This is a genomic window from Limosilactobacillus vaginalis DSM 5837 = ATCC 49540, assembly GCF_000159435.1.
In the GTDB taxonomy this organism is placed as follows: Bacteria; Bacillota; Bacilli; order Lactobacillales; family Lactobacillaceae; genus Limosilactobacillus; species Limosilactobacillus vaginalis.
The window spans coordinates 103233-160903 of the sequence record NZ_GG693413.1; the positions used below are offsets into that span (position 1 = coordinate 103233).

The following is a 57671-nucleotide window of genomic DNA, read 5'->3' on the forward strand; positions in this document are numbered from 1 at the left end:
ACATTGATTATTATAAATAAGCAAAAAATAATTGATTATTCCGTGAAATATTATCCTTCACAATAAACGAAAAGATTAATTTTCAAAAATTGTTCAGTATATTTACCGTAAGCCACCTATATCTCTAATACAAAAATAGGTTACCCAATTGTATAATTAAAATCAGAAATATACCTCATCTTAAAAAATTAATTTTATTGAATCGAAAGTGCAGGTCATGGGTTAATGAAGACGTTTAATGAACTAAATAGGCGAGAGCAGGAAGCATATTTAATGCTACCAATTCTTAGGGGATTGAAAAATTAGGTGGCCAGGCTAGTACAAAGGAATTAAAAAGCATTGTAGTAGCTAATGACAGTGAAGTGCCCTACAATTGTTAGATAAGAAATCTAATGATTGTAGGGCACTTCACAGAGCCTCACTGACTTTTTTATGCTTTTAGGAAAAATGCTACATTGTAATATTTAAAATTCGTAGACGCATCCGTAAAACTTAATTAAATAAATTGAACCCCACCGTCGATTTGGACTGCTTGACCGGTCATGTAGTCGGACTTGGTTGAAGCAAGGTAAGATACAAAGTTGGCAACATCTGATGGGTGCTCAACACGACCAAGAGCGATTCCGTCAATGGCGGCCTTTAGGTATTGACCCTTTTCACCGCCGTTTTCTTCCACCATCTTTTCGTCGATGAAGTCCCACATATCAGTACCAACGATACCAGGGCAATATGCATTAACGGTGATGTTAAACTTAGCTAATTCTTTAGCAGCAACTTGAGTTAAGCCACGGATAGCAAACTTAGTTGAAGAGTAGGCACCGAGTTGTTCATAACCGATATGTCCAGCAATACTTGAAGCGTTGATAATCTTACGAATTTTATCGCCATCATCTTGCTTCTTAAATTGTTCGGCAGCTGCTTGAATGCCAAAGAGAACACTGTCAACATTTGTTGCATAGATCTTATGGAAGTCTTCTGCAGATTCGTCAAGTAAGTTGCCAATTTGAGCAATCCCTGCATTATTAATGTAAGTATCAAGACGACCAAAGTTATCAACGGCTGTCTTAACAAGCATTTCGTGAGTACTCTTCTTGGAAACATCACCTGGCGCAGAAACAACCTTAAATCCCTTATCAGCTAATTCCTTAGTAGTTTTATCGGTTTCGTCTTTATGGTAGCCATTAATAACCATTGCATAGCCATCCTTACCGAGCTGTTCAGCAATTCCTTTACCAATGCCACGACTACTACCAGTAATAACAGCGACTTTTTGTTCTTCAACCATACTAAGATCTCCTTTTATGATTAGCAAAGTTATCTATCAACATGTTTATTATTGCACGAAGTAGTGGAAAATGGGTAGAAAACGCTTTAATTTTAATTCTTCCCTTGTGTTAGTTGAAAGCTTTTCACGACTCCCTTTTAGATGGTAATGCCGAGTGAGGGTGTCCGTCGCCTAAATCATCTTTACATGAATCAACCTTAAAACAAAACCCAAGCACCATTTTTCTTAACGCTTGGGTTCATTCTTAAATTAATTTTCGTTCCGTAAACTAGGAATCTCTTGATCATTATCCTTGTTTGGACTCCACCAGCCTTGTTTATTAATATAGTTGCTTGGTAAGCACATGAAGACTAACACAACGATTTCTAAAGCAGCCATCAGTCCTTCGCAAAATGCGTTATCAACGTTTCCTAAAACAACTGAAAAGAGCCAAACGGCAAATAGGAACCAACCGGAAAGGCCGACATCCCGAAGCCGACGAACAGTGATTGAAATTGCGGGAAAGATATTAGCAAACCCGAAAACTCCCATGATAACTACGATGATTAGTACCATCCCCAGTCCTTGGGTTGTCCCGTTTACCAGGGAGCCAATTGATGAAACACCGGAAGCGGCTAGTAGAAGCCATAAAATAGCATAAATAATGACGTTCATTAACACTGCCCACCAGTAATCCGCCCGGTTTGAGGTGGCCTGGTATTTAAATGCGTTTTCCCAATAATATTTGTAAGCCTTTAACATAATTACATTCCTCCTAATCCGTATCTCTACTATATCATATTAGTGGGGAATCTAATTATTATAAGAGCTTTCTCAAATCCTCATTTCACAGCATTTCACCTTCTTATAGGAAAGCACTGGAGCAGAAAAAGCTGTCACCTAGGTCAATCGATCTAAGTGACAGCTTATTTGGTATTAATGGCTAAAAACTGAGGAGCTATTTTTATTGAGCAGTATATCCGCCGTCAGTAACAAATTCAGAACCAGTACTGAATGAAGAACGGTCAGAGGCGAGGAATACACACATATTGGCGATTTCATCTGCGTCACCGAGCCGACCCATTGGGTGTAATGCTTCAAGGCTGGTCCGCATTTCTGGGTAAGCGTCAACCATTGGTGTATGAGCATAACCAGGGTGAACAGAGTTGATCCGAATTGGATAATTCTTGTCACAGCAATATAGGGCAGCGGACTTAGTAATTAGTCGAACGGCACCCTTAGCGGCGTTGTAGGAGAAGAGGTTTGGAATCCCGATTAATCCAGCGATTGAGCAGAGGTTAATGATTGATCCACCATTTTTCTTCATGTGCTTGATGGCATATTTTTGACCAAGCATAACCCCATCAAGGTCAACGGAAAGAATCTTGTGGAAGTCTTCCATCTTAACGTCTTCAGCATTATCGAACAGCAGGATTCCAGCGTTATTCAGCAAAACATTCACTGGGCCAAAAGTTTCTTCAGCTTTCTTAAATACTTCTGGCCATGAAGACTCATCGGAAACATCTTGCTTGATGAAAATGGCCTTATCACCAAATTGTTCAGCCTGCTTTTGCCCTTCAGCATCATCAACGTCAGTCATGACAACCTTGGCTCCTTCATCAATGAAGGCCTTGGTACTTGCAAGACCGAACCCCTTAGCCGCACCAGTTACAATTGCAATTTTGCCTTCTAGTTCACCCATAAAGAAACACCCTTTCTATATAAAAACCAACATTAATTTATTTGTAATCGCTTACATGTTAATGTTATCACTAAATAATAGATAAAACAAACTTAATTGATGATAAAAGGTGATTAACCTTGTGACTTTATGGTTGGAACTCCTCTGTTGGCTAAGTCTTAATGTTAAGCAACTTATTTAATTGCATATTTATTTTGATATATTTAATATAATGTATTATTATTCATTAATAACGAATGATTTTAGTGTTATATGAATATCAGTTGTATGATATGATTTTATTGTAAACGATTATATTGATGGATATTTTTTAGGAGGGGTCATCATGGAAAAGCAGAAGCAAATTGATATTCTAGCGAAGTTAATCAGTATTAAGTCAGTAAACGATAACGAGAGTGAAGTGGCTGACTATATCGAATCACTTTTTGCGCCATATCAAGATCAGGGAGTTCAGATTGATCGGGTTCAATACGCTCCGGGACGAGATAATTTGGTAGTGACAATTGGTTCTGGTGACCAGATTTTGGGCTTCTCTGGTCATGAAGATGTGGTTTCTGCTGGGGATGAATCCGATTGGCAGACGGATCCATTCCAAGCAACGATAAAAGATGGCAATTTATATGGTCGTGGAGCTTCTGATATGAAGAGTGGGTTAGCTGCTTTAATTATCAGTATGCTGGAGATGCTCGAAGATAATTCAGTTCCCGGGAAAATTAGGTTACTTTGTACGGTTGGTGAAGAAACAGGTGAGTATGGTGCGGCCCAGCTCACTAAAGAAGGTTATGCGGATGGGTTAGCTGGTCTAATCATTGCTGAACCAGGGAATGATATGACTGAGATCGGTTACACGTCAAAGGGAGTCATTGATTATATTGTTACCTCAGTAGGAAAACAGGCTCATAGTTCTCAACCGGAAAAGGGAATCAATGCAATTGATCACCTGATTGATTTTGCAACCCAGGTAAAGCCGTTAATGGCCCAGTTTGATCAGGAAAACCCAATTCTGGGTAAGCTGACCCATGTTCAATCCGTTTTCCAGGGTGGTTCACAGATTAATTCCGTTCCTGATAAGGCAATTATTAAAGGAAATATTCGAACAATCCCTGAATACCCGAATAAGGTCGTCTTTACTGCCTTAAATGATCTGGTAGAGAAGTTGAATCAAAAGGATGGCTATGATTTAAGTATTCGTTATAGTTTTCCGGAAGAAGCGATGCCGGGAGACAAGAATGCTCCATTGATTAAGCTGATGGAAAAGGTTCATGGTGAAATATTTAAGGATCGTCCTGTAAAGGCAATTGGCCAATCTGGAGCAAGTGATGGATCAGAATTTCTCCATGGAAAAGGTGACTTTGCAATTGCAGAAATTGGACCAGGAAACAATACGCAACACCAAACTGATGAATTCGTGAACGTTGAAACTTTTTATAAGTCAATCGAATTCTATAAACAAGTAGCTAAAAAATTCTTTGCAAAGTAGGTGAGCTTATGGAGAAAGAAGTACAGAAGAAGCACCGGTTTCATATGCCCTCGGCCTTTACAATTCTCTTCTTACTGATTGCTTTAATTGCTGTCTTGACCTGGATTATACCGGCTGGGGAATACAAAGTTAATAGTGCGGGAAATATGATCTCCGGGACCTATCACACGGTTGCTAGTCACCCGCAAGGAATTTGGGACATCTTTATGGCACCAGTTATTGGAATGATTGGTGATAAAGCAACTACTGGTGCGATTGATATTGCCCTTTTTATTCTGGTTATTGGTGGCTTTCTGGGTGTCGTTAATAAGACTGGAGCTTTGGACGACGGTATTCGTTCCATTGTGGAAAATTCTAAGGGACACGAAAAACGGCTGATTATTGTCTTGACAATTATCTTTGCGATCGGTGGTTCAACTTATGGAATGGGTGAAGAAACCCTCGCATTTTTCCCGCTGATCGTTCCAATCATGATGGGAGTCGGCTACGATTCACTCGTTGCTGCTGGGATTATTTTACTCGGAACTCGGGTTGGTGATTTAGCATCAACAGTTAACCCGTTCTCCACCGGAGTCGCTTCTGGTATCATTAAAATTTCTCCTGGATCAGGACTTGGTTCCCGGATCATCCTATTAATCATTGTTACCGGCTTAACGATTGCTTTCGTGTTACGTTATGCTGACAAGATCAAGAAGGATCCAACGAAGTCATTAGTTTATTCACAACGAAAAGAAGATATGAAGTTCTTTGAAGTTGATCAGCGGACGACAAAACCACAACCGTTAACTAAGGTTCAAAAACACGTCCTCTGGGTTTTTGCTTTAACGTTTATCATTATGATTGTGGGGTTGGTTCCTTGGACAAGTATTAATAAGTCCTGGACCTTCTTTGAAAGCTTTACTAAATGGCTAACCCAAATTCCGTTCTTCGGTGACTTTTTAGGTGCTGATATGACGGCATTGGGTAGTTGGTACTTTAACGAAATTACGATGCTGTTCTTATTTATGTCGGTCGTCATTATGTTTGTTGGTCACATTAAAGAAAATGAATTTATCAATTCCTTTATGAGCGGAATGAGTGATTTACTGAATGTTGCCATTATTGTTGCGGTTGCTCGGGGGATCCAGGTTGTTATGAATAACGGTAAGATTACCGGAACAATCCTTCATTGGGGTGAACTTTCTTTAGCGGGAATGCCTAAAGCTGCTTTTATTATCTTGGCCTTTGTCTTCTTTATTATTCTTTCGTTCCTTATCCCATCAAGTTCAGGCCTAGCCGCAGCAACGATGGGGATTATGGGCTCGTTGGCTCAATTTGCCCACGTTGACGGGAGTGTATTGGTTACTTCTTACCAGGCTGCTACGGGATTAATTACTGCAATTACACCGACTGCTGGAATGCTAGTTGGCGCCCTCGCTCTTTCACGGATCCCAATTACGATCTATTGGAAATGGGTCTATAAATTCATTCTGCTCCTATTCTTAGTAACTTGTGTTTACCTCGCAATCTTAACAGCACTTTAAAAGTAAAGCAGGCAAGTGATCGTCAGCCAATTCAATCCCTTGTCTGCTTTTAATTATTCAAATTGCTAAAATTCGCCTGGCTTAGCAATGTAATCATCAAGGCCATTTGGATTTCCAGACCACTTATATTTGTCATACCAGATTGAGTGCCTTTCTTCATCGAGCATTGCAATTGCTTCCATTTCATCCGCGTCTAATTCAAAATCATAGACATCGCGATTTTCTCGCATCCGTTCTTCATGAATCGATTTAGGGATAACGATGAAGCCTTGCTGAAGCTCCCAGCGAAGGATCACTTGTGCTGGTGACTTCCCATGCTCCTTAGCAATCTTATTAATCACTGGACTATTTAGTAGTTGACCATTGCCTAGCGGTGACCAAGCCTCTAATTGAATGTGATTATCCTGACAGAAAGCAACGGTATCCGGTTGGTGAATTCGTGGGTTGAACTCAATTTGGTTGACCATTGGCATGATATTAGCATGATCCATTAAATTTTGGAGGTGGTCAACGTCAAAGTTGCAAACACCAATTGCCCGCGCCTGACCATCGTTATAAATAGCCTCTAGTGCTCGCCAGCTTTCAATATATTTATTAAACACGGGCCAGTGAAGAAGGAGGAGATCAACATGGTCGGTTCCAAGCTTCTTTAATTGCTCATTAAAGGCATTCCGAAGCTTATCGAAGTCTCCTTGGTCCCCGTTGAAAATCTTGGTAGTAAGGAAAAGCTGCTTTTGCTCAATCCCTGAGTCTTTAATTCCTTGACCAACCTGTTCTTCATTTCCGTATTGTTTAGCAGTATCAATTAACCGATAGTGATTTTTGATCGCGTCAGTAACGACTTTGGCGGTTTGATTAAACGGAATTTTCCAAACTCCAAAACCAATTTGCGGCATTTCAATCCCGTTATTTAGCTTGATTAATTTTTGTTGATTTTCATTCAACACTTTCACCTTCTTAGGTTAATTTTAGCAGTAATTGTTCTGAGTGATGCAAGTGAATTATATTTAACCGGTTTATTTCCATTGATAATTCTTTTGAGTAGCCCTTTTAAGGCCAATTACTTTCTTATTGCATTTAACTTTGATCGTTTCTGGATGACTACAATCATTTGACTGAACTGATCTGGTAAGAGCGAAGGCTTGATTACTGATGCTTGTCTTGTCGCTTTTGGTCATTTTTTGAAAACCCGGCTTGACTTGAATGATAATTGTTTTGCGATCAAGATAATAAATCCTCTGAATATATTTTGCATAATCATAATTTCCTGGATCGCTGTCGGCATAACTTTGATGGTCCCCAAGGTCTTCAGCAAGCTGGTGGTTGATATTTCTTAAGGGTTGTTGCTTAGCATTTGCATTGCCAATGTTTAGGATTAGACTAAAAGATAAGATTAATAAAATAATGAACGGGTTTTTATGCATAATATACTCCTTAGTTGCTTAAAATTGATAAAGGTGCGAGGTGCTTTTAATGAAAGATGAATTAACGATTTCCAAAATAACAACTGAAGTGGTCGAGGTACCTCTGGAGCAGCCATTTATCACTCACCTTCATACGGTTAATGCAATCCACGCAATCCGGGTGAAGGTAACCTTGAAAAACGGTATGATCGGTATCGGTGCCGCAACTCCGAATGAAGTGGTTACGGGTGATAATATTGACACCCTTAAGATAATTATTGAAGAGGTGATTGCACCGCGACTAATTGGCTCTTCCTTGGCTAATATTGAACCCCTGATGAAACGACTACATACTGCTGTGGTAGCAAATGGACCAGCAAAAGCTGCGGTTGATATTGCAATTTATGATCTGTTAACTCAAATCTACCATGTCTCACTTAATCATTTGCTTGGCGGAAGTAAGCAATCAATGGCGACCGACTATACTATCAGCATCGGTAAGCCAGCTGAAATGGTGGAACAGGCAAAGAAGACGGTTCAACGTGGGTTTACTGCACTAAAGATTAAACTTGGCGATCATTCCATTGACGAGGATGTGGAGAGTGTTAAGCAAATCGCTCAAGCTGTCGGATCGGACGTTGCATTACGTCTTGATGTTAATCAAGGGTGGAGTTATAAGCAAGCCTTGCGAGCTTTCAAAATGCTGGCTGACGCAAATTTAAACCTTGATTTTATTGAGCAGCCGCTTCCAGCAAATCAGTTACGTGATTTAGCCTTGCTCCGTCAGCAATCAACCATCCCGTTAATGCTGGATGAAAGTGTATTTACACCAGCGGATGCCTTACGGGTAATTAAAGATGGAGCAGCAGATTATGTTAACATTAAGTTAATGAAGTGTGGGGGAATCTACGAAGCAACTAAGATTAACCAGTTGTGTGAAAGTGCAGGGATTCTGTGCATGGTTGGTAGTATGATTGAGGCTCCTGAAAGTATTGCCGCTGCGGCAGCCTTTGCTAACGCTCACGCTAATGTTCGCTTTATTGATCTTGACTCAGTTTATATGATTAAGAATGATCTCGATTTGGGCGACCTTAAGCGGGTTGGGATCCATTTATGGCATGCTTGATTTGAAATTTCCTAGCATTATTTTATGATGCTGGGATTTTTCATTTTCCACATTACGACTAAATTCGTTATAATTAATGTATTACTTTTTTGAGGTTAAATATGAGTAAAATATACGCAGTTAGAAAAGGACGGCACCCAGGAATTTATCTTAGCTGGCCGGAATGTCAGCAAGAAATTAATGGTTATCCGGGTGCAGTGTATAAAAGCTTTTCCAACGAGTCATTGGCTAAAGAGTGGCTTGCTGGAGATAATAAAAGACAAACAAAAGATCATGCTGGCGGGCTGAACGATCCAGACATTATTTACCTGTATACAGATGGTGGTTCACGCAATCATGGCAATAAGCCGGGACAACACGTTAAGCAGACCGATAAGGCAGCTTGGGCGCTGCTGATTAGTAAGGGCGGTCAGCAATTTACCAAGACTGGTGGCGAGTTTGGTGCGACAAACAATCGGATGGAATTGATGGCGCTCCGGAATGCTCTCCAGATTTTAGTAAAGAACCGAAAACAAGAGGACCCAATTATTGCAGTTCTTGACTCACACTATGTCCTAGACCCGATCATGAAAGGCTGGCTTAATGGCTGGGCCCGTCGTGGTTGGCAGACTAGTAGTGGTTCACCAGTGGCTAATCAAGAGTTGTGGCAAGAGGTTATTCAATTACTACCACAGTTTAAGCAGCTACATTTTCAATGGACTAAGGGACATGCAAACAACCAAGGCAATGTTATTGTTGATCACTTATTAAACCAAACAATGGATCAAATGGGGGAAGAATAATGAAAATTGGAATTGATAAGATGGCATTTGCAACTACTGACGAGTATATTGATTTACGCGAGTTAGCTCGTGAACGGGAGGATGAGCCTGATAAGTACACGATTGGAATTGGTCAAGATCGGCAGGCAGTTGTTCCACCAACTCAAGATATTGTCACTTTGGGAGCAGCAGCAGCCAAGAAGCTTTTATCCGAAGATGACAAAAAACATCTTTCCACTGTGATTGTTGCTACTGAATCAGGGATTGATAATTCTAAAGCAAGTGCCATTTATATCAAACATCTTTTGGGACTGGATGATTTTACTCGTGCAGTTGAATTAAAGGAAGCCTGTTATTCAGCAACGGCAGGGATTCAGTTTGCTAAGGGATTAGTTGCAATGAATCCTCAGTCGACAGTCTTAGTAATTGCAGCTGATATTGCTCGTTATGGGTTGAAAACACCTGGTGAGGTTACCCAAGGAGCTGGGGCAGTCGCAATGTTGATTTCTGCTGACCCTCACATCTTGGCTCTTGAGGATACTACGGTTTCATATACAAAGGATGTTATGGATTTTTGGCGGCCGCTTTACGCAACCGAAGCACATGTGGATGGCAAATACTCGACTAATGTTTACGTTGACTTTTTCCTCCAATGCTGGCAACGCTATCAACAAATGACCGGACGCCAATTAGATGATTTTGCTGCCTTAACTTTCCACTTGCCATTTACCAAGATGGGGAAGAAGGCGTTGGAAGCGCTTCTCAAGGACAATCAATCACCGGTTGCTAATAAATTGCGTGAGCAGCTGACCGCAAGTCAAAAGTACTGTCGTGAGGTAGGAAACCTCTATACTGGTTCACTTTACCTTGGAGTAATGTCACTCTTACAAAATGGTCTGGTTAATCCTGGGGACCGGATTGGTCTCTTTAGTTACGGTTCCGGAGCAGAAGGTGAATTCTACAGTGGGATTCTTCAGCCTCACTTTGAAAAATACTTGAGTGACGTTAAGGATGATCTAGCAAATCGTCATCAGGTTTCAATTGCTGAATATGAGAAGCAGTTCAATTCACAACTGGGGATGAACCCGGATGATGTTGAATTAGATTGGCAATCAGATCCAGCACCGTTTATATTAAAGGGTCAAAAGGAACACAAACGGATTTATCAGGAAAAGAAATAAAGTGTTACAATATAATTAACACAAACGGGGAGCTTGTATAACAGGCTGAGAGGAAGATGTGATCTTCGACCCATGGGACCTGATTTGGATAATGCCAACGGAGGGAATTCAGTTAAGAATTTTAAAATCGATCAGGTAGGTGCCTGGTCGATTTTTCTTTATCAAGATCAAGTTTCGCTAATCAATAAAAGGATGGTGAAACTGATGCAACATAAGACATCACTGGTAGAAAATGGAATGATTTGGTGCGGCGCGGGAATATCAATTGCAGAGATTTTGACAGGAACTTACTTAGCGCCATTGGGAATGGTTAAAGGAATAACAGCCATTATCTTAGGTCATTTAATTGGCTGTGGGTTGCTGTTCCTTGCTGGAATAATCGGTGGCCAGTTGCGGATTAGTGCGATGGAATCGGTAAAAATCAGTTTTGGCCAATTTGGTGGAATCTTTTTTGCTAGTCTAAATGTTTTACAACTGATTGGCTGGACGGGAATCATGATTTATGATGGATCGCTGGCGGCTAATGGCCTTTGGAAATTAGGCCGACCATTATGGTGCGGATTGATTGGATTCCTAATTATAGTGTGGTTAATTATCGGAATTCGTCGCTTAAAATGGCTGAACACCATCGCCTTAACTGCTTTATTACTTTTGACGATTTGGTTGTGTTATTTAATCTTTGCGGAACCACATGTAAATAATCATTTAGGGACATTATCATTTGGACAAGGATTAGAATTGGCCGTTTCGATGCCCCTATCCTGGCTTCCCTTAATTTCTGATTATACTTCGGTTGCCCAAAAACCGATCCAAGCGAGTGGAGTTAGTGCAATCACTTATGGTGTCATTAGCTGTTGGATGGCAATTGTCGGCCTTGGCGCAACACTATTAACCGGGCAGACAGATATTGCTAAAATAATGGTTAGTGCTGGCGTTGGGATTAGTGGCCTGATTATTGTTCTCCTGTCAACAGTCACTACAACGTTTATGGATGCCTATTCTGCAGGAGTCTCTGCACAAACATTAAAAGTTAAGTGGTCCTCACGTTTAACAGCGATTATTGTAACCGTTATTGGAAGTGCTGGTGCAATTATTTTGCCGATGGATAATTTTAGTAACTTCCTTTATATCATTAGCTCAGTCTTTACCCCGATGATTGCCATTCAGATTATGGATCGCTTTGTTCTTCGGCTTGACAATAAGGATCGCTGGATTAGTCGGAATCATTTTATCCTATGGCTAATTGGTTTTATCGTATACCGCTGCTTAATGTTAGTAGATCTTCCCGTAGGAAATACGTTGCCCGATATTTTAATTGTGATCTTTTTGGTGTGGATTGTCGATCACAAAAAAGGCAGGAATGAACAAAATTATTAGTTCATTCCTACCCTCAATAAAGAAACATTGCTAATTAAAGGGAAGTTTAGAAAATGTGGTCACGGTATAGACCAATAACCTTGCCAAGAATAGTAACGTTATCCAGGTAAATAGGCGGCATTGTATCATTTTCAGGTTGAAGACGGTAACGCTTGTTTTCGGGTTCCTTATAGAATCGCTTGCAAGTAGCTTCGTTGTCGCTTGTCATTGCAATTACAATTTCACCGTCTTTAGCAGTTGATTGCTTACGAACAATAACATCATCACCATCAAGAATTCCAGCTTTAATCATACTGGTGCCGTGAATCTTTAACATAAATAGTCCGGACGCATCCTTAATTGTAGGCGGTAGCGGAAAGTAATCTGTGGTATCTTCTACTGCTAAAATTGGCTGCCCCGCAGTAACAACACCGACCATTGGGATTTCTTTTTGTTCTGGTTCAATTCCCAGAAGATCGAGTCCCTGCTTAGTAATTTCAAGTGCCCGTGGCTTGGAGGGATCCTTTTGTAAGTAGCCTTCCTTGATTAGATTGTTTAGGTGAGAATGAACAGTGGAGGTTGAGGAAAGCCCAACGATTCCGCAGATTTCACGGACTGTTGGTGGGTACCCGTGATCCTTAACGTGTTTATAAATGCAACTTAATACGGCAATTTGTTTTTGACTTGCTGCTTTTGCCATTTTGACACCTCATTTGGCTAGATTATTATTAAGTCTAGAATATCATAGTAATCGTCAACTTTCAAACGTACGTTCGCGGAGAAGTTAGTACATATCTTGAAAATAGTTATTAAGTTAGCTAAGATCAAGATAAATAGTTAAATTAAGGATATCTGAAAGGTGAGGAGATAATTATGGCTGAATCTACAGACCAAGAAAAATTATTAAAGCGAATTAACGAACTCGCTCATAAAAATAAGGAAGAAGGACTAACAGAGGCCGAAACTAAGGAACGAGCAAAGCTACGGAAAGAGTACCTTAAGAACTTCCGTGAAGCAATGCGGAGTAATATCGAAATGATGCGAATCTTTGATGATAATGGTAAAGAGGTTACTCCAGAGAAGGTTCGTGAAATTCAACGGAAAAAGGGATTACGTGATGATTAACCTTGTTTAGCCCTTTTCAATTCGACTACTTTCGTGTACTATTGAACAGTAACTAAAAAAGGAGGAAAGTAGTTGTGGCATTAACAATTTCATTGGTAATCCTCGCCTTACTAATCGGTTTAGTTGGCGGTTTCTTTGGTGCTCGTCGTTACATGGAAAACTATCTCCGCAATAATCCACCTATTAGTGAAGAAATGTTGCGGACGATGATGTTGCAAATGGGCCAAAAGCCATCTAGTCGAAAGTTACATCAAATGATGCAAACCATGAAGGCACAAGCCAAAAAAGCAAACAAGTAACCTTATAAAATTAAAAAGAAACCAGAAATTTAATTTCCGGTTTCTTTTTCTTTAGAAATCATCGTCTTTTGGTTTAGGCGGCATGATGTATTTATAATTAGGATTGATTTGGTGATCTAACTCATCAAATGATTGCTGCATTTCACTCTCTAATTTAGCTTGACTTTCTTCGTCGAGTTTGTTCTTCCGGTCAATATAAATTGGCTTTCCAAAGGCAATGTGACGGGGATGCCGTTTGAATAATTCGCTAAATTTGAGAGGCCCTTGATACACTGCAGGAACTAGCGGAACGTTTGCTAATTTGGCAATTAATGTTGCACCGCCCTTTAATTTACTGGAATAACGAGAGCCTGATGGAAAAATAATTGTTGATAGATCAGTTTTTCGTAAGATTTGCACTGGCTTTTTTATTGCTGAAGGGCCAGGATGCTTGCGGTCAACCGGGAAGGCATTTAACTTTTTTAAAAAGTAAGCAGCAATTGGGTTCTTAAATAACTCTTTCTTTGCCATAAAGCTAAATTTTTTGGGGTAGATCGCAAGAGCAATTAAAACCGGATCCATCCATGTCCGATGGGGAGCAACAATGATATAATTACCGTCAGGTATATTTTCTTTATTATAAATTTTTGCTTTGCCATTGATTAGGTTTAAGAATGGTTGAACAATGGCAATAAGAAATGAATATAGCATAAAATCATCCAATCTAATCTGTATAATAACTGGCATTATTATGACTAAAAAAGTAACTCCTTGCAAGTCTAAAAGAGGTGAATAATAAATGGACGATGAGAATTTATTAAAGACAGACGAACGAATTGACCAACTATATAGTCAGGATGTTCAAATTATCCAGAATCCCCATTGCTTTGCTTTTTCTCTTGACGCGGTCTTGCTAGCTGACTTTGTTCGTCCTAATAAGAAGCGCCAGGCAAAAATTGTTGATCTTTGTGCTGGTAACGGTGCTATTGGCCTTTTTCTTCATAATAAGCTTGGTGGCCATTTTACAGAGGTCGAGTTGCAGAAACCAATTGCCAATATGGCAGAACGAACAATTAAGCTGAACCATCTTGAGGAACGCTATGATGTCTTAAATATGGACATTAAAGATATTTACAATAAAATTCCTAAGGATTCTGCGGATATCGTCTTGTGCAACCCGCCATATTTTCCTAACAACGAACATAGCAAAAAGAACCCTAATCGAGCTTTAGCGATTGCACGTCACGAAATCACAACTAACTTAACAATGGTTGTTGAAAAGATGAGTGGTTTATTGAAAATGAATGGTCGGGGATACCTGGTTCATAGGCCAGATCGCTTAGCGGAAATTTTGACTGAATTAACTAGCCACCGACTTGCACCCAAGCGAATTCGCTTTATTCACCCAAAGCCAGATCGGGAAGCTAATATCGTCTTAATTGAAGTAATTAAAGATGGTGGAACTGGTGGAATTCGGATTGTTCCACCATTAGTAGTTAACCAAGCCAATGGCCAATATGGGGCTGAGGTGCAACAATTACTATATGGAGACAAAAAGTAAACATTATTATATATACGTTCTTCACTGTGCTGATGAAAGTCTTTATTGCGGCTTTACCACTAACGTACAGAAGCGGTTCAATACTCATCAATCTTATAAGGGGGCTAAATATACCCGTGTAAAATCACGGCACCCGCTCCGATTGATGTATTGGTGCGAATACCCAACAAAGCATAAGGCGTTAAGTGCTGAATACCGTTTTAAGCACCAAAGCAGACGACAAAAGGAACGCTACCTCCATATAAGAGGAATTAAGATTTAAATTAATTCATTAAGTTAAGGATAAATGCTTGTCAGATGAGATGCTTTTTTGTATACTATATTTCGGTGTTAAACGCCAATTTCACACCCAATAGGATGGTGGCCAATGTGCTAATTTAGTTTGGCTGCCAGATGATTATTGGGGAGGAAAAAACATTTTGGAGGTACATATTTTATGTCTGTTGTTACTATGAAGCAATTGCTTGAAGCAGGTGTTCACTTCGGTCACCAAACTCGCCGTTGGAACCCAAAGATGGAAGAATACATCTTTACTGAACGTAACGGTATCTACATCATTGACTTACAAAAGACTGTTAAGTTAATCGATACTGCTTACAACTACATGAAGGATGTTGCTGCTGACGGCGGTGTTGTTCTTTTTGTTGGTACTAAGAAGCAAGCTCAAGATTCAATTGAAGAAGAAGCTACTCGTGCAGGTCAATACTACGTTAACCATCGTTGGTTAGGTGGTACCTTGACTAACTGGAAGACTATCCAATCACGGATCGCTCGTTTGAAGGAATTGAAGAAGATGTCCGAAGACGGCACTTTTGATGTTCTTCCAAAGAAGGAAGTTGCTGTTTTAACTAAGCAACGTGAAAAGCTTGAACGGTTCTTAGGCGGTATTGAAGACATGCCAAAGATCCCTGATGTAATGTTCATCGTGGACCCACACAAGGAACAAATTGCTGTTAAGGAAGCTCAAAAGCTTCACATTCCAATCGTTGCTATGGTTGATACTAACACCGACCCTGATGACATCGACTACGTAATTCCATCAAACGATGATGCTATTCGTGCCGTTCGTCTTATCACTTCAAAGATGGCTGATGCTGTTATCGAAGGTAAGCAAGGTCAAGATGACAACAAGCAAGCTGATGCTAACGATGCTGCCGAAGAAGAACACGAAGAAGTTTCTGAAGATTCATTAAAGAACCTTAAGGACAGCGTTGAAGGCAAGTAATTAAACGATAATTAAGTATTAAATACTTGGGCTGTTTGCGTACGGACCATTGTGGCCTGAGTACCAAATAGCCTTTTTTATTAAAAAAGTTAAACGAAGGAGAGATCTAATCATGGCTGAAATTAAAGCTGCTCAAGTTATGGAATTACGTAAGAAATCTGGTGCCGGTATCATGGATGCCAAGAAGGCATTAGTTGCTAGTGATGGTGACATGGATAAGGCAATGGACTACTTACGTGAAAAGGGTATTGCCAAGGCCGCTAAGAAGAGTGACCGTGTTGCTGCCGAAGGGTTAGCTGACATTGCTGTTAGTGGTAATACCGCTGCTATCGTTGAATTAAACTCAGAAACTGACTTTGTTGCTGCAAGTGACCCATTCAAGGACTTACTAAAGAAGGTTACTAAGTTGATCAGCGAAAACAAGCCTGCAAACGTGGAAGAAGCGCTTGCCATGAAGACCGAAAACGGTACTTTAAATGACGACTTGATCAGCACTACTCAAAAGACCGGTGAAAAGATTAGTCTTCGTCGTTTTGCAGTTGTTGAAAAGAACGATAACGACAGTTTTGGTGCATACCTTCACCAAGGTGGCCAAATTGCTGCTCTTGTTGTTCTTGAAGGTGGCAATGAAGATGCAGCTAAGGATGTTGCTATGCACGTTGCTGCTATCAACCCTGAATTCATGACTTGTGATGATGTATCTCAAGATCGTCTCGATCACGAACGCGAAGTCTTCAAGGAAGAAACCTTAAACGAAGGTAAGCCTGCTAAGATCGTTGACAAGATCGTTGAAGGTCGTTTAAACAAGTTCCTTTCACAAATTTGCTTGGCCGACCAAGACTTTGTTAAGAACCCAGACCAAACTGTTGCAGAATTTGTTTCTGCTAACAATGGTAAGTTGAAGTCATTTATTCGTTACGAAGTTGGTGAAGGAATCGAAAAGAAGCAAGATGACTTTGCTCAAGAAGTTAAGGATCAAATGAACTAAACAACGTTCGGCAAAAAAGGGCGTACTCTTTGAAGTGCGCCTTTTTTTGAAAATATTACCATTAGGAGGCAGGTTTATGTCAGACATTAAATACAATCGTGTCATTTTAAAGCTTAGTGGGGAAGCCCTTGCCGGTGAAAAAGGGTTCGGTATTAACCCACCAGTGCTTAAAGATGTTGCCAAGGAATTAAAGGAAGTTCATGAATTAGGTGTCCAAATTGCTATCGTCGTTGGTGGCGGAAACATGTGGCGTGGTGTTACCGGGGCAGAACTTGGTATGGAACGCGCCCAGGCTGACTACATTGGAATGTTAGCAACCATTATGAACGCACTATCTCTTCAAGATGCTCTGGAATCACTTGATGTTCCAACACGGGTACAAACCTCTATCGAAATGCGTCAAATTGCAGAACCATATATTCGACGGAAGGCTATTCGTCACCTTGAAAAGGATCGGATTGTGATTTTTGCTGGCGGTACGGGAAGCCCATACTTCTCAACTGATACTACCGCTGCATTGCGAGCAGCTGAAATTAATGCGGATGCTATCTTAATGGGAAAGAACGGTGTTGATGGTGTTTACAACGCTGATCCAAACAAGGATGCTAACGCTGTTAAGTTCGATCATCTAACCCACATGGATCTGATTGAAAAGAACCTCCATGTTATGGATACCACCGCAAGTTCACTTTCTATGGATAACCATATTCCGTTAGTTGTATTTAACCTAAACACTCCCGGAAATATTATGAAGGTTGTTAAGGGACAAGAAGTTGGAACCACGATTGAGGGGGATTAACCTATGGCTACAGGTAAACAAATCTTAGATGAAGCGAAGGACAAAATGGCAAAGTCCGGAGATGCATTACGCCGGACTTTAGCTGATATTCGTGCAGGACGAGCAAATGCGAGTCTGCTTAATGGAGTTAAAGTAGATTACTACGGCGCTCCAACACCACTTAACCAGGTGGCATCAATTACAATTCCTGAGGCACGTCAATTACTTGTTACTCCATATGACGAAAGCTCATTAGACAATATTGAAAAGGCAATCTATGCTGCTAACCTTGGCTTAACACCACAAAATGACGGTTCAGCAATTCGGATTCTAATTCCGCAATTAACTGAAGAACGGCGAAAAGAGCTTGTTAAGGATGTTAAGGCTGAACTTGAAAAAGCTAAGGTTGCTGTTCGAAATGTTCGTCGTGAAGCGATGGATGACCTGAAGAAGGGTAACAAAGACGGTGATTTCAATGATGATGAATTTCATGAGCTTGAAAAGAAAGTTCAGACTGAGACCGATAACGGGATCAAGAACCTTGAAAATATCGCTGCCGATAAGGAAAAAGAATTAATGGGCTAGATTAGTCTTAATTACTAACTAAGAGTAGGAAAACGAACTAGAAAGCTAGTTCATTCCCGCTCTTTTTTTGGTTGGGGTTGGCATTTCTCCTCAATACATTTATAATTGACAAGTAGTTTTTACTTTAAACATAAAATTTGTCTGGAGGAACTATTTTGTTTGGCAAAAAAGAAGGATCCTCGACTAGTAATGCGAAGTTAGATCCAAACCGAATTCCTAACCATATTGCGATTATTATGGATGGAAACGGTCGCTGGGCTCAAAAACGCCACTTACCACGTGTTGCAGGTCATAAACAGGGAATGCAGACCGTAAAGAATGTGACGATCGCTGCTAGTAAATTAGGGGTAAAGGTTCTATCACTCTATGCTTTTTCTACCGAGAATTGGAAACGGCCTTCGAGTGAGGTAAATTATTTGATGCAACTACCAATCAAGTTCTTTTCAACTTTTGTTCCAGAATTAGTTAAGCATAATGTTCGGGTGATGGTGATGGGTGACATTACTAAATTGCCCCAAGGAACTCAAAAAGCAGTTAATGATGCAATCGCTGACACAGCTGAGTGTGACGGGATGATCCTGAACTTTGCCTTAAACTATGGCAGTCGTGATGAAATCATTCGGGCAACTCAACAAATTGCAAAGAAAGTCGCTGCTAAAGAGATTAGTATTGATCAGATTGACGAACAGTTACTGTCTCAAAATATGATGACAGCTGACTTAGGTGAGTTAGCAGATCCCGACCTTCTTATCAGAACAAGTGGTGAGGAACGGATTAGTAATTTTATGCTCTGGCAAATCGCTTATAGTGAGTTAGAATTTACTGATGTTTACTGGCCTGATTTTGACCGGCATTCATTAGAAGATGCTATTGTTAAATTTCAGGGACGTCACCGTCGTTATGGTGGCTTAAAAAATAACTAAGTTTGGGGAGAATAATATTGAAAACACGGATAATAACAGCTGTTGTTGGTTTAGCAATCTTCATTCCGTTAATAGTTTATGGCCACTGGCCATTGACAATTGCCGCAATTGCACTTGGGATCGTTGCTATGAGTGAGATCTTAGCAATGAAGCGGATGTTCCTCATTTCATTTGAGGCAATCGTTTCTTACCTTGGAGTTGCACTATTAATCCTACCAGATAGTTGGTTAGACTTTTTACCAAGTGTTGCAACGCGATGGTTTGCATTCTATTTCTTGGTAATTTTGTTACTATTACATACGGTTATTAGAAAGCAACGGTTTACTTTTGATGATGCCGGTGTGCTAACTTTAGCGATGCTTTATATTGGATTAGGTTTTCGTTACTTTGTTGAAGCACGGGCAGTCAACTTCCAAACCTTACTATACGGGATGTTAATTGTTTGGATTACCGATAGTGGGGCATACTTAATCGGAAGAAAAATCGGGAAAAATAAATTAGCACCTAAGATTAGTCCAAACAAGACCTGGGAAGGATCGATTGGCGGGACAGTTTCTGCTACAATTCTGATTGCTATTTACTTACACTTTATTCCGGTTGGTGGATCTTTTATTCCAATGGTTTGCCTAACGTTAATTCTGTCAATTATGGGCCAGTTTGGTGATTTGATTGAATCATCACTTAAACGGTTCTATGGAGTAAAAGATTCTGGGAAAATTTTACCGGGACATGGCGGGATCCTTGACCGGTTTGATAGTATGTTAATCGTTATGCCAATGATGCACCTCTTAGGTATTATTTAGTTCTGAAAGAAGAGGGGATTTTGTGATAATAACAATCATCACCTTTATAATCGTTTTCGGAATACTGGTTTTAGTCCATGAATTTGGTCACTACTATTTCGCAAAACGAGCAGGGATCCTAGTCCGTGAATTTTCAATTGGAATGGGTCCCAAGATTTGGTGGAAACAATCCGGTGGCACGACGTATACGATTCGAATCTTGCCATTAGGGGGTTATGTTCGTCTTGCCGGTGCAGATGATGAGGACGAAGATGAGTTACGTCCAGGGACTCCGGTAACTATTCAGCTTAATGATCAGGATCAGGTCACTAATATTAATGCAAGTCAAAAGACAACATTGTTCCAAGGGATCCCGCTTCAAATTGTTGATTCTGATCTGGTTAACGATTTATGGATTAAGGGATACGTCAATGGCGATGAGAACGACTTGAAGGTTTATAATGTTGCTCATGATGCTTTAATTACTGAGCACGATGGCACCGTCGTTCAAATCGCACCTAAGGATGTCCAATTTAATTCTGCTAGTTTGCCAGCACGAATGATGACTAATTTTGCTGGTCCAATGAATAACTTTATTTTGTCTCTTGTTGTCTTTATTATTCTCGGCTTCCTCTTAAGCGGGGGAGTTCCGGTGAATAGCAATAAGGTCGGGCATGTTAATGCTAATTCAGTTGCTGCTCGAGCAGGCCTCGTAAGCGGTGATCGGATTAAGCAAGTCAACAATACTAAAATTAAAGATTGGACAGATTTATCAACTGCCATCTCTAGCCATCCAGGGAAAAAGATTACCGTAACTTATGAACACCAGGGAAAACAGCACACCACCACAATGGTTCCCAAAACAGTTAAACAGTCAGATCAGAAAGTTGGTCAGATTGGGATTCTTGAAGAAACGGATAAAAGTTTCTCAGCACGGCTTAATTTTGGTTGGCAACGGTTTGTTCAAGCAGGCACACTAATCTTTAGTGTCCTCGGCCACATGTTTACCCACGGCTTTTCATTAAATGATTTTGGTGGACCAGTTGCTATTTATGCAGGAACATCTCAAGCAACGTCGCTTGGCTTTACGGGTGTTTTGAATTTCTTAGCACTGCTTTCAATTAACCTTGGAATTGTTAACTTATTGCCAATTCCAGCGTTAGATGGCGGAAAACTATTATTAAATATCATTGAGGCGATTATTCGTCGCCCAATTCCGGAAAAGGCCGAGGGGATTGTGACAATGATTGGGTTCTTCTTGCTGCTAGTATTAATGATTTTGGTTACGTGGAATGACATTCAGCGTTATTTCATTCGATAAGGGAAAAGGAGTATTTTAATGCAACAATCAAAGATTTTAATTCCAACAAAAAAGGAAGCACCAAGTGATGCGGAAGCACTTAGCCATAAGATGATGGTCCGGGCTGGTTACATTTACCAAGTGTCCGCTGGTGTATGGGCTTACTTGCCAATGGCCTACCGGGTGATTCGGAAGGTTGAAAATATTATTCGTCAAGAAATGGAGAAAGCTGGTGCGGTTGAAATGATGATGCCAGCGCTCCTTCCTGCTGACTTGTGGAAAGAATCTGGTCGGTATGAAAGCTATGGCGATAACTTATTTAAGTTAAAGGATCGGCGTGATCGTGACTTTATCATGGGGCCAACTCATGAAGAAACATTTACTGAAGTTATTCGTGACAGTATTAAGTCATACAAGAAGCTGCCATTAGTTGTTTACCAACTACAAGATAAATTCCGTGATGAAGATCGCCCTCGTTACGGGATCCTTCGTGGTAAGGAATTTGAAATGCTTGATGGTTATTCATTTTCTGCTGATCAAGCTGGCTTAGACCAAGCCTATGATCTTCAAGCAAGAGCATACCGTAATATTTTTGACCGGATTGGCTTAGACTACAAGGTGATCCTGGCTGACTCAGGAACAATGGGTGGTAAGAACTCACAAGAATTTTCCGCTCCAGCAGAGGTTGGTGAGGATATCATTGCTTATACTGATGGGGATTACGCTGCTAACTTGGAAAAGGCTACTAGTAAGTTTACCGGTGTTCAACAAACCGCTGAACCTGAAAAACTTGAAAAGAAGCCAACCCCAGGGGCTCACAGTGTCGACGAGGCTGCGGAAAGTCTTGGAATAGACTCAAATCAGATCATTAAGACAATGTTCTACATGGCCAAAATGAGTGAAGAGGAAACACAGCCAGTTCTTGTTTTGATGCGCGGCAATGATGAAGTTAACGAGGCCAAGTTGAAGGATGAACTAGGCTGTGAAGAATTAGAGTTAGCTGACGAAGAAGATGCTGTGAAATATCTGGGAGCACATCCGGGTTCACTTGGTCCAGTTGGTGTTGGTGAAGATGTTAAAATCTATGCTGACAATTACGTTAAGGTAATGGTTAATATGGCTTGTGGTGCTAATGATGATGGTCACCACTATATTAATGCCAATATTGATCGTGACTTCTGTGTTGATCAATTCGGTGATTTCCGTAACGTTAAGGAAGGCGAAATTGCACCGGATGGCCATCCAATCAAGTTCACACCAGGGATTGAAATCGGTCATATCTTTAAGTTAGGGACTCATTATTCGAAGAAGCTTGGTGCACAAGTACTCGATAACAACGGTCGGTTAGTTGATGTTATTATGGGGAGCTACGGGATTGGTGTTAGCCGGTTGCTTTCTGCGGTTGCTGAACAAACAGCTGATGACAACGGACTAGTTTGGCCTGACAGTATTGCGCCATTTGATGTTCATGTAATTCCTGTAAATGCCAAGAAAGCAGATCAAATGGAAATGGCAAATGAACTTACAGTGGCTCTTGAAAAGGCTGGTTATGATGTCTTAGTAGATGACCGTAAGGAACGTGCTGGTGTTAAGTTTGCCGACTCTGACTTAATTGGGATTCCAATTCGAATTACTGTTGGTAAGAAGGCTTCAGATGGTATTGTTGAAGTTAAGATCCGGAAAACCGGTGAAACAGTTGAGGTTAAGACTGAAGAAGTCGTTAATACTGTTGCTATCTTGCTCAAGCAACTTAGTGGACAAGACGATGCTGAAGCTAAATAATTAGTCTAATCATTAATTGGTGGTGACGATGGTAGAATTTAATTTATCAACGCGCCACTTTTTTATTGTAGGAGGATAAAAAGTGAGTTTATCACGACAAGAATTATTTCAAAAGCTACTTGAACAAATTCACTTTCCCGAAAAAGATAACCCTGCCTTTCGTGATGCAAAGGTTCAATCTGTCGTAGTTCATAAGGATTCGCGTCTATGGGAATTTCATTTAATGCTCCGACAGCCGTTACCATTTAACCTTTTTAGTGAATTTTCAAACGCGTTAACAATGGGTTTTCGGGATATTGCTAATACGCGAGTGAAAATTAGTAGTCCAATGACCGATCTTGATCCCAAGCTAATTGGTGATTACTGGGAATATGTAGTCCGCCAAACAGCTCCCGATTCACCGATGACTCAGCAAGTTTGTACACAGACATCACCTGAAGTTAGGGATGGTCGGGTAACTCTTGTTATTGAAAATGAGATGATGAAGGACTTCCTTACTAAAAATGTCTTAGGAAAGATTGAAGAGGATTATGTTGACCTTGGTTTTCCTAAATTTCGGATTCACCCGTTCGTCGATGAATCTGCTTCGGAAGCCCGGATTAAGGAACTAAAGGCTAAGCATGAAGCGGATGATGCTGCCCTTGCTGCTAAGGCGATGGAACAGATTAAAAAGAATAATGTTGCTAAAAAGAAAAAGCAGCAAAGCAACGTGGCACCTGCCGATGGACCTGTTCAACTTGGTCGGGTAATTAATGATTCCCAAGAAGTTAAGCAGATGAAAGATATTGCTGAGGAAGAGCGTTCGGTTGTTGTTGAGGGATATGTCTTTAGCACTGAAGTACGGGAACTACGCTCAGGTCGGCAATTATTGACATTTGAAATTACTGACTATACTTCTTCGTTTGCGGTAAAGAAGTTCTCCCGTAATGAAGCTGATGAAGCCCAATTTGCAAATATCAAAGAGGGAATGTGGCTTAAAGTTCGTGGCCCGGTGCAAGAAGATACGTGGATGCATGATTTAGTTATTAATGCTTTTGACATTAATGAAATTAAGCATGAAGAGCGTCAGGATAAGGCGCCAGCTGATGATAAGCGAATTGAATTACATGCTCATTCAGAAATGAGTCAAATGGATGCCACTAATTCAATTACCGAATTAGCTAACCGTGCTCATTCGTGGGGCCAGCCTGCAATTGCAATTACTGATCATGCGGACGTTCAAGCATTTCCAGAAGCATTCAAGGCGGCTAAAAAAACAGGGATCAAAATGCTTTACGGTGTGGAAGCAAACGTGGTTGATGACGGGATCCCGTTAGTGTATAACGAAAATGATACACCGCTAGATGGTCAGACATATGTTATCTTTGATGTTGAAACGACGGGACTTTCAGCAATTTATGATAAGGTAATTGAACTTTCCGCTTCGAAGATGAAAGATGGTGAAGTCTTGGAGCGGTTCGATGAATTTATTGATCCTGGTTTCCCCCTTTCTGAACAGACAACTAACCTAACATCAATTACTGATGAGATGGTTCAAGGTTCAAAAAGCGAGGAAGAAGTCTTCAGAATGTTTAGGGACTTCTGTGAAGGGTGTATTATTGCTGGTCACAACGTTTCCTTTGATATGGGATTCATGAATACCGGTTATCGTCGTCATAATATGGAAGAGATTACGGCCCCCGTTATTGATACTTTGCCGTTAGCACGATTTCTCTATCCGCATATGCGTGGATACCGTTTGAATACCTTAAGTAAGAAATTCAAGGTTGCTCTTGAACACCACCACCGAGCAAATTACGATGCTGAGGCAACAGGGAAGCTGCTGCATATCTTCTTAAAGGATGCGGAAAAACGGTATGGAATTAAATTAATCAGTGATTTGAACAAACATATGACTGATAACGATGCTTACCGGCATGCACGGCCATTTCATGTTACGATTCTTGCCCAGACTCAAGCAGGGCTGAAAAACCTCTATAAGTTGGTTTCACTGTCTAACGTTAAGTATTTTGCGCGAGTACCGCGGATTCCGCGTAGTGTTCTAACTAAGTTTCGCCAGGGACTCCTTTTGGGCACTGCCTGCTCTTCTGGTGAAGTATTTACCGCAATGATGGAAAAAGGATTTGCTGAAGCTGAGCGAAAGGCTAAGTATTATGACTTTATTGAAGTTCAGCCGAAACCTAATTACCAGCCATTATTAGAGCAGAAGGTCATTGCTGATGATGCCCACTTGGAAGATATTCTGAAGAACATGGTTAAACTAGGTGAAAACTTAAAGAAACCAGTTGTCGCAACGGGGGATGTCCACTATTTGGATGCTCACGATGCCATTTACCGTAAGATCCTCATCAATTCTCAAGGTGGTGCTAATCCGCTTAACCGGACTAGAAGACCAGATGTTCATTTCAGAACAACAGATGAGATGCTCAATGAATTTAGTTTTCTTGGTGCTGATAAAGCACATCAAATCGTTGTCACAAATACCCATCAGGTTGCTGATATGATTGATGACGGCATTTGCCCAGTCAAGGATAAGCTTTACACTCCCCATATGAAGGGAGCAGAACAAGAAATTCAAGATCGTACTTGGGACACTGCTAAGAAATGGTATGGTGATCCGTTACCAAAGATTGTTCAAGACCGGGTTGATCTTGAGTTAAATAGTATTGTTAAAAACGGGTTCTCGGTAATTTATCTGATTGCTCAACGGCTAGTAGCAAAGTCAAATAAGGACGGTTATTTGGTAGGTTCTCGGGGATCCGTTGGTTCAAGTGTGGTTGCTACGCTTTCTGGAATCACAGAGGTTAATCCGTTGCCGCCACACTACCGATGCCCTAAGTGTCATTATTCTCATTTCTATACCAAGGGTGAATATAGTTCAGGATTTGACCTTCCAGAAAAGAAGTGTCCTAAGTGCGGGACACTGCTGGTTAAGGATGGTCATGATATTCCGTTCCAAACTTTCTTAGGATTTAAGGGAAATAAGGTTCCGGATATTGATTTGAACTTCTCCGGAGACTATCAGCCAATTGCTCACAACTACATGAAAGTGCTATTCGGTGAAAAGAATGTCTTTCGTGCTGGAACAATTGGTACTGTCGCCGATAAGACTGCCTATGGTTATGTTAAGGCTTATGAACGTGATACAGATAAGCAGTTCCGGGGAGCAGAAGAGGACCGGCTTTCTCATGGTGCTACCGGTGTTAAACGAACGACAGGACAGCACCCGGCCGGAATTATTATTGTTCCTGATGATATGGAGATTTACGACTTTACGCCAGTTCAATACCCGGCTGATGATCAAGAAGCGGCTTGGGAAACAACCCACTTCGATTTCCACTCCATTCACGATAATATTTTAAAGATGGATATTTTAGGTCATGATGATCCGACGATGATTCGTGCCTTGCAAGATTTATCCGGGGTTGATCCACAAACTATTCCGATGAATGATCCGGGCGTAATGAGTTTATTCTCTAGTCCTGAGGCGTTAGGGGTAAGTGAAGAACAGATCCAGAGTAAAACTGGAACTCTTGGTTTACCAGAATTCGGGACCCGTTTTGTTCGGGGAATGCTTGAGGATACCCACCCAAAGAACTATTCGCAACTCCTGCAAATATCTGGACTTTCTCACGGAACGGGCGTGTGGTTGGACAACGCTCAAGAGTTAATTAAACAAGGGGTCGCAACAATTGCCAATGTGATCGGATGTCGGGACAACATTATGACCGACTTAATTCACTATGGCCTTGATTCTGAAACCTCATTCCAAGTGATGGAATCAGTTCGTCATGGTCGAGGAATCCCTGATGATTGGCAAAAGAAAATGCGTGAGGCTAACGTTCCGCAATGGTACATGGATTCATGTTTGAAGATTAAATACATGTTCCCACGAGCACACGCGGCCGCCTATGTTTTGATGGCATTACGGATTGCCTACTTTAAGGTATACTTCCCGCTTGTTTATTACTGTGCATTCTTCTCTGTTCGTGCTGATGACTTTGACGTGGTTGCAATGTCACACGGTAAAGACGCTGTTAAGACACGGATGAAAGAGATTAATTCTCAAGGAAACGATGCAAGTGCTAAGGACAAGAGTTTATTGACGATCCTTGAATTAGCTAATGAAATGTTAGAGCGGGGCTTTAAGTTCAAGATGGTTGATCTTGAGCGATCTGATGCAAGTAACTGGTTAATTGATGGTAACACATTAATTGCTCCATTCCGCGCAGTTCCTGGTTTGGGATTAAACGTTGCCAAGCAGATTGTTGCTGCTCGTGAAGAAAAGAAGTTCTTATCGAAGCAAGATCTAGCTGAGCGAGGAAAGGTTTCGCAGACAATTATAGATTTTCTTACCCAGAATCATGTCTTGGACGGACTGCCGGACGAGAACCAATTAAGCCTGTTCTAGGGATAGTTGCTTGCTAGTTTAGTGAGTTCATGCTACAATTAATTATGGTAAATAACTCGTTGGAGTGAGCAGAGATGCTCGCTCTTTTTATTGCAAATAATGGAGGTGACGCAGTTGAGCAATGTCGTTGAAATAGTAAGCGGATTAGCTAAGCCGATTTTAGCCAAACATGATTGCTACCTTTACGATCTTGAATTCGTTAAGGAAGGTAAAAGCTGGTACTTACGGGTTTATGTTGATAAGGATGGGGGAGTTACCCTAGAAGACTGTGCTGATATTAGTGATGAATTGAGTGAGGCGCTTGATAATACCGAGCCTGATCCAATTCCTCAGGCATATTTCCTTGAGGTATCTTCTCCTGGTGCCGAACGTCCATTGAAGAAGGAAGCTGATTATGAGCGGGCAATCAATGATTACATTCACGTTTCCCTTTACCAGCAGATAGAAGGAAAAAAGGCATACGAGGGAACGCTGGTTGAACTTACGCCTGACGAACTAACATTGGAATACATGGATAAGACTCGTCAGCGTCGAATTAAGATTGAACGTAAAATGATCGCGCAAGCACGATTAGCAATCGACTTTAGCAAGATTTAAAGGGAGTGTTAAAAGGTGAGCAAAGCAAAAACAAACACTGAAATGATCGCTGCTCTTGATTACTTAGAGAAAGAAAAGGGAATCAAGAAGGAAATTGTTATTGAAGCCTTAGAACAGGCTTTGGAACTCGCATATAAGCAAAATTATGGTGAAAAGAACGTTGAAGTTGACTTTGACGGGGTTACTGGTAATATCAAGGTTTATGCTGTTAAGACGATTACCGATAACGAAGACCTGGTTGAGGAAGATGACAACGAGTATATGAGCCTTGCTGATGCGCGGAAGTTGCCACATGGTCAAGGATACGATGTTGGTGATGAGATTCGTGAAGAAGTTACACCACGTGATTTTGGTCGAATTGCAGCCCAAACAGCAAAGCAAGTGGTAATGCAACGGTTACGCGAAGAAGAACGCAAGATCATCTATAATAAGTACAAGACTTATGAGAATGAAATCATTACCGGTGAAGTTTCTCGTGAGGACAAACGTTTTACTTGGGTTGACCTTGGTGATGGTGTTGAAGGTGCCATGGGTTACCGGGACAAGATGCCTAATGAACACTACCACATTCATGACCGGATCCAAGTTTACGTTTCGAAAGTAAATGATGATCGTCATGGCCCGCAAATCTTTGTCAGCCGGACAGCTCCAGAATTATTGAAGCGGTTATTCGAACGAGAAGTTCCAGAAATTAAGGACGGGACAGTCTTAATTGAAAATATTGCTCGTGAAGCTGGGGATCGTGCTAAGGTAGCTGTTTATTCTAACGATCCAAACGTTGATCCCGTTGGTACTTGTGTCGGCCCTCGTGGTTCACGTGTTCAGGCAATTGTTAATGAGCTTGATGGCGAGAACATGGATATTGTTGAATATGTTAAGGACCCGGCTCAATTTATTGCTAATGCCCTCAACCCGGCAGAAGTTTTAGACGTTATTTTTAATGAACCGGAAGCTCCAGTTACTGAAGAACAACCAGAAGAAAATTCAACTGATGATTCTGTAACGGAGACTAGCGACACATCAACTGAAGCAGAGAGTACTGAAGAAGAACCGGTCGCAACAACTGAAGAGCGTTCATGCACGGTTGTAGTTCCCGATAGTCAGCTCTCACTTGCAATTGGTAAGCGGGGTCAAAATGCCCGGTTGGCTGCTCGATTAACAAAGTATAAGATCGATATTAAACCGGCTTCTGAGATGGAAGACAATACTGATACACTCGAAGAAGAAACTGACGCTTCAGAAGATTAAAGCAGCGGGGTGAAATAAATGAAAAAGAGAAAAGTACCGATGCGTAAAGATATTGTTACTGGCGAAATGATGCCGAAACGACAATTGATCCGAGTAGTTAAGAATAAGGAAGGCGAAGTTACGCTTGATCCGACCGGTAAAAAGTCTGGTCGGGGAGCCTACATTGCTGTAGATGTAAAGATTGCTAAACGAGCAAAAGAAGAAAAAACTTTCGAAAAAGCCTTTCATGTTAAGTTGGATGATTCATTCTATGATGAATTAATTCAATACACGGATCACCTTCAAGCACGACAAGCTTTATTTGGTAACAATGAAAAATAATCAACAATCCGTTTTAAACTTACTCGGATTAGCACGCCGCGCCAAACAACTTCAAAGTGGCGAGGGCAGTGTCTTAAAATTAATTCAAACAGAAAAAGCCCAGTTTGTTTTCTTAGCTCAGGATGCTGGATCAGCAACACTAAAGAAGTTTACGGATAAATGCACCTTCTACAAGGTTCCACTCTGTACGCTTTTTACTAAAAAACAACTAAGTCAAGCAATTGGACAGTCAAGAACTGTTATTTGTGTAACGCAATCTGGATTTGCAAGAAAGTTTGAGGAACTACTAACGATGAATTAAGGAGCGTGAGTACATGGCCAAAGAACGAATTTATGAATTAGCCAAAGAACTCAAGATGCCAAGCAAGAGCCTTGTAAAGGTAGCTAAGGATCAAGGAATGGATATTAAAAGCCATATGTCATCTGTGACACCTGATCAAGCACAAAAGTTACGCCAAGTTGTTAAGGGGAACAACCAAAAGGGCGCTAACCAGCCAAAACAACAGGCTAAGCATCACGAAAAGAATTCTCAGGCAAAAGCAGGTCATAAGGGAAACAAACAATCAACCAATCAAGCTAACCATAACAAGAAAAATGAATATCATGATCAAAAGCACCATGATAAGAACCATTCTTCTAAGCAAACTAACCAAAACAATAACCGTCATCAAAATGACAATAACGGCCGCTTTGGTGGCAGCTTGAATGAATCTGGTCGAAAGGGTAAGCGGTTTAACAAGAAGAACAAGAAGCGGAACAAGAAACATAACAATAATGGTCGTCTTCGTGAGGTTAAGCACCAACAACCTACTCAGCGAAAGGATAAGCCATTACCGGATGTTCTTGAATATACCGAGGGAATGAATGCGCAAGATCTTGGAAAGATTTTGCACCGTTCACCAGCAGAAATTATTAAAAAGCTCTTTATGCTCGGTGTAATGATTAATCAAAACCAGTCCTTAGATAAAGATACGATTGAATTGTTAGCTACTGATTATGGTATTGAAGCTAAGGAAAAGGTTGAAGAAGATATTTCAGATATCGACAAGATGTTTGAAGAAGAGCAAAATAACACGGATCACTTAGTTTCTCGTCCACCGGTTGTTACTGTTATGGGACACGTTGACCATGGTAAGACTACGTTGCTTGATAAGCTTCGTCACTCACATGTTACTGAACATGAAGCTGGGGGAATTACTCAGGAGATCGGTGCTTACCAAGTTCATTACAAGGATAACCTAATTACATTCTTGGATACGCCAGGACACGCTGCCTTTACTGAAATGCGTGCTCGGGGTGCTAATATTACTGATATTACCGTGTTGGTTGTTGCCGCTGATGACGGTGTTATGCCACAGACTGTTGAAGCTATCCACCACGCTCAAGCCGCTAAGACACCGATTATTGTTGCAGTTAACAAGATCGATAAGCCAGGTGCCAATCCAGAACGGGTAATTGAGGAATTAGCTAAGTACAACCTGATTCCAGAAGACTGGGGTGGTGACACGATCTTTGTTAACATCTCAGCTAAGTTTGGGAAGAATATTGATGAATTGCTTGATATGATTCAACTCCAAGCTGAAATGATGGAATTGAAGGCTAACCCAGATCAAAACGCTGCTGGTTCCGTTGTTGAAGCACGACTTGATCAAGGTAAGGGTTCCGTTGCCACTGTTCTGGTACAACAAGGAACTTTACATGTTGGTGACCCAATTGTTGTTGGAAATACCTATGGTCGTGTTCGGACAATGACAAACGAAAATGGTCGGCGAATTAAGGAAGCTACCCCATCAACTCCTGTCGAGATTACTGGGCTTAATTCTGTTCCGGAAGCTGGGGATCGCTTTATTGTCTTTGACGATGAAAAGACCGCCCGTGCTGCTGGTGAGAAGCGTGCAGAACAAGCACAAGAAGAAGAGCGGAAGCGGACTTCTCACGTTACATTGGACAACTTATTTGATACGATGAAGAAGGGACAAATGAAGACCCTCCCATTAATCATTAAGGCCGATGTTCAAGGTTCAGTAGAAGCACTTAGTCAAAGTCTTCAAAAGATTAAGGTTGATGGTGTTCGGGTCGATATAATTCACCAAGCTGTTGGTGCAATTAATGAATCCGATGTAACATTAGCTGAAGCTTCTAATGCCGTTATTATTGGTTTCAATGTTCGGCCAACTTCACTTGCTAAATCGTTAGCTGATTCAAATAAAATTGATATTCGTCTCCACCAAGTGATCTACAACGCAATTGAAGAAGTTGAAGACGCAATGAAGGGGATGCTTGAACCGGTTTATAAAGAAGAAACTATTGGTCAAGTTGAAGTTCGGCAAATCTACAAGGCTTCTAAGGTCGGGACAATTGCTGGGGGAATGGTAACTTCTGGTAAGATTACCCGTGATTCTAAGGTTCGGCTTGTTCGTGACGGAATCGTCGTTTATAGCGGTGAACTTGGTAGCTTGAAGCGGTTCAAGGATGACGTTAAGGAAGTTAAGGCCGGCTTTGAATGTGGTTTGACAATTCAAAACTACAATGACATTAAGGAAAATGATGTTATTGAAGCCTACCAAATGAAAGAAGTACCAGTTAAGTAAACCGAGGTGAATAAAATGCCTAATAAACAATATCGAGTTGATCGGTTAGCCCAAGAAATTCAGCGCGAGGTTGACGATATTCTTTTGAAGCGAGTTCGTGACCCGCGTGTACAAGGGGTAACCATTACTGGTGTAGATGTTACTGGTGATCTTCAACAAGCAACCATCTATTACAGTATCTTGTCCGACAAGGCTTCTGATATGGAAAAGGTTCAAGCCGGGTTAGACAAGGCAACCGGATTGATTCGGAGTGAATTGGGTGCACGGTTGAACATCTTCAAAACACCTGAAATTAAATTTGAACGAGATAAATCAATTGCCTATGGAAGTCGAATTGATCAGCTGATCAATAAGCTTCACCAGCAAGAACAAGATAAGTAATTAAGGATGAACGAGCTGGGAGCTTTCTCTTAGTTCGTTTTTTTATGGAGAGAATCATATGGATGGAATTATTCCCTTGTACAAGGAACGTGGAATGACGAGCTTTGATTGTGTCAGTCGTTTGCGGCGGATACTAAAGACAAAGAAAATCGGTCATTCAGGGACGCTGGATCCCTCTGTTGATGGTGTTTTGCCAATCTGTATTGGTAATGCGACTAAAGTAGTAGAATACTTGATGCAGTCAGGTAAAGAATACCAGGGAGAGCTAGTAATCGGAAAAGCGACAACGACTGAAGATTTTGATGGTGAAATAGTTGAAACTAAACCAGTCGAAACTCCAATTAGTAGTGAACTAATTAAGGAAGCAATGCAGAAAATGACGGGAGAAATCATTCAGATTCCGCCGATGTATTCTGCCGTCAAGGTGAATGGAAAGCGTCTTTATGAGTATGCCCGTACCGGTGAAACCGTGGAACGACCACGACGTAAAGCGTTGATTAGTAGTTTTGCCCTGTGTCGAAACGAGTATGATTCAGAACATCAAGAACAACACGTTTATTTTAAGGTAAAGTGTAGTAAGGGGACTTACATTAGAACGCTTGTCGCTGACTTAGCGCGTTCGCTTGGCTATCCTGGTGCGATGAAATGGCTAACCAGGCTTGAAAGTGGTGGCTTTACGCTTGACCAGACCCTGAGCTTAAATGATATTCAAGATGCGGTAGCTCACCAAAAAATTAATCGCCATCTTTATCCAATTGACTATGCATTGAAAGACTATCCAGCAGTAGAATTAACTCCGGTACAATGGCATTCTGTTCAGCATGGTGGTTGGCTTAAGAAAGATGAGCTGCAGACAGTGGCAAATGAAGTGGTCCTGAAATATGACGGATCGACTAAAGCGCTATATCATCTAACGTCCCAAGGATATAAACCAACAAAGATGTTCTCTGTGAAGTGAAGGAGGAAGGAAAAGTGGAAGTAGTAAGAATCCACCACCCATTGCAGAAAGAGTTAGTGCCTGCAGGTCCAGTAGTGCTCGCAATGGGCTTCTTCGATGGTGTTCATCGTGGTCACCAGCAAGTGATTAATACTGCTAAAAAGATCGCTGAAGAAAAAGATCTTCCGTTAGCAGTATTAACCTATGATCACGCGCCCGGAATCGTTTATCAACAATATCCTGGTGGCTTTAAATACCTGTCAACAACATCACGAAAGCTAGATCTTTTAAAACAATTAGGTGTTGATTTGGTATATCTGGTTAGCTTTACTTCTTCATTTGCGAGTCTTTCACCACAAGAATTTGTCGATCAATATTTAATAGGCTTTCACGCGAAAACAGTGGTGGCGGGATTCGATCATACTTATGGCAAAGCTGCGGTGGCAACGATGGCACGTTTACCGGAGTATGCTAACGGTCGATTTAACGTAATCACGGTTCCTAAGTTTACTGGTAATGGTAAACAAAAGATTGGTTCACGGGTTATTCGTAAAGCCATTGATCAGGGGGATGTTGAGTTGGCTAACCAGATGCTAGGTTATTATTACATGACAACGGGAATTGTTGTTCATGGCTTGGCACGAGGGCGAACACTGGGCTTTCCTACAATTAACGTTGAAACTCCTGAAGGTGAACGTCTTCCTGGTATTGGCGTATACACAGTTCAAGTGCAAATTGGTCAGAAATGGTACGGCGGAATGGCAAGTGTTGGTCACAACATTACTTTCGGTGATCAAAATAAGCTTACTGTTGAGATATACCTTTTCGACTTTGACCAATTGGTATACGGTGAGGAAGTTAAGGTTCGGTGGCTTTATTATCAACGTGGTGAAATGAAATTTAGTGGTGCTGATGAGCTTGTTGACCAGATGAAGCAGGATGAACAATTGGCGCGACAGAATTTACAAAAAATTGTCCCTGGTATAAAGCAGCCATTAGTTTAGAGATAACTTAATTTTTTCAATTGAAATAGTAAGGGGGAGAGAGACAGAACTAGCTCGCTAGTTCGTTTTCGAACCCCCACAAGCACAAATAGGGATTCAGCGTTCGGATTTTCCGAGCACTGAATCCCATTTGTGTACTGCGTCGTTTGTATTTTATCTAGGTAATATAACTTATGTCACAACCCCCTTTTTCCACTATCAATGACGACTTGCTCGATGATTAGTTGATTGACTAATTTTATGAACGTGTCGCTTAAACTTCATACCGCCGTCCGTGACTAACTTGAAGTGGCGCATTTTAGCGTTGAACGGCCGGTTTGATAGTCGAATTGAAATCCAGCGACGCATGATTTCTGTCATTTCATCAAGCTCTTTACTAAGGCGATCGTTATTGGCTTTAACTACGGCATCGTGGATATCGGTTTGTAATCGATTAATCAAATTATTGTGATAGTCAAGCAACTCCCTTGTTAGCGGGGCATTCCGATAACTATTGAAGAGCTTCTGAATAATCCGCATAGCATCTTCGGGACCACTTGGCTGAATAAATCGTTGCTTCTTATGTTTCATTGAAAAACTCCTAGATTTTATTTGACGTTTCTTGACTTTTACTATTCAGATTGTTATATTATACATGTGTTTAGCACTTAACCCTATAGAGTGCTAAAAGGGGAAGTGATACAAATGCTAACACAGCGTCAAAACAAGATCCTGCAAGCGATTGTACGTCAATATACCGCAACAGGTCAACCTGTTGGTTCAAAACACCTGGCAGAAAAATTACCTTTTAAGGTGAGTTCTGCTACGGTTCGAAATGAAATGGGCGTTCTTGAAGAAGCTGGTTTTGTTACCAAGGAACACTCATCTTCAGGACGGGTACCTTCTAAAAAGGGGTATCGTTATTATGTTGACCATTTGCTTGATCCAGAGGTTATTACTGATAACGATTTAGTAGTAATCCAAAATTCACTAGGAACAAGTTTTCAAAAGATTGATGAGATCATTTCGCACTCGGCTGATATTTTATCTGATCTTACTTCCTATACAGCCTTTACACTAAAGCCCGAACAAGCTGATGTTCGGTTGAGCGGTTTTCGGGTTGTTCCGTTAGGTAATCGAAAGGTGATCGCCATTTTAGTTACTGATAGCGGTGATGTCGAAAGTCAGGCATTTACGTTACCACGAAATTACGATACAGATGCTCTGCAAGCGGTTATTCGGATGATTAATGACCAGCTGGTAGGGCAGCCATTAGCTAACGTGATGAGACGCCTGAATGATGATATTCCGCTTCGGGTGATGCACTATATGCAAAGTGCAGATGGCTTTTTGGATCTTTTTGATAGTGTCGTGTCAAGGGCAGCACGTGAGCAATTCTTTGTTGGCGGCCGGTTGAACCTCTTAGATTTCTCGGGAAAGCATGATTCGGTTGACTTGCAAACATTGTATAGTTTGCTTGACCATAACGATCAATTATCGCATTTGTTGGATTCAAACGTTTCTGATGATGGGGTAAACGTTAAGATTGGTTCTGAGATTTCTAAGGATAAGGCCTTAGATAACTATAGTTTGATCACGGCAACCTATGATGTTGACCAATATGGTAAGGGCATTATTGCAGTACTAGGCCCAACGAGGATGCCTTATTCACGGACGATTGGTTTAGTGAATGCATTCCGTCAGGAGCTAGCAAAACGACTTTTAAACTTTTACCGTCATTACTACGATTCATAGGAGGCGAGTCGATTGGCAGAAGACAAAGCTGCAAAGCAAACAGGTAAGGAAGCAAAGCATCAAAGTAAAAGTGCTGCTTCCGAAAAGAACGACCAGTTTGATGCTAAAAAGTTACAAACTAAAGTGACGAAATTAGAAAGTCAAGTTAAAGATTTGCAACAGCAATTAGATGATAAGGACGATAAGTATTTGCGGGCTGAAGCAGAAATTCAGAACATGACTACTCACTTTAAGAAAGAGCGTGCTCAATTATTGAAGTATGATGGTCAAGACTTAGCTAAGTCCGTTTTACCTGTTCTGGATAACCTTAAACGAGCACTGACGATTGAAGTCCATGACGAAAATGGTCAGCAGCTAAAGAAAGGGATCCAAATGGTTCATGATCACTTAATCAGTGCATTAAAGGACCACGGAATTACTGAGATTGAAGCAGACGGCAAGCCGTTTGATCCGACCCTTCACCAGGCAGTACAAACAGTGCCGGTGGAAGGTGATCAGAAGGCTGAAACAGTGGTAAAAGTACTACAGGCCGGTTATCAATTAAAGGATCGGGTTCTGCGTCCCGCAATGGTTGTAGTTGCACAATAAAAATAAGAGAGGGAATAAACAATGGCAAGTAACAAGATTATTGGTATTGATTTAGGTACTACTAATTCCGCCGTTGCCGTTATGGAAGGTAACGAGCCAAAGATTATTACAAATCCAGAAGGGAGTCGGACAACTCCATCTGTTGTTTCATTTAAGAATGGTGAAACCCAAGTTGGTGAAGTAGCAAAGCGTCAAGCAATTACTAACCCTAATACTATTTCATCAATTAAGAGTCATATGGGTGAAGCTGGATACACAGTTGAGGTTGATGGTAAGAAGTATACTCCACAAGAAATTTCTGCAATGATTCTTCAATATTTGAAGAAGTACGCTGAAGATTACATTGGTGATACAGTTAGCCAAGCAGTTATTACTGTCCCTGCATACTTTAACGATGCTCAACGTCAAGCCACTAAGGATGCTGGTAAGATTGCCGGATTAGACGTTAAGCGGATTATTAACGAACCAACTGCTTCATCACTTGCTTATGGCCTTGATAAGAAAGACAAGGATGAAAAGATCCTCGTTTATGACCTTGGTGGTGGGACCTTTGATGTTTCCATCCTTGAATTAGGTGACGGTGTCTTCCAAGTCCTTTCAACTAATGGTGATACTCACCTTGGTGGGGATGACTTTGATAAGAAGATCATGGATTGGTTAATTGATGGCTTTAAGGAAGAAAATGGCGTGGACTTGTCTAAGGATAAGATGGCACTTCAACGGCTAAAGGACGCTGCTGAAAAGGCCAAGAAGGACTTATCTGGTGTTCAAGAAGCCCAAATCAGCCTGCCATTCATTTCTGCTGGTGAAAATGGTCCATTACACCTTGAAAAGACCTTAAGCCGGGCACAATTCAACCAATTAACTAATGATTTGGTTGAACGGACTAAGCAACCAGTTATGAATGCCTTGAAGGATGCCGATTTAACATTCGATGACATTGATGAAGTAATCCTAAATGGTGGTTCTACTCGTATTCCAGCCGTTCAAGAAATGGTTAAGGAATTAACTGGTAAGGAACCTAACCACTCTATCAACCCAGACGAAGCGGTTGCCCTCGGTGCCGCTATCCAGGGTGGTGTTCTTACTGGTGATGTTAAGGATGTTGTTTTGCTTGATGTTACGCCACTTTCACTTGGTATTGAAACCATGGGTGGTGTCTTCACCAAGTTAATCGATCGGAATACTACTATTCCAACATCCAAGAGCCAAATCTTCTCAACTGCTGCTGATAACCAATCAGCTGTTGATATCCACGTTCTTCAAGGTGAACGGCCAATGGCAGCTGACAACAAGACTTTAGGTAACTTCCAACTTACTGACATTCCAGCTGCTCCTCGTGGTGTTCCTCAAATTAAGGTTACTTTTGATATTGACAAGAACGGGATTGTTAACGTTTCTGCCGAAGATCAAGGAACCCATAAGAAGCAAAACATCACCATTAAGTCTAACTCTGGCTTGAGTGATGAAGAAATTGAACGAATGAAGAAGGATGCTGAAGAACACGCAGCAGCTGATAAGAAGAAGAAGGAAGAGGTTGACTTGAAGAATGAAGTTGACCAAGAACTCTTCCAAGTAGATAAGACTTTGAAGGAAGTTAAGGGTAAGGTTCCTGAAGAAGATATCAAGAAGGCCGAAAGTGCTCGTGACGACTTGAAGAAGGCTAAGGAAAGCGGCAACTTGGACGATATGAAGGCTAAGAAGGACGCATTAAATAAGGTTATCCAAGATCTTAGCGTAAAGCTTTATCAACAAGCCCAAGGTGCTCAAGGCGGTCAAGCTGGTAATGCCGGTAACAATGGTACTAACGGAAACAATAATAATTCTGGTTCCGATGATGGCAAGACCGTTGATGGTGACTTTAAGGATGTTACTCCAGATGACAAGAAGTAATTCTATCAGCCGTTAATAAACAATTGTTAAAAGCCAAAGGCCGGAGAAAAGGACTTTGGCTTTTACTTTCGTTTACCATCTATGGTATAACTAAACAAGCAATATAAATGGAGGATCCGTATGGCAGAAGAAAGTTACTACGACATCCTAGGTGTAAAAAAGGATGCTTCTGAAAAGGAAATTAATCGGGCTTACCGAAAACTTGCAGCAAAATACCACCCGGATATTAACCATGAATCTGGTGCTGAAGAGAAGTTTAAGAAGATTAATGAAGCGCATGAAGTGCTGAGTGATCCACAAAAGCGTGCTCAATATGATCAGTTTGGTTCGGCAGGGCCAAATGCAGGGGCAGGCCAAGGCTTTGGTGGCTTCGGCGGTCAACAAGGTTATGGTGACTTTGCCGGTGGTGATTTTGGTGATATCTTTAGCCAATTCTTTGGTGGTGGCGGTCGTCGTCAAGCAGATCCTACGGCACCACGACAGGGCCGTGATTTGCAATATTCAATGACATTAGACTTTATGGATGCTGTTTTTGGCAAGACCACAACAATCAAATATGAACGGGACGCCCAATGTGATGTCTGCAAAGGGAGTGGCGCTAAACCTGGAAAGTCTCCCGAAACATGTTCACGTTGTCATGGTAGTGGGGTCATTCTTACCGTACGGCGGACACCCCTTGGTAATATTCAAACTCAAACTACCTGTCCCGAATGTAATGGGACTGGTAAGATCATTAAGCCAGAAGATCAATGTACTAAGTGCCATGGCTCTGGGCATATTCATGAGCGGCATGAGTTGGAAGTGAAGGTTCCTGCGGGAATTGATGATGGTCAGCAAATGCGGTTAGAGCACCAAGGTGATGCTGGTGAAAACGGTGGCCCTTATGGTGATCTTTACATCGTTTTCCGCGTAACACCAAGCCGGGAATTCCGGCGTGATGGTTCAACAATCTATGTTGATCAAGACATTTCATTTGCTCAAGCCGCATTAGGTGATGAAGTGAAGGTCAAGACTGTTCATGGTGATGTTAATCTTAAGATTCCTGCCGGTACTCAATCTGAAACGAACTTCCGTCTCCGGGGCAAGGGTGTTCCCCACTTGAACGGTAATGGTAACGGGGATGAACATGTTACTGTTCACGTTCATACACCGAAGAGTCTTAATAAGCGTCAAAAAGAGGCAATGATGGCTTTCGCTGCTGCTAGTGGTGAAGACGTCAAAGGAGTTAAGAAAACCGTTCTTGATAAGCTTCGGGATGCATTTGAAGACAAGTAAAGAATCAAAATAAGCTAGTAATATCCGATCTTTGAAGCGGGGTTACTGGCTTATTCTATTTCATTTAGCATTGTTAAATGCTGGTTTGATTAGCTTTTCAAGCGCGGATAGTCTTTGGTATACTAGTATTAGTATTTACAAGTTTAGAAAGTAGTGAACTAATTCATGACAATGAATCTTGATGAAATGAAAGAACGGCAAAAACGGATCCGTAATTTTTCAATTGTGGCCCACATTGATCACGGTAAATCAACCCTTGCCGACCGTATTTTGGAAATGACGGATTCAATTAGTAAGCGGGAAATGAAGGATCAGGTCCTTGATGATATGCCTTTAGAGCGTGAACGGGGAATTACCATCAAGTTGAATGCGGTTGCCCTAACCTATCATGCTAAGGATGGACAAGACTATATTTTTCATTTGATTGATACTCCAGGGCACGTTGACTTTTCATATGAGGTTTCGCGATCATTGGCTGCCTGTGAAGGGGCAGTGTTAGTCGTTGATGCTACTCAGGGAGTGGAAGCGCAAACCTTAGCAAACGTTTATCTGGCTTTGGATAATGATTTGGAAATTTTACCGGTAATTAACAAGATTGATCTGCCATCTGCGGATCCTGAAGGCACAAAGAAGCAAATCGAAGACGAGATTGGCCTTGATACAGACGATGCGCTAGATGTTAGTGCAAAGACTGGTTTAGGAGTTGATCAAGTCCTAGAAGAAATTGTGAAGAAGGTTCCGGCACCAACCGGCGATCTGACAGCCCCATTAAAGGCTTTGATCTTTGACTCAAAATATGATGATTACCGCGGAGTAGTTCTTAGTGTTCGGGTATTTGAAGGAACGGTAAAAAAGGGCGATAAGATTCGGTTAATGAACAGTGGTACCGAGTATGAAGTTGCTGAAGTCGGGATTAACTCCCCTAAACCATTAGCCCGGGATGTTCTGATGGCTGGTGATGTTGGTTATATTACCGCTGCAATTAAGGATATTAAAGATACTCGGGTCGGTGATACCGTTACGAATGCTAATAATCCAACTGCTAAACCGCTAGAAGGCTATCGGCAAATGACGCCAATGGTTTATGCTGGTTTGTACCCAACCGATAATGCTAAATTTAACGATTTACGGGATGCTCTAGAAAAATTGCAGTTGAATGATGCAGCGTTGACTTTTGAACCTGAATCATCACAAGCGTTAGGCTTTGGGTTCCGTTGCGGTTTCTTAGGCTTGTTGCACATGGATGTAGTTCAAGAACGGCTTGAACGAGAATTTAACCTTGATTTAATTACCACAGCGCCATCTGTTACTTACCATGTTGACTTAGCTGATGGAACCACAAAAGAAGTGGAAAACCCGGCTGAAATGCCAGATGCTTCATCGATTAAGGACATTAAGGAACCCTATGTGAAAGCTTCAATCATGGTTCCAAATGATTATGTTGGACCAGTAATGGAGCTTTGTCAGCGAAAACGGGGAATTTTTGAAACGATGGAATACTTAAGCGATACGCGGGTAAACGTAATCTATCATATTCCATTGTCAGAAATTATCTTTGACTTCTTTGATAAGCTGAAGAGTTCGACTCGTGGCTATGCTTCTCTTGATTATGAAATTGACGACTATAAGCCAAGCAAGTTAGTGAAAATTGATATTTTGCTAAATGGTGATAAGGTTGATGCATTAAGCTTTATTGCCCATAAGGACTTTGCTGCAGAACGGGGTCGTGATATTACTTCTAAGCTTAAGAAGATTATTCCACGACAAAACTTTGAAATTCCAATTCAGGCAGCAATTGGTTCAAAAATTATTGCCAGAACTAATATTAAGGCTTACCGGAAAGATGTTACTGCACGAATCCATACGGGTGATCCTGATCGGCGAGCTAAGCTTCTTGAAAAGCAGAAGCGTGGAAAGAAGCGGATGAAGGCCGTTGGTAAGGTTGATATTCCTCAGGAAGCCTTTATGGCAGTTCTAAAGACAGATGAAGAAGTCGATGAGAAATAAATTATTATCAATATAAAAAAAGGTTCAGAGTTCGCAACCGATTCGAACTCTGAACCTTATTTTCGTTTATTGTTAATGGTTAATGATTAGCGAGTTTCCGCATTCCCGGCAATGAAGACATAACGATGAAGCTGAGAATGTAAAGTGCTGATAAGAAACCCATTGTTACTCCTAATGAATAGTGGTCCATCAGCAATCCAATAACTACTGATGAAAATCCACCAATTGCTCGACCAACATTCATAATGATACTGTTAGCTGTAGAACGAATGGCAGTTGGGTAAAGTTGACTGATAACTGCACCATAGCCGCCAAACATTCCGTTAGAGAAGAAACCAATTAATGCACCAGCAAGAATGAGGGCAATTGAACTTTGGACCATGAGGATGGTGAACATTACCGTAGCAGAACCAAGAAGGAAGATACCGAAGGCCCAACGTGGACCCCAATTATCCATTACTGTCCCAAAGACCATCATCCCAATACTCATTCCAATGATGGTAGCGATCATCCAAATTGATGATCCCGAAACGGACAGTCCTTGTTGCTTTTGCACAATTGATGGTAGCCAGTTCATTAGGCCAAAGTATCCAGCAATTTGAACAATTGTCATTACCATTAAGCCAAGAGTTTGCAGGGCTAATCGTGGTGTAGCAAAGAGACGACTAATAGAAATCCTTTGGTGATTAGCAATTGTCTTTTTATGGGCGACAATAAATTCTTGACTTTCGTGAACGTGACGTCGGATGAAGAAGGTCAGGATTACTGGAATAATTCCTAAAAGAAAAAGCGCGTTCCAACCAAAATTGGGAATGATGTAGGCTGCCATTATAGCAGCAAAAATTGCACCAACCTGACCACCGATGGCCGCAACAGAAGTCAATCGACCAATAAGGTGAGGTTCAAAATTTTCAGCAATTAATGCAATTCCTACACCATATTCACCACCGGCACCAATACCAGCCAGAAAACGGCAAATGTAAATTGCTGGCAATGAGTGGGCGAAAAACATTGCGGCCGTTGCCAAGGCAAAAATAAAGATCGTGTAAGTGAATGTCTTTACACGACCGATCCGATCACCGACAAGGCCGAAAATCGCACCGCCCGCTAACATTCCAAGGTTAGTAATAGAACCAATCCACCCAGTAGCCGTACTTGAGATATGGAGGCTGGCGATAATTGGTGCAAGAGCAAATGACAAAAACATAATATCCATGTTTTCTAATGAAAATCCGGATGCAGTAGATGCTAGGACCCATTTCTGGTTTTTAGTCATTGCTTGGCCGACATGATTACTTGTCTGTTCCATATTTAATTCCTCCAAAATGATGCTCACTGACATCGATTATTTTGCTTTAGGATTATTAATCCCTATTTGACAACGTATTATACACGCCTTAACTTAAAATGCTATTAAAAGTTTAGCGATTGAGTTGAAAAGGTGGTGTATAATATGAAATATTGATTCGAGGGGGTTATGGAATGAAGAAAAACATTTGGCGCCAGGTTAGAGATGTTCTTTCCCTTATTATCGCTGCAATTTTACTGTATTACATCGTTACCTTTTTAGACAGTTTGATCAAATAAAAATTGAGGATCGCGATAACATGACACACCGTGATCCCCAAGTAGAAGTATTTAGCGAAAGTGATTGCAGAATCACCTTCTTTTATATTATAACAATATTTTTGACAATTGTTATGTAATATAGCTATTATTTACAACAAAATTAATTTTCATCTTATTATTGTCTTATTACCAGTAAGTACTAATTGAGATTGCCTTAATCGGTAAATTAAAAGTGCTATAATAAAAACAATAATGAGTATCGGGAGGAATATTTTAGTATGACTACAAGAATCTTTACTGCTGAAGAACTTGCAAAATACAATGGCCAAGATGGCAACCCAGCTTATGTCGCAATTGATGGAACAGTTTATGATGTCAGTAATGTTCCGGCTTGGCGTAACGGTAAGCATCATGGCAACTTAGCAGGTCATGACGTCAGCGCTGCAATTCAACGCTCACTTCATATGAAGCGGGTTCTTGAAGATTTACCAGTTGTTGGTAAATTTACCGGTGATCCTGAAGTTTAATCATTTTTAAGTTAATCCATTTAAACTAAAACAACCTAAGATTATTCTCGTTTTGAGTTAATCTTAGGTTGTTTTTTAACTATATCGGTTTTTAAGCTAATTTCAGGTAGTCTTTTAAGTATTCTGCGAGACCATTATGTTCGTTGTCAATTGGGGTCACGTCATCTGCAATTGCCTTAATTTCGGGAATTGCATTATTCATTGCAACACCACGACCAGCAGCGGCAATCATTTCTTGATCGTTCTTCTCGTCCCCAAAGGCAATAATATGGGTACGGTCAATTCCGTACTGCTTAGCAATATAGAACATTCCTGATTCCTTATGAGTACCGCGGTGAATTAGTTCAAGAATATTATACGGGCCGCCCCATACCCGAGGCTCAACGAAGTCACCGTATTTTTCGTTGACAGCTTGGATAATTTTCTTTTTACTGCCTGGCTGATATTCAATTGTCATTGCGATTGGATTGTCACTGAGATTCCTTTTACTCAGTAATTGACTGGGTTTAAGACGGTTAGGAAGAAATTCAGGGACGTCCTTAGTTGCCTGGTTCGCCCAGAAATGATCCTTACTTTCAACGGTAATGGTATCAATTCCCAATTCGTCTCTATGTGCCAGAAGGTCTAACGCTAATTCTTTTGTTAATTCAATTTCATATTCTTTATCCCAGTTTTGGTGGGGAATATGGGTTAGCGCACCATTGAAGTTGACCATTGGCGTTTGAATGCCGATTTGATCGTAAATGTGTTGAGCAATTCGGTAAGGTCGTCCGGTGATAATACTAACAATGTGGCCGTCTTTGGCAGCACTCCGCAACGTATTAATTGTTTCAGCGGTTAATTTTGACCGATTATTGAGAGTAGTTCCATCTAAATCGATGGCAATTAGGTGTTGATCCATTAAGCGTGTCACTTCCCTTTATTACGAATAATTAACTATTATACCTGGAATTAAGAAAAAGTTAAATGAATTCCAAGAATGCTTCCGGGAAATGTTTAGGAACGGGTTAAAATAAGTTATAATTTGTTTAAGATTAAATTGATGGAGTGATTAAGAGAATGCAGCTACCAAGTGCATTTAAAACTAAGTATCAGCGACTATTGGGGGATGAGGCCCCAGCTTTTTTAGCAGCGTTGAACGAACAAAGCCTTAGTGGTTTTCGGGTTAACCCGCTGAAAGATGGCTTGCCGCAGAAGACAATTAGTCAGGCTAAAGGGAAAATGCCGTATGTACCTACTGGATATTATGGTCAAGTTAATGGAAAGTCCTTGGATCATGTTACTGGCTGGGTATATAGTCAGGAACCTTCTGCAATGTATGTAGGAGAAGTAGTTGATCCGCAACCAGGAGAACGGGTTCTCGACCTCTGTGCAGCGCCAGGAGGAAAATCGACCCACCTAATTTCTTTAATGAAGGATCAAGGATTATTGGTTGCTAATGAGATCTTTCGGAAACGGGCCCTAATTTTAGCGGAAAATTTGGAACGGTGGGGCACTCGTAATACAGTGGTGACAAATGAAAGTCCAGAAAAACTTGAAAAGCAGTTTCCCAAGTTTTTTGACCGGATATTAATTGATGCTCCATGTTCTGGCGAGGGGATGTTTAGAAAAGAACCAGCTGGGATTGAGTACTGGAATACAGATTATCCGGCAGAATGCGCTAATCGTCAGCAAAAAATTATTGCTTCAGCGATCAAAATGTTAAAGCCGGGTGGAATTTTGGTTTATTCAACTTGTACGTTTGCTCCGGAAGAAGATGAACAAAATGCTAGTTGGATTCTTAAAAATTATTCTGAAATGCAAATGGAGGAAGTTAAAGCTTACCCGGGGATGGATCATGGTCGTCCAGAATGGGCAGATGGTAATCCAGAATTAGCAAAGGCAATTCGTCTTTTTCCTCATCATATCAAAGGTGAAGGACATTTTGTTGCCAAGTTCCGTTATGGTACTCCTGTTGCTGAAAAGCCTTTACGGAAGAAGCGGCGAAAGAAAAAGCACTCAAATTCATATGCTTTAACTAAGGATCAGCAAGAATTATTTACTAATTTCCAGGATTCGGTTATTCCTAATTATCAACCTACCAGATTAGTTTTGTTTGGCGAGCAGCTATATGACTTGCCAGCTGGAATTAGTGAAATTGATGATCTTAATATTCTCCGGCCAGGATTACATCTTGGAACATTTAAGAAACGACGATTTGAACCATCACTAGCATTAGCCTTAGCGTTAACGCCGACTGAAGCAAAAAAAACGCTTGAATTGAGTGAAGAGCAGTGGCGTCAATACGTCCACGGTGATACGATCACAATTGATAAAGAGTTAGCTAGTGGCTGGTATTTGTTAGTTTGCGATAAGCACTCCTGTGGATTTGGAAAATTAGTGCAAAAGACGGTGAAAAACTTCTATCCAAAGGGGTTAAGATTTTAGAGGAGTTAAATAAAATGAAAGAAAAACAAGCATTTCATGTTAATGGTTATTTAGGATTATTAATAGCAATTCTTGGCGGATTGGTCGGTCTCTGGCTTATATATAGCGGCTTTCGCTTTGGTCACCTGTTAAGCATGGTAATCGGGGTTGTGTTAGTTGTCCTTATTTTAATTCTTTCAAGTAGTCTAACGATTATTCAGCCTAACGAAGCCAAGGCATTAACGTTCTTTGGTAATTACATCGGAACAATTCGTGATGCTGGATTATTTATGACGGTACCGTTTACTGATAAGGAACCGGTTTCTCTTCGGGTGCGGAACTTTAATAGTCAAATCCTCAAGGTTAATGATTCAAAGGGGAATCCGGTTGAAATTGCTGCGGTAATTGTCTTCAAGGTAGTTGATACTGCCAAGGCACTCTTTTCGGTTGATGACTATGAACAATTTGTTCAAATTCAAAGTGAGTCAGCTATTCGTCACGTTGCCAGTGAATACCCTTATGATACATTTGAAAATGAGGATGCATTAACGCTTCGAAGCAACCCAACTGAAGTATCTGACCGGTTAGCAAGCGAATTACAGGAACGGTTAAATGTTGCTGGGGTAAAAATCGTTGAAACGCGGTTGACCCACCTTGCTTATGCAACCGAAATTGCTAGTGCAATGCTACAAAAGCAACAATCGTCCGCAATTTTATCTGCCCGCAAGATTATTGTTGAAGGAGCAGTATCAATTACTGAGGATGCAATAGATCGCTTGGCTAAGGAAGCAAATCTAGAATTAACGGACGAACAGCGTTTGCAAATTATTAACAACATCATGGTTGCGATTATTAGTGAACGGGGAACGCAACCCGTAATTAATACCGGGACACAACAATAAGCGGAGTTAATAAGCGCATGTTATATCTAACAATCTTAATGACCGAGCGGGTCGGCTTTGTTATTATTTGTGCTTTCCTCTTGGTTAACATTCCAGCGTTTCGTCGCTGTCTCTTTGCCCAAACACTGACGGCAAAGCTCCAGTTAGTGGTAATATTTTCTTTATTTGCAATTATGGCAAATATTACGGGGATTGAAATTGACCCGGCTAATGAACTGCATAATAAAGTTTTATTAACGGCTGTTTCTCATGATTATTCTGTTGTCAATGCCAGAATTCTTGCAGTAACTACGGCGGGAATTGTTGGCGGACCATGGGTTGGTGGTTCAGTTGGTTTGATTGCTGGTCTTCACCGGGCGTTTCAAGCTGGATTTGCCAGTGAGGCTTGGTTTTATATTCCTAGTTCAACACTGATTGGGTTACTGTCTGGTTATCTATATAAGGATAAAAATAGTTCATTTACTGTTATGACACCGTGGCGAAGCTTTGTTGTTGGTTTGTCGATGGAATCAATTCAGATGATTTTCGTCTTTCTGTTTAGTCCAACGGGGTGGTTATTGGTTCGTTATATTGCGATTCCAATGATCTTAATCAGTTCGCTAGGGACATCAATTTTCATTTCGATTATTACGATGTACCTTCGTCAGGAAGAAGAAACCCGGGCTACGCAGACCCACTCGGTACTGAAGTTAACCAATCAAACGTTGCCTTATTTCCGTAACGGTCTTAATGTTAAATCAGCCCAGCAAGTAGTTCGGATCATCAAAAAATACACGAACTTTGACGCAATTAGCATCACTGATCGGAATACGATCCTTGCCCATATTGGTGCGGGGAGTGATCATCATATTTCGGGGGAAACAATGGTGACAACGCTCTCTGAATCAGTCATTCAGAGCGGTCAGGTAAAGGTTGCACGAAATGCTGAAGAGATTGGCTGTTCCCATATCGACTGTCCCTTACAGGCAGCGATTGTTGTTCCGTTACGGGTTGATGATAGTGTGGCCGGAACTTTAAAAATGTATTACACCGATAGTTGGAAGCTAACGCCGGTTGAAATTCAATTGGCAACCGGTTTGGGAGAAATCTTTGCTAACCAAATTGCTTTAGGGAATGCCGAAATGCAGGCTAAGTTGGTTCGTGATGCCGAAATCAAGTCACTGCAGGCACAGGTTAACCCGCACTTTTTCTTTAATGCGATTAATACGATTAGTGCAATGATGCGGCGAGACAGTGATAAGGCGCGTCAGTTGCTCCTGCAGTTAAGTACCTATTTCCGCTCAAACTTAGTCGGTGCTCGAGAAACGCAAATTACTTTAGCTCAAGAACGTCAACAGGTTAATGCCTATCTTAGTTTGGAAATGACTCGCTTCCCAGATAAGTACGACGTTCAGTTGCATACAACTGTTAGTGATGATGTTTTACTGCCACCGTTTACGATTCAGGTCCTAGTTGAAAACGCGTTAAAGCACGCATTTGGAAACCGGAAAACTGGTAATCATGTGAACGTTGATGTCTATCAGCAAGACGATCGGTTAATAATCATGGTTAAAGACAATGGTCAGGGGATTTCACCAGACTTAATAAAGCTTCTCGGTCAGCAGACTGTTCCATCTGAGCATGGTTCAGGAACCGCTTTGCATAACTTAAACCAGCGACTAGTAGGGTTGTATGATAAGAAGAGTGGTCTTCACTTTACTAGTAGTAATCAGGGGACAACAGTTAGTATCTCCATTCCATTTACCAAAAAGGGAGGGCAAGTAAATGAAAGTCTTAATTGTGGATGATGAACCGTTGGCACGCGACGAACTTAGCTATTTGTTAAAACAAAATGACCTGATTGACGAAATAAACGAGGCGGATGGAATTAATTCTGCTCGCGAAGAAATAGAAAATAATCGGCCAGATTTAATTTTCTTAGACATTCAGTTGGATGATGGTAGCGGGATGGCATTTGCTAAGGGATTGAAGAAAAAGGAAAATTGTCCCTACATTGTTTTTGGCACTGCTTATGATCAATATGCACTGGATGCTTTTGAGGCTGACGCAATCGATTATGTTTTGAAACCCTTTGAAGCAGATCGGATTAATGATGCTGTTAGACGGGTTGCTAGGCTAATGGATAATCAGAACGGCAGTCGAGGAGTAACCACCCAACAGAGGAATCCGCGAATTTCACTAACTAACGATGAACGAACAATTGTTATTCAGAAGCGCAATATTCTTTATATTCAAGCGCAAGCGGGGAAAGCTGTTGTGCATACTGAAGATCAGGAAGTTGTTAGCAAGCAGACTCTCAATAGTATCATTAATTTGTTAGATCCTAACAGATTTACTCGTGTTCACCGGAGCTTTGTAGTTAATCTTAATAAGGTTCATGAACTGCAGCCAAGTTTTAATCATACTTATGAGCTAACTCTTGATGACGGGAGCAAAATTCCTGTAAGCCGGTCATTTGTTGCTAGCACCAAGAAAGCATTAGGTGTATAGCTAACGTAATTATCATGATTAGGATCTGGAAGTTTAGATAATGGGACTGTGACATAAGCACTTTTACTAAGTTCAAATACGAACAGCGCGGTACGCAAATGGGTTCCAGAGTCCGGTATGACCGAACTCTGGAACCCTATTTGCGCTCCCTCTTTTAACCATTCGATCAGTAATGTACAAAGTGAATAACAGCTATTAAATAGCTGTTATGACGGTGATTTACAAAAAGATTGATCAAAAATTAATGGTTAAAGATGGGGTGAACTGCTATCAATTGTAAATAAGTTAACAATGTTGAGGGCATTTCATCTATTGATTAGGGCATTTCATCCTTAAATATGGCTATTTAAGTGTGAAATTCAACACAAATGATAAAAAAAGTGTAAATTAAATAACTGAAGAGGCACTGTGAAAACGGTACCGAACAAAATTTATTTTTATTTCTGTGGGAGGGAATAAGTTATGGAAAAGGACAAACAACCTAAGGATTCCAACATTTATGTTCAAATGGGAATCTTTGCTGCTATTTTATTTGTTTCTCAATTGATCTCTGATCTTTTTCCAAAGAGCTTTGTTGTACCAACTCCTTTAATTGGTATGGTATTGCTTTACATTCTGTTGGCTACTCATATTGTTAAGCTTCACCAAGTTGCTAAGTTTGGTGACTTTATGATCGGACTAATTGCATTCCTGTTCGTTCCATCAGGTATCCAATTAGCTGCTCACCTTGACATCATGAAGAAGGAAGGACTTCAAGACGTTATCGTAATTATTATTGCTACGATTATCATTCTTGTTGTTATTGCCTACGTTGGTGCCCTTGTTATGAGCATTCACCACAAGATCACTGGTACTAAAGAAGACTAGGGAGGCACAATAATTATGGCTAATACGATTGTTACAAATCTAGCATTACCATTTACTGGTATCTTCATTTCATTGATTGTTTACCTAATTGGTATGTGGTTAACAAAGATTAGTAATGGATTCTTCCTTTTTAACCCATTACTTGTTGGGATGGTACTTGGTATCGTTGTCTTAGCAATTTGGGCTAAGGGTACTGGTTCCACTACCGCTGCTGTTTACAAGAAGTTCTACCTTCCTGGTGGTAACATGATTTTCTGGTTCTTGAACCCAGCTACTATGGCCTTCGCTATTCCAGTTTACCGTGTTAACAACATTTTCAAGAAGTACTGGTTCGATATTATCGTAATCTGCTTCGTTGGTGGATTTATTTCATTGTTCCTTATCAACCTTGTATGTAAGTTATTCGGCCTTTCTGCCGCTTCAACTGCATCAATGTTGCCACAAGCCGCAACCACTGCTGTTGCCATGCCAATTGCTGCTGGTGTTCATGGTGTTCCAGCCGTTACTGCAATGGCATGTATCCTTAACGCCGTTGTTATCTATGCTTTGGCCGAATTCCTTATTAAGGTTCTTGGTTTGAAGAAGATTTCAGCTGTTGCTACTGGTTTAGGTTTAGGTTCTGCAGGGCACACCGTTGGTTCTGTTAAGGCTCTTTCACTTGGTGAAATTCAAGGTGCCATGGCTGGTGTTTCTGTTCTGATTATTTCATTAGCAATGGATATCTTGGTTCCAATCTACGCCCACTTATTCATGTAATTTAATTTATCATTAAGGAGAAACTGAATTATGTCAAAAAATCATCAAAAAGTTGTTCTTGTTGGTGACGGACAAGTTGGTTCAGCTTATGCTTATGCATTAGTTCAACAAGGGTTGGCTGAGGAATTAGCAATTGTTAACTTGTCAAAGGAACAAGCTGAAGGTGACGCCCTCGATTTAGAAGACGCAACTGTTTTCACTGCCCCAAAGCAAGTTTATCAAGCTGATTACGATGCTTGTGCAGATGCAGACCTAGTTGTAATTTGTGCTGGGGCTGCCCAAAAGCCAGGTGAAACTCGCCTTGACTTAGTTGGAAAGAACCTTGAAATCATGAAGCAAATTACGAAGAGTATTATGGCTACTGGTTTCGACGGAATTCTTTTACTTGCAACAAACCCAGTTGATGTTTTAACTTATGCAGTTCAAAAGATTTCAGGATTACCTGCTAGCCGGGTTATTTCATCCGGTACTTCGCTTGATTCAGCACGTTTACGTGTTGCGTTAGCAAAGAAGTTGGGAGTTAGTCCACTTGATATTAGTGCTAATGTGATGGCAGAACACGGTGATTCAGAATTTGCTGCATATTCTAGTGCAACAGTTGGTGGGAAGCCACTTCTTCAAATCTGTGAAGAACAAGGCATCAGTAATGATGAATTGCTAAAGATTGAAGATGACGTACGTCACAAGGCTTACGAAATCATCAACCGCAAAGGCTTTACTGCATATGGTGTTGCAACTTGCTTAATGAGAATTACGCGGGCAATTCTACGGGATGAAAATGCTGTATTACCAGTTGGTGCTTACATTGATGGTGAATATGGTATTAAGGATAACTATCTTGGAACTCCAGCTGTTATTAATGCATCTGGTATTTCAAAGGTTATCGAAGTTCCATTAAATGAACGTGAAAGTGAAGCAATGACTAAGTCAGCTGAAGCTTTGAAGAAAATTGCTACTGATGGGATGACTAAAGTTGGTTTAGTTAATTACCTGATTAAGTAGTAATAAAAAAGATGTGATGAAAAATTCATCACATCTTTTTCTTTTTAAAGAATTGCTTTAAGCTCGGTTAAACGGTGGATTTCAAAGGTTGGCTTTAAGCGGGTTGAATTATGCAATGAATGGGGGTTGAACCAGACTGTATCAAGATGAGCGTTAATGCCGCCTTGAATATCAGAACTTAATGAATCTCCAATCATTAAAGTGTTATTACGGTGACCGTTAATGTGTTGAAGCACAAAATCGAACATTTCTTTGTTCGGCTTTTGAAGCCCAATCACTTGTGAAATAAAAATATCATCAAAATATTGAAGTAATTTAGCATCCTTCAGTCGCTGATCTTGCACTATCTTTTGCCCATTGGTAACGGCATATACGTGGTATTTATTTTGCTTTAGGTACTCCATTACCGTTCGCGTTCCGGAAACAAGTTGATGATTGTTACTGAGGTATTTAAGGTAGGTTTGAATTGTCTCTCTACCAGGAACATTTAGCTGGTGGTAAGCCTTAAAATAGTCGGCAAAGAGGTGTTCCATAAGTTGATCCCAGGTGAGTTCATTTCGTTCAAACCGTTGCCACATCCCGACATTATAATTTTGAAATGTTTGTTTAACGGTTGGTGTTAATTTCAGGTTAAAATCACTAAAGAGTTGTTTTAAGGCGTGGCTTTCGGCAGCTCCATAATCTAATAGTGTATCGTCAAGGTCAAAAAGAATGTTTTGATACGCTGTCATTCTATGATCACCATCCTTAAATTAAATTGCGTTGTTGAGCATATTCGAATTCTTCACCATGTAAGACAAAATTAGTTGATGGTAGCTCGTTAAAGGATTTACAACCAAGAAGGGCGAGAAGTCGGGGAAGGGCTATTTGCCAACTAGTAAGTTCTTTATCAAGGGCATCAATTCCATCGCGAATAAGAATATTAAGAAAATAGCCGGCAACGCCAACAGCATTGGCTCCTAAGATTCCTGCCTTAATAACGTCTAGTGGGGAACAGATCCCGCCAGAAGCAATAATTTGGGTATCCTTAGTTCGTGCTTCCCGTGCTTCTAACATTGATTCTAGGGTTGTTTGTCCCCACTGGTCGAGAAAACTAAAATCTGCTGTATGGTTTCGTCGATCTTCAATGGCAGCAAAGTTAGTTCCTCCACGACCACTAACGTTAATTATGGAGACACCGATTGATTGCAGCTGGTTAATTGTTGAACTATCCATGCCAAAACCAACTTCCTTAACTATGACTGGAATATTAAGGTGGTTAACCAGAGATTCAATATTAGTTAGCCAATGAAAATCACGATCGCCGTCATCCATAATTAATTCTTGAGTAGTATTAATGTGGAGTTCAAGAGCATTGGCGCCTAGTAAGTCAATAACTGTTTTTGCCTGTTCGAGACTCGCTTTGGCGCTTAGGTTGGCAATAATAATTCCATCTGGATTAACGTCACGGACAATCTTAAAACTTTTTTTAGCGGCTGGATCATGAAAAATAATACTTGCTGAGCCAAGTGCCATTGCGAGGTGGTGCTTTTTAGCAACAGTTGCCAGTTCCTGGTTGATTTTAAGTGCATTCTGGCTGCCACCAGTCATTGCTTCAATAAAAAAGGGGAACGCGAGTCTTAAATTTCCACAGTTAGTAACGGGATTTACTTGATTAAGGCTAATTTCTGGAAGACTTTTATGAATGACCTGCATACTATTAAATGAATTAGTATGGACCTGGTTATAAAGCTTAGTTGCTAACGAAAGATGCTCATTTTTTCGTTGGGCATGACTTGATTCCATAGTTTCTCTCCTTAAATAAACTTTCTGAATTAATAACATTTAAAATTAACTAAAAGAGTGTGACCTTTGAATCATGATCGATCAATTATCACACTCTTTTATCATTAATTATTATTTTTTGATGAGGTGGTGTTTGATCTCACCCTTAACGTTTTCGATGAAGTGAACTGAAAGGGGTAGTTGTTCGATCTTATTTGCTGCCCATTTTTTTAATACTAACTTGAAGTTGCTATCACGATCAATAGCAACGATTCCGCAATCACCACCACCGGCACCGGATGTCTTTGCTGCCCCGCCAAAATCCTCAGCAATCTCGCAGAGTTTATTTAGAACGGGTGTCTCGATATGAACACCGGAATTCGTACCGAGTTGTTTTAATAGTTCCCGGTTATACCGGATCTCGTTTTTGATTGATTCTAAATCAGCATTATGAAAGCCATCAACCATTCGCTGAATGCAGTGCTTGCTGTCCTCCAAAAACTGTCGGTATTCTTTTTGTTGCCGGGCTTTGAATAGGGAAATCTTATCAACTAATTGCGAGGTTGAGGCCGGCTTGCCTGTCCATCCAATGAGGAGTTGAAGGTTGCTTGGGGCCTTTAAGGATTCAATCTTGAGATCGGGCCATGGTAAATCAACGAGAGTTCTCAAATCAAGATATTTCCGCTGTTGAGCAAGCCATTGACGGTCAAATGAATGGTAGGCAATCCAACCGCCATAAACGGAGGCCGCCACATCTCCCAATGATCCGTTCCCTTGAACTTCAAAGTGAGCAATCGCTGCTAGTTTGAAAATCTCATCCTTAGTAACGGGCAGGTTATAGAAACGACAAAGGGCTTTTACCGTGGCAACCGTAACAGCAGCGGAAGAGCCAAGACCATATTTCTTTCCCGAGTCGCTATCTAGCTGACTATCAATATGTAGATCAAATATTCGCAATTCGCGAGCAAAACTCCGGGCATACTCTTCAGTTACCTTAATTGCGGATAAAATATAAGAGAACGGGTTATCACGATTATCAACAACCATTTGTTCTCCAAGACGATGCCACTGTAAAGCATTATTGTGGTATTGTCGACTAATGATTTTACCAACTTCTGCAGCACTTTCTTCAATTGAACAAGTGACGAATTGATCCAATGCTACTAGGATTGCCGGATAACCATTTTCCACAACAGCGTATTCACCAGCAATATAAAGTTTGCCGGGTGCTTTTTCAGTAATCAATTTTACATAACCTCTCAATCAAATCCTATTTATCGATAATTTCTACTCCTGGTCCAGGCTGTGAAATAATTAACCTTTCCTTGCCGAAAAGGTTCCCCAAATATTGAACAATTTTTTTGCGATCTTTTTGATCGTAAATCACCTTGACATTTGGACCAGCATCCATAGTATAGTAACAACTCACTCCTTGTGAACGCAAGTCATTAATTGCCTGAATTGCGTGGATCGTATCACCATTAAAATAGGTATACCCCGGATCAGCTGAAAGGGTCAAAGCGTGCATGCGAAGAGCATTTTCTTCAGCAATGTGACCGATCTGATCAATATCCTTGTTTGAGATGGCCTCCTTCATTGCTACCATGTCATGAGCAACAACTTTTCGCCAAGTAGGGTAATAAGGTGAAGACTCAACACTTGATTGCATTCCCTGGCGACTTGAAATCTTTTTCTTAGTGGTATTGATTAGGATTGCAATCATTTCAATTCCAAAATCGACTTTTTCCATAATCGGTTCAGCAAAGGAAGATTGATCATCGGTTCCCCGGTGCCACTCAACAAGGCCACCATAAATGGAGCGTGTAGCTGACCCCGAGCCGCGACGGGCAAGACGAGAAAGAGAGCGTCGGTCGAGATTCAGTCCGGCTGCCTTACTAGCCGCAGTTGCAAGAGCAGCAAATGCTGAAGCGGAAGACGCCAACCCTGCAGATACTGGTACATGGTTAGTGGAAATAACCTTGGCGTAATTGTGGTTGCCGCTAATTTGCCGAATATGATCGAGAAAGTCCTTAACCTTTTCGGCAGAATGGCCAGTGACCGGTTGACCATCAATTTCAATGTCATCAGCTGTCAGGTCGTCTCTGAATTCAACTCCTGTATCAGCATAGAATTCATTTAACGTTAGTGAAAGGCTATCCGTTTGCGGAATGATCAGCTTTTGATCCTTTTTACCCCAGTACTTAACTAACGCAATATTAGTGTGTGCACGTGCGGTGATCATTAATTTGTTTCCTCCGTATCCCCAAGTGGTTGTAACCATACTTGCTTGGCACCATTATCTTTTAAAATTCCTGCTAGTTTTCTGGCTCCAAGCGCGGTTCTGGTAATCGCAAACATGCAACCGCCACGGCCACCGCCTGTTAGTTTAGCTCCTAATGCGCCATTATGGTTAGCAGCAGCGATTAATCTGTCCAAGTGTTCGTCACTAACATTTAATGCAGCCAGGTCATTTTGTGCGCTATTAAGTGCGATTCCAAGGCTCATTGCCTCATTATTACTCAAATAATCCTTAGCTAAATTAACCAGTTTTCCCAAATGATTAATATGGCTTAACGCTGTACTATGGTTAGTATCTAACTCATGTTTGACAGCAATGATTGCTTCCTTGGTGGCGCCCTTAATCCCTGTATCAGCAATGACCATTGTTGCCTGTAAGTTCATTTTTAGTGGTACACCTGCTTGTCCTTTGACAAAGTAGAGTGGTGATGTTGAGCTGACGGTTGCCGCGTCTAAACCGGAAGGACTTCGGTGGGTTACTTCTTCTTCAATATCAGCAAGTTGGAGCAATTGCTTGCGTTCAAGCCTTTCTTCATATAAATCAAAAAAAGCGCGAACGATAGCGACCGCTGTAGCTGCAGACGATCCCATACCACGTTCTGCCGGTAATTGGCTTTTAATTGTCATTATCCATTGATCACTTTCGCCATTAAAGCGTCGCATCAATGAAGAAATTAATCGTTGAACTCCTGCCATCTTTTCGGGAATTTGGTTTAGTGGTCCCTCAAAGTAACGGCTTTTAATTTGGTGGCCGCCCTTATTCGTTAACTTGATTATTGCCGTTAACGTAACATCCGGGAGCGGAAGGGCAATTGCTGGTTCGCCGTAGACCACGCTATGCTCGCCCATTAAAATTATTTTGGCATGACTGTGACCGATTCCTTGTTCTTTCACATCAAAACCTACTTTCTTCGTAAAATACCATTATTAATAATAGCGTAAAATTACTGATTTGCCAAAGAACAACGGTAATTGTTACT

Annotated in this window: 55 protein-coding genes and 1 riboswitch; of the genes, 40 read left to right on the forward strand and 15 right to left on the reverse strand. The window is 40.9% G+C overall.

The annotated features are described in order from the left end of the window. Positions 1-496: 496 nt before the first annotated feature. The 3 genes from HMPREF0549_RS03685 to HMPREF0549_RS03695 all read right to left on the reverse strand — a co-directional run bounded on the left by HMPREF0549_RS03685 (position 497) and on the right by HMPREF0549_RS03695 (position 2966). Positions 497-1285 carry an acetoin reductase gene (locus tag HMPREF0549_RS03685; RefSeq protein WP_003716905.1) on the reverse strand — a complete coding sequence of 263 codons (789 nt, stop codon included), beginning with the start codon at positions 1283-1285 and terminating at the stop codon, positions 497-499. Between the two features lie 249 nt (positions 1286-1534). Continuing rightward, complete coding sequence (locus HMPREF0549_RS03690; protein WP_003716906.1) at positions 1535-2026, reverse strand: DUF805 domain-containing protein; 492 nt, start codon at positions 2024-2026, stop codon at positions 1535-1537. A gap of 202 nt (positions 2027-2228) precedes the next feature. Further along, on the reverse strand, positions 2229-2966 hold the full coding sequence (locus tag HMPREF0549_RS03695) for a glucose 1-dehydrogenase (protein ID WP_003716907.1): 738 nt from the start codon (positions 2964-2966) through the stop codon (positions 2229-2231). Positions 2967-3291: 325 nt separating this feature from the next. On the opposite strand from HMPREF0549_RS03695, the gene HMPREF0549_RS03700 reads away from it, so the two are divergent. Both HMPREF0549_RS03700 and HMPREF0549_RS03705 read left to right on the forward strand, forming a co-directional pair. Then, positions 3292-4446 carry an ArgE/DapE family deacylase gene (locus HMPREF0549_RS03700; protein WP_003716908.1) on the forward strand — a complete coding sequence of 385 codons (1155 nt, stop codon included), beginning with the start codon at positions 3292-3294 and terminating at the stop codon, positions 4444-4446. Positions 4447-4454: 8 nt separating this feature from the next. Continuing rightward, positions 4455-5969 carry a YfcC family protein gene (locus HMPREF0549_RS03705; RefSeq protein WP_003716909.1) on the forward strand — a complete coding sequence of 505 codons (1515 nt, stop codon included), beginning with the start codon at positions 4455-4457 and terminating at the stop codon, positions 5967-5969. 65 nt (positions 5970-6034) lie between these two features. Here HMPREF0549_RS03705 and HMPREF0549_RS03710 read toward each other — a convergent pair whose 3' ends face one another. Beyond that, positions 6035-6865, reverse strand: coding sequence for an aldo/keto reductase (locus HMPREF0549_RS03710; RefSeq protein ID WP_050754861.1), 831 nt, complete (start codon positions 6863-6865; stop codon positions 6035-6037). A 120-nt stretch (positions 6866-6985) separates the two neighbouring features. Further along, entirely contained in the window at positions 6986-7393 is a 408-nt protein-coding gene (locus tag HMPREF0549_RS03715) for a hypothetical protein (RefSeq protein WP_003716911.1), read from the reverse strand. A 49-nt stretch (positions 7394-7442) separates the two neighbouring features. Here HMPREF0549_RS03715 and HMPREF0549_RS03720 point away from each other — a divergent pair, with 49 nt between their 5' ends. The 4 genes from HMPREF0549_RS03720 to cytX all read left to right on the forward strand — a co-directional run bounded on the left by HMPREF0549_RS03720 (position 7443) and on the right by cytX (position 11817). Beyond that, the gene (locus HMPREF0549_RS03720) at positions 7443-8498 is read left to right on the forward strand and encodes a dipeptide epimerase (protein WP_003716912.1); all 1056 of its coding nucleotides are present in this window, start codon (positions 7443-7445) and stop codon (positions 8496-8498) included. A 101-nt stretch (positions 8499-8599) separates the two neighbouring features. Further along, positions 8600-9280 carry a ribonuclease H family protein gene (locus tag HMPREF0549_RS03725; protein WP_003716913.1) on the forward strand — a complete coding sequence of 227 codons (681 nt, stop codon included), beginning with the start codon at positions 8600-8602 and terminating at the stop codon, positions 9278-9280. Beyond that, positions 9280-10440: a hydroxymethylglutaryl-CoA synthase gene (locus HMPREF0549_RS03730; protein ID WP_003716914.1), complete on the forward strand. Its 1161-nt coding sequence runs from the start codon at positions 9280-9282 to the stop codon at positions 10438-10440. Before HMPREF0549_RS03725 ends, HMPREF0549_RS03730 begins: the two co-directional genes overlap by 1 nt. A 15-nt stretch (positions 10441-10455) precedes the next feature. Further along, positions 10456-10563: riboswitch (TPP riboswitch) on the forward strand. An 81-nt stretch (positions 10564-10644) separates the two neighbouring features. Then, positions 10645-11817 carry a putative hydroxymethylpyrimidine transporter CytX gene (cytX, locus tag HMPREF0549_RS03735; RefSeq protein ID WP_081446186.1) on the forward strand — a complete coding sequence of 391 codons (1173 nt, stop codon included), beginning with the start codon at positions 10645-10647 and terminating at the stop codon, positions 11815-11817. A gap of 46 nt (positions 11818-11863) precedes the next feature. Here cytX and lexA read toward each other — a convergent pair whose 3' ends face one another. Next, positions 11864-12496 (reverse strand): transcriptional repressor LexA, encoded by a 633-nt coding sequence (gene lexA, locus HMPREF0549_RS03740; RefSeq protein WP_003716915.1) that lies wholly within the window; start codon positions 12494-12496, stop codon positions 11864-11866. A gap of 173 nt (positions 12497-12669) precedes the next feature. On the opposite strand from lexA, the gene HMPREF0549_RS03745 reads away from it, so the two are divergent. Next, positions 12670-12921 (forward strand): DUF896 domain-containing protein, encoded by a 252-nt coding sequence (locus tag HMPREF0549_RS03745; RefSeq protein ID WP_003716916.1) that lies wholly within the window; start codon positions 12670-12672, stop codon positions 12919-12921. A 74-nt stretch (positions 12922-12995) separates the two neighbouring features. Then, the gene (locus HMPREF0549_RS03750; protein WP_003716917.1) at positions 12996-13220 is read left to right on the forward strand and encodes a YneF family protein; all 225 of its coding nucleotides are present in this window, start codon (positions 12996-12998) and stop codon (positions 13218-13220) included. Between the two features lie 51 nt (positions 13221-13271). On the opposite strand, the gene HMPREF0549_RS03755 is transcribed toward HMPREF0549_RS03750, so the two are convergent. Continuing rightward, positions 13272-13910 (reverse strand): lysophospholipid acyltransferase family protein, encoded by a 639-nt coding sequence (locus tag HMPREF0549_RS03755; RefSeq protein WP_040531084.1) that lies wholly within the window; start codon positions 13908-13910, stop codon positions 13272-13274. An 88-nt stretch (positions 13911-13998) separates the two neighbouring features. On the opposite strand from HMPREF0549_RS03755, the gene HMPREF0549_RS03760 reads away from it, so the two are divergent. From HMPREF0549_RS03760 to ribF, 19 genes are all read left to right on the forward strand, one after another. Next, a complete protein-coding gene (locus tag HMPREF0549_RS03760) occupies positions 13999-14760 on the forward strand; it encodes a tRNA1(Val) (adenine(37)-N6)-methyltransferase (RefSeq protein WP_003716919.1) in 762 nt (253 codons plus the stop codon). Beyond that, positions 14744-15022 carry a GIY-YIG nuclease family protein gene (locus HMPREF0549_RS09485; RefSeq protein WP_081446181.1) on the forward strand — a complete coding sequence of 93 codons (279 nt, stop codon included), beginning with the start codon at positions 14744-14746 and terminating at the stop codon, positions 15020-15022. Before HMPREF0549_RS03760 ends, HMPREF0549_RS09485 begins: the two co-directional genes overlap by 17 nt. Before the next feature lie 174 nt (positions 15023-15196). Further along, the gene (gene rpsB, locus HMPREF0549_RS03765; protein WP_003716920.1) at positions 15197-15985 is read left to right on the forward strand and encodes a 30S ribosomal protein S2; all 789 of its coding nucleotides are present in this window, start codon (positions 15197-15199) and stop codon (positions 15983-15985) included. Between the two features lie 112 nt (positions 15986-16097). Continuing rightward, entirely contained in the window at positions 16098-16973 is an 876-nt protein-coding gene (tsf, locus tag HMPREF0549_RS03770; RefSeq protein ID WP_040531087.1) for a translation elongation factor Ts, read from the forward strand. A gap of 76 nt (positions 16974-17049) precedes the next feature. Then, entirely contained in the window at positions 17050-17772 is a 723-nt protein-coding gene (gene pyrH, locus HMPREF0549_RS03775) for a UMP kinase (RefSeq protein WP_003716922.1), read from the forward strand. A gap of 3 nt (positions 17773-17775) precedes the next feature. Further along, positions 17776-18336 (forward strand): ribosome recycling factor, encoded by a 561-nt coding sequence (frr, locus tag HMPREF0549_RS03780; RefSeq protein WP_003716923.1) that lies wholly within the window; start codon positions 17776-17778, stop codon positions 18334-18336. A gap of 155 nt (positions 18337-18491) precedes the next feature. Further along, positions 18492-19259 carry an undecaprenyl pyrophosphate synthase gene (gene uppS, locus HMPREF0549_RS03785; protein WP_040531090.1) on the forward strand — a complete coding sequence of 256 codons (768 nt, stop codon included), beginning with the start codon at positions 18492-18494 and terminating at the stop codon, positions 19257-19259. A 17-nt stretch (positions 19260-19276) separates the two neighbouring features. Then, the gene (locus HMPREF0549_RS03790) at positions 19277-20062 is read left to right on the forward strand and encodes a phosphatidate cytidylyltransferase (RefSeq protein ID WP_040531093.1); all 786 of its coding nucleotides are present in this window, start codon (positions 19277-19279) and stop codon (positions 20060-20062) included. Between the two features lie 22 nt (positions 20063-20084). Beyond that, positions 20085-21362, forward strand: a complete 1278-nt coding sequence (gene rseP / locus HMPREF0549_RS03795) for an RIP metalloprotease RseP (RefSeq protein ID WP_003716926.1) — start codon at positions 20085-20087, stop codon at positions 21360-21362. An 18-nt stretch (positions 21363-21380) separates the two neighbouring features. Next, positions 21381-23123 carry a proline--tRNA ligase gene (locus HMPREF0549_RS03800; protein WP_003716927.1) on the forward strand — a complete coding sequence of 581 codons (1743 nt, stop codon included), beginning with the start codon at positions 21381-21383 and terminating at the stop codon, positions 23121-23123. Between the two features lie 82 nt (positions 23124-23205). After that, positions 23206-27534 carry a PolC-type DNA polymerase III gene (locus tag HMPREF0549_RS03805; protein ID WP_003716928.1) on the forward strand — a complete coding sequence of 1443 codons (4329 nt, stop codon included), beginning with the start codon at positions 23206-23208 and terminating at the stop codon, positions 27532-27534. 114 nt (positions 27535-27648) lie between these two features. Further along, a complete protein-coding gene (rimP, locus tag HMPREF0549_RS03810; RefSeq protein ID WP_040531095.1) occupies positions 27649-28131 on the forward strand; it encodes a ribosome maturation factor RimP in 483 nt (160 codons plus the stop codon). 15 nt (positions 28132-28146) lie between these two features. Beyond that, on the forward strand, positions 28147-29379 hold the full coding sequence (nusA, locus tag HMPREF0549_RS03815) for a transcription termination factor NusA (RefSeq protein ID WP_003716930.1): 1233 nt from the start codon (positions 28147-28149) through the stop codon (positions 29377-29379). Positions 29380-29397: 18 nt separating this feature from the next. Then, positions 29398-29700 carry an RNase P modulator RnpM gene (rnpM, locus tag HMPREF0549_RS03820; protein ID WP_003716931.1) on the forward strand — a complete coding sequence of 101 codons (303 nt, stop codon included), beginning with the start codon at positions 29398-29400 and terminating at the stop codon, positions 29698-29700. Continuing rightward, entirely contained in the window at positions 29690-30001 is a 312-nt protein-coding gene (locus HMPREF0549_RS03825; protein WP_003716932.1) for a L7Ae/L30e/S12e/Gadd45 family ribosomal protein, read from the forward strand. The genes rnpM and HMPREF0549_RS03825 overlap by 11 nt, the downstream gene beginning before the upstream one ends. Positions 30002-30014: 13 nt before the next feature. After that, complete coding sequence (gene infB / locus HMPREF0549_RS03830; protein ID WP_003716933.1) at positions 30015-32291, forward strand: translation initiation factor IF-2; 2277 nt, start codon at positions 30015-30017, stop codon at positions 32289-32291. A 15-nt stretch (positions 32292-32306) separates the two neighbouring features. Next, on the forward strand, positions 32307-32672 hold the full coding sequence (gene rbfA, locus HMPREF0549_RS03835) for a 30S ribosome-binding factor RbfA (RefSeq protein WP_003716934.1): 366 nt from the start codon (positions 32307-32309) through the stop codon (positions 32670-32672). Between the two features lie 58 nt (positions 32673-32730). Next, positions 32731-33630 (forward strand): tRNA pseudouridine(55) synthase TruB, encoded by a 900-nt coding sequence (gene truB / locus HMPREF0549_RS03840; protein ID WP_003716935.1) that lies wholly within the window; start codon positions 32731-32733, stop codon positions 33628-33630. A gap of 14 nt (positions 33631-33644) precedes the next feature. Then, entirely contained in the window at positions 33645-34613 is a 969-nt protein-coding gene (gene ribF / locus HMPREF0549_RS03845; RefSeq protein ID WP_040531100.1) for a riboflavin biosynthesis protein RibF, read from the forward strand. Between the two features lie 198 nt (positions 34614-34811). On the opposite strand, the gene HMPREF0549_RS03850 is transcribed toward ribF, so the two are convergent. Then, entirely contained in the window at positions 34812-35183 is a 372-nt protein-coding gene (locus HMPREF0549_RS03850) for a hypothetical protein (RefSeq protein ID WP_003716937.1), read from the reverse strand. Between the two features lie 114 nt (positions 35184-35297). On the opposite strand from HMPREF0549_RS03850, the gene hrcA reads away from it, so the two are divergent. From hrcA to lepA, 5 genes are all read left to right on the forward strand, one after another. Next, entirely contained in the window at positions 35298-36347 is a 1050-nt protein-coding gene (gene hrcA, locus HMPREF0549_RS03855; RefSeq protein WP_040531103.1) for a heat-inducible transcriptional repressor HrcA, read from the forward strand. 12 nt (positions 36348-36359) lie between these two features. Continuing rightward, entirely contained in the window at positions 36360-36935 is a 576-nt protein-coding gene (grpE, locus tag HMPREF0549_RS03860; protein WP_003716939.1) for a nucleotide exchange factor GrpE, read from the forward strand. A gap of 21 nt (positions 36936-36956) precedes the next feature. Next, positions 36957-38828, forward strand: coding sequence for a molecular chaperone DnaK (gene dnaK / locus HMPREF0549_RS03865; protein WP_003716940.1), 1872 nt, complete (start codon positions 36957-36959; stop codon positions 38826-38828). Positions 38829-38948: 120 nt separating this feature from the next. Beyond that, positions 38949-40103, forward strand: coding sequence for a molecular chaperone DnaJ (gene dnaJ / locus HMPREF0549_RS03870; protein WP_003716941.1), 1155 nt, complete (start codon positions 38949-38951; stop codon positions 40101-40103). Positions 40104-40274: 171 nt separating this feature from the next. Continuing rightward, positions 40275-42110, forward strand: coding sequence for a translation elongation factor 4 (lepA, locus tag HMPREF0549_RS03875; protein ID WP_040531276.1), 1836 nt, complete (start codon positions 40275-40277; stop codon positions 42108-42110). A gap of 79 nt (positions 42111-42189) precedes the next feature. On the opposite strand, the gene HMPREF0549_RS03880 is transcribed toward lepA, so the two are convergent. Further along, on the reverse strand, positions 42190-43419 hold the full coding sequence (locus HMPREF0549_RS03880) for an MFS transporter (protein WP_040531108.1): 1230 nt from the start codon (positions 43417-43419) through the stop codon (positions 42190-42192). Positions 43420-43957: 538 nt separating this feature from the next. On the opposite strand from HMPREF0549_RS03880, the gene HMPREF0549_RS03885 reads away from it, so the two are divergent. Next, complete coding sequence (locus HMPREF0549_RS03885) at positions 43958-44206, forward strand: cytochrome b5 domain-containing protein (RefSeq protein WP_003716945.1); 249 nt, start codon at positions 43958-43960, stop codon at positions 44204-44206. Positions 44207-44297: 91 nt separating this feature from the next. Here HMPREF0549_RS03885 and HMPREF0549_RS03890 read toward each other — a convergent pair whose 3' ends face one another. Then, positions 44298-45107 carry a Cof-type HAD-IIB family hydrolase gene (locus HMPREF0549_RS03890; RefSeq protein ID WP_003716946.1) on the reverse strand — a complete coding sequence of 270 codons (810 nt, stop codon included), beginning with the start codon at positions 45105-45107 and terminating at the stop codon, positions 44298-44300. 158 nt (positions 45108-45265) lie between these two features. Between HMPREF0549_RS03890 and HMPREF0549_RS03895 the strand changes: the two genes are divergently transcribed. The 7 genes from HMPREF0549_RS03895 to HMPREF0549_RS03925 all read left to right on the forward strand — a co-directional run bounded on the left by HMPREF0549_RS03895 (position 45266) and on the right by HMPREF0549_RS03925 (position 52629). Continuing rightward, positions 45266-46633 (forward strand): RsmF rRNA methyltransferase first C-terminal domain-containing protein, encoded by a 1368-nt coding sequence (locus HMPREF0549_RS03895; RefSeq protein ID WP_003716947.1) that lies wholly within the window; start codon positions 45266-45268, stop codon positions 46631-46633. A gap of 14 nt (positions 46634-46647) precedes the next feature. Beyond that, the gene (locus HMPREF0549_RS03900) at positions 46648-47514 is read left to right on the forward strand and encodes an SPFH domain-containing protein (RefSeq protein WP_003716948.1); all 867 of its coding nucleotides are present in this window, start codon (positions 46648-46650) and stop codon (positions 47512-47514) included. 17 nt (positions 47515-47531) lie between these two features. Beyond that, positions 47532-49301, forward strand: coding sequence for a sensor histidine kinase (locus HMPREF0549_RS03905; protein ID WP_040531110.1), 1770 nt, complete (start codon positions 47532-47534; stop codon positions 49299-49301). Then, a complete protein-coding gene (locus HMPREF0549_RS03910; RefSeq protein WP_003716950.1) occupies positions 49279-50004 on the forward strand; it encodes a LytR/AlgR family response regulator transcription factor in 726 nt (241 codons plus the stop codon). Before HMPREF0549_RS03905 ends, HMPREF0549_RS03910 begins: the two co-directional genes overlap by 23 nt. A gap of 462 nt (positions 50005-50466) precedes the next feature. Beyond that, complete coding sequence (locus HMPREF0549_RS03915; protein WP_003716951.1) at positions 50467-50871, forward strand: CidA/LrgA family protein; 405 nt, start codon at positions 50467-50469, stop codon at positions 50869-50871. 15 nt (positions 50872-50886) lie between these two features. Continuing rightward, positions 50887-51627: an LrgB family protein gene (locus HMPREF0549_RS03920; protein ID WP_003716952.1), complete on the forward strand. Its 741-nt coding sequence runs from the start codon at positions 50887-50889 to the stop codon at positions 51625-51627. A gap of 30 nt (positions 51628-51657) precedes the next feature. Beyond that, positions 51658-52629, forward strand: coding sequence for an L-lactate dehydrogenase (locus HMPREF0549_RS03925; RefSeq protein ID WP_003716953.1), 972 nt, complete (start codon positions 51658-51660; stop codon positions 52627-52629). Positions 52630-52673: 44 nt separating this feature from the next. On the opposite strand, the gene HMPREF0549_RS03930 is transcribed toward HMPREF0549_RS03925, so the two are convergent. The 5 genes from HMPREF0549_RS03930 to mvk all read right to left on the reverse strand — a co-directional run bounded on the left by HMPREF0549_RS03930 (position 52674) and on the right by mvk (position 57585). Then, entirely contained in the window at positions 52674-53360 is a 687-nt protein-coding gene (locus tag HMPREF0549_RS03930; protein WP_003716954.1) for a YjjG family noncanonical pyrimidine nucleotidase, read from the reverse strand. Between the two features lie 16 nt (positions 53361-53376). Further along, a complete protein-coding gene (gene fni, locus HMPREF0549_RS03935) occupies positions 53377-54414 on the reverse strand; it encodes a type 2 isopentenyl-diphosphate Delta-isomerase (protein WP_040531112.1) in 1038 nt (345 codons plus the stop codon). Positions 54415-54525: 111 nt separating this feature from the next. After that, positions 54526-55638, reverse strand: a complete 1113-nt coding sequence (locus tag HMPREF0549_RS03940) for a phosphomevalonate kinase (protein ID WP_040531114.1) — start codon at positions 55636-55638, stop codon at positions 54526-54528. 25 nt (positions 55639-55663) lie between these two features. Beyond that, positions 55664-56635, reverse strand: a complete 972-nt coding sequence (gene mvaD / locus HMPREF0549_RS03945; protein WP_003716957.1) for a diphosphomevalonate decarboxylase — start codon at positions 56633-56635, stop codon at positions 55664-55666. Then, entirely contained in the window at positions 56635-57585 is a 951-nt protein-coding gene (gene mvk, locus HMPREF0549_RS03950; protein ID WP_003716958.1) for a mevalonate kinase, read from the reverse strand. Before mvk ends, mvaD begins: the two co-directional genes overlap by 1 nt. Between the last annotated feature and the right edge of the window lie 86 nt (positions 57586-57671).

Excerpts from the sequence above, each read along its gene's own strand:
- HMPREF0549_RS03685 (WP_003716905.1), bottom strand. The coding sequence starts at position 1,285 with ATGGTTGAAGAACAAAAAGTCGCTGTTATTACTGGTAGTAGTCGTGGC.
- HMPREF0549_RS03690 (WP_003716906.1), bottom strand. The coding sequence starts at position 2,026 with ATGTTAAAGGCTTACAAATATTATTGGGAAAACGCATTTAAATACCAG.
- HMPREF0549_RS03695 (WP_003716907.1), bottom strand. The coding sequence starts at position 2,966 with ATGGGTGAACTAGAAGGCAAAATTGCAATTGTAACTGGTGCGGCTAAG.
- HMPREF0549_RS03700 (WP_003716908.1), top strand. The coding sequence starts at position 3,292 with ATGGAAAAGCAGAAGCAAATTGATATTCTAGCGAAGTTAATCAGTATT.
- HMPREF0549_RS03705 (WP_003716909.1), top strand. The coding sequence starts at position 4,455 with ATGGAGAAAGAAGTACAGAAGAAGCACCGGTTTCATATGCCCTCGGCC.
- HMPREF0549_RS03710 (WP_050754861.1), bottom strand. The coding sequence starts at position 6,865 with ATGCCGCAAATTGGTTTTGGAGTTTGGAAAATTCCGTTTAATCAAACC.
- HMPREF0549_RS03715 (WP_003716911.1), bottom strand. The coding sequence starts at position 7,393 with ATGCATAAAAACCCGTTCATTATTTTATTAATCTTATCTTTTAGTCTA.
- HMPREF0549_RS03720 (WP_003716912.1), top strand. The coding sequence starts at position 7,443 with ATGAAAGATGAATTAACGATTTCCAAAATAACAACTGAAGTGGTCGAG.
- HMPREF0549_RS03725 (WP_003716913.1), top strand. The coding sequence starts at position 8,600 with ATGAGTAAAATATACGCAGTTAGAAAAGGACGGCACCCAGGAATTTAT.
- HMPREF0549_RS03730 (WP_003716914.1), top strand. The coding sequence starts at position 9,280 with ATGAAAATTGGAATTGATAAGATGGCATTTGCAACTACTGACGAGTAT.
- cytX (WP_081446186.1), top strand. The coding sequence starts at position 10,645 with ATGCAACATAAGACATCACTGGTAGAAAATGGAATGATTTGGTGCGGC.
- lexA (WP_003716915.1), bottom strand. The coding sequence starts at position 12,496 with ATGGCAAAAGCAGCAAGTCAAAAACAAATTGCCGTATTAAGTTGCATT.
- HMPREF0549_RS03745 (WP_003716916.1), top strand. The coding sequence starts at position 12,670 with ATGGCTGAATCTACAGACCAAGAAAAATTATTAAAGCGAATTAACGAA.
- HMPREF0549_RS03755 (WP_040531084.1), bottom strand. The coding sequence starts at position 13,910 with ATGCTATATTCATTTCTTATTGCCATTGTTCAACCATTCTTAAACCTA.
- HMPREF0549_RS03760 (WP_003716919.1), top strand. The coding sequence starts at position 13,999 with ATGGACGATGAGAATTTATTAAAGACAGACGAACGAATTGACCAACTA.
- HMPREF0549_RS09485 (WP_081446181.1), top strand. The coding sequence starts at position 14,744 with ATGGAGACAAAAAGTAAACATTATTATATATACGTTCTTCACTGTGCT.
- rpsB (WP_003716920.1), top strand. The coding sequence starts at position 15,197 with ATGTCTGTTGTTACTATGAAGCAATTGCTTGAAGCAGGTGTTCACTTC.
- tsf (WP_040531087.1), top strand. The coding sequence starts at position 16,098 with ATGGCTGAAATTAAAGCTGCTCAAGTTATGGAATTACGTAAGAAATCT.
- pyrH (WP_003716922.1), top strand. The coding sequence starts at position 17,050 with ATGTCAGACATTAAATACAATCGTGTCATTTTAAAGCTTAGTGGGGAA.
- frr (WP_003716923.1), top strand. The coding sequence starts at position 17,776 with ATGGCTACAGGTAAACAAATCTTAGATGAAGCGAAGGACAAAATGGCA.
- HMPREF0549_RS03800 (WP_003716927.1), top strand. The coding sequence starts at position 21,381 with ATGCAACAATCAAAGATTTTAATTCCAACAAAAAAGGAAGCACCAAGT.
- rnpM (WP_003716931.1), top strand. The coding sequence starts at position 29,398 with ATGAAAAAGAGAAAAGTACCGATGCGTAAAGATATTGTTACTGGCGAA.
- HMPREF0549_RS03825 (WP_003716932.1), top strand. The coding sequence starts at position 29,690 with ATGAAAAATAATCAACAATCCGTTTTAAACTTACTCGGATTAGCACGC.
- infB (WP_003716933.1), top strand. The coding sequence starts at position 30,015 with ATGGCCAAAGAACGAATTTATGAATTAGCCAAAGAACTCAAGATGCCA.
- rbfA (WP_003716934.1), top strand. The coding sequence starts at position 32,307 with ATGCCTAATAAACAATATCGAGTTGATCGGTTAGCCCAAGAAATTCAG.
- truB (WP_003716935.1), top strand. The coding sequence starts at position 32,731 with ATGGATGGAATTATTCCCTTGTACAAGGAACGTGGAATGACGAGCTTT.
- HMPREF0549_RS03850 (WP_003716937.1), bottom strand. The coding sequence starts at position 35,183 with ATGAAACATAAGAAGCAACGATTTATTCAGCCAAGTGGTCCCGAAGAT.
- hrcA (WP_040531103.1), top strand. The coding sequence starts at position 35,298 with ATGCTAACACAGCGTCAAAACAAGATCCTGCAAGCGATTGTACGTCAA.
- dnaK (WP_003716940.1), top strand. The coding sequence starts at position 36,957 with ATGGCAAGTAACAAGATTATTGGTATTGATTTAGGTACTACTAATTCC.
- dnaJ (WP_003716941.1), top strand. The coding sequence starts at position 38,949 with ATGGCAGAAGAAAGTTACTACGACATCCTAGGTGTAAAAAAGGATGCT.
- lepA (WP_040531276.1), top strand. The coding sequence starts at position 40,275 with ATGAATCTTGATGAAATGAAAGAACGGCAAAAACGGATCCGTAATTTT.
- HMPREF0549_RS03880 (WP_040531108.1), bottom strand. The coding sequence starts at position 43,419 with ATGGAACAGACAAGTAATCATGTCGGCCAAGCAATGACTAAAAACCAG.
- HMPREF0549_RS03885 (WP_003716945.1), top strand. The coding sequence starts at position 43,958 with ATGACTACAAGAATCTTTACTGCTGAAGAACTTGCAAAATACAATGGC.
- HMPREF0549_RS03890 (WP_003716946.1), bottom strand. The coding sequence starts at position 45,107 with ATGGATCAACACCTAATTGCCATCGATTTAGATGGAACTACTCTCAAT.
- HMPREF0549_RS03895 (WP_003716947.1), top strand. The coding sequence starts at position 45,266 with ATGCAGCTACCAAGTGCATTTAAAACTAAGTATCAGCGACTATTGGGG.
- HMPREF0549_RS03900 (WP_003716948.1), top strand. The coding sequence starts at position 46,648 with ATGAAAGAAAAACAAGCATTTCATGTTAATGGTTATTTAGGATTATTA.
- HMPREF0549_RS03905 (WP_040531110.1), top strand. The coding sequence starts at position 47,532 with ATGTTATATCTAACAATCTTAATGACCGAGCGGGTCGGCTTTGTTATT.
- HMPREF0549_RS03910 (WP_003716950.1), top strand. The coding sequence starts at position 49,279 with ATGAAAGTCTTAATTGTGGATGATGAACCGTTGGCACGCGACGAACTT.
- HMPREF0549_RS03915 (WP_003716951.1), top strand. The coding sequence starts at position 50,467 with ATGGAAAAGGACAAACAACCTAAGGATTCCAACATTTATGTTCAAATG.
- HMPREF0549_RS03920 (WP_003716952.1), top strand. The coding sequence starts at position 50,887 with ATGGCTAATACGATTGTTACAAATCTAGCATTACCATTTACTGGTATC.
- HMPREF0549_RS03925 (WP_003716953.1), top strand. The coding sequence starts at position 51,658 with ATGTCAAAAAATCATCAAAAAGTTGTTCTTGTTGGTGACGGACAAGTT.
- HMPREF0549_RS03930 (WP_003716954.1), bottom strand. The coding sequence starts at position 53,360 with ATGACAGCGTATCAAAACATTCTTTTTGACCTTGACGATACACTATTA.
- fni (WP_040531112.1), bottom strand. The coding sequence starts at position 54,414 with ATGGAATCAAGTCATGCCCAACGAAAAAATGAGCATCTTTCGTTAGCA.
- mvaD (WP_003716957.1), bottom strand. The coding sequence starts at position 56,635 with ATGATCACCGCACGTGCACACACTAATATTGCGTTAGTTAAGTACTGG.